Annotated in this window: 57 protein-coding genes and 1 pseudogene (2 of these 58 running past the window's edge); 29 read left to right on the top strand and 29 right to left on the bottom strand. The window is 60.5% G+C overall.

All coding sequences use genetic code 11. The annotated features are described in order from the left end of the window. The 6 genes from GNP00_RS15535 to GNP00_RS15510 form a co-directional block, all read right to left on the bottom strand. On the bottom strand, positions 1–453 hold the 5' portion of the coding sequence (locus GNP00_RS15535) for an enoyl-CoA hydratase/isomerase family protein (protein ID WP_011582950.1). Its footprint begins 318 nt before the window's first position; only the first 453 of its 771 coding nucleotides appear in the window; it begins with the start codon at positions 451–453; its stop codon lies off the left edge, out of view. 234 nt (positions 454–687) lie between these two features. Then, entirely contained in the window at positions 688–1506 is an 819-nt protein-coding gene (locus GNP00_RS15530; protein WP_166016152.1) for an ABC transporter permease, read from the bottom strand. After that, positions 1506–2447: an ABC transporter permease gene (locus GNP00_RS15525; RefSeq protein WP_011582952.1), complete on the bottom strand. Its 942-nt coding sequence runs from the start codon at positions 2445–2447 to the stop codon at positions 1506–1508. The genes GNP00_RS15530 and GNP00_RS15525 overlap by 1 nt, the downstream gene beginning before the upstream one ends. 8 nt (positions 2448–2455) lie before the next feature. After that, positions 2456–4057, bottom strand: a complete 1602-nt coding sequence (locus tag GNP00_RS15520) for an ABC transporter substrate-binding protein (RefSeq protein WP_011582953.1) — start codon at positions 4055–4057, stop codon at positions 2456–2458. A gap of 294 nt (positions 4058–4351) precedes the next feature. Continuing rightward, on the bottom strand, positions 4352–5437 hold the full coding sequence (locus GNP00_RS15515) for a hypothetical protein (protein WP_011582954.1): 1086 nt from the start codon (positions 5435–5437) through the stop codon (positions 4352–4354). 8 nt (positions 5438–5445) lie between these two features. After that, a complete protein-coding gene (locus GNP00_RS15510; RefSeq protein WP_041544878.1) occupies positions 5446–6222 on the bottom strand; it encodes an IclR family transcriptional regulator in 777 nt (258 codons plus the stop codon). A gap of 272 nt (positions 6223–6494) precedes the next feature. Here GNP00_RS15510 and GNP00_RS15505 point away from each other — a divergent pair, with 272 nt between their 5' ends. The 3 genes from GNP00_RS15505 (at position 6495) to GNP00_RS15495 (ending at position 8917) form a co-directional block, all read left to right on the top strand. Further along, entirely contained in the window at positions 6495–8324 is a 1830-nt protein-coding gene (locus tag GNP00_RS15505; protein ID WP_011582956.1) for an ABC transporter ATP-binding protein, read from the top strand. A 171-nt stretch (positions 8325–8495) separates the two neighbouring features. Then, positions 8496–8666, top strand: coding sequence for a hypothetical protein (locus tag GNP00_RS15500; RefSeq protein WP_157038128.1), 171 nt, complete (start codon positions 8496–8498; stop codon positions 8664–8666). A 41-nt stretch (positions 8667–8707) separates the two neighbouring features. Next, the gene (locus tag GNP00_RS15495) at positions 8708–8917 is read left to right on the top strand and encodes a hypothetical protein (RefSeq protein WP_011582957.1); all 210 of its coding nucleotides are present in this window, start codon (positions 8708–8710) and stop codon (positions 8915–8917) included. Positions 8918–9009: 92 nt separating this feature from the next. On the opposite strand, the gene GNP00_RS15490 is transcribed toward GNP00_RS15495, so the two are convergent. The 3 genes from GNP00_RS15490 to GNP00_RS15480 form a co-directional block, all read right to left on the bottom strand. Continuing rightward, entirely contained in the window at positions 9010–9528 is a 519-nt protein-coding gene (locus tag GNP00_RS15490) for a hypothetical protein (protein ID WP_011582958.1), read from the bottom strand. A gap of 11 nt (positions 9529–9539) precedes the next feature. Then, positions 9540–10172, bottom strand: coding sequence for a CGNR zinc finger domain-containing protein (locus GNP00_RS15485; RefSeq protein WP_011582959.1), 633 nt, complete (start codon positions 10170–10172; stop codon positions 9540–9542). 129 nt (positions 10173–10301) lie between these two features. Beyond that, positions 10302–10781, bottom strand: a complete 480-nt coding sequence (locus GNP00_RS15480; protein ID WP_011582960.1) for a pyridoxamine 5'-phosphate oxidase family protein — start codon at positions 10779–10781, stop codon at positions 10302–10304. A 155-nt stretch (positions 10782–10936) separates the two neighbouring features. Between GNP00_RS15480 and GNP00_RS15475 the strand changes: the two genes are divergently transcribed. From GNP00_RS15475 to deoA, 6 genes are read left to right on the top strand one after another with little or no spacing between them, the layout of a single operon-like run. After that, positions 10937–12469: an ABC transporter ATP-binding protein gene (locus GNP00_RS15475; protein WP_041544883.1), complete on the top strand. Its 1533-nt coding sequence runs from the start codon at positions 10937–10939 to the stop codon at positions 12467–12469. Continuing rightward, positions 12466–13605, top strand: a complete 1140-nt coding sequence (locus GNP00_RS15470; RefSeq protein WP_011582962.1) for an ABC transporter permease subunit — start codon at positions 12466–12468, stop codon at positions 13603–13605. The genes GNP00_RS15475 and GNP00_RS15470 overlap by 4 nt, the downstream gene beginning before the upstream one ends. Further along, positions 13605–14576, top strand: a complete 972-nt coding sequence (locus GNP00_RS15465) for an ABC transporter permease (RefSeq protein WP_011582963.1) — start codon at positions 13605–13607, stop codon at positions 14574–14576. The genes GNP00_RS15470 and GNP00_RS15465 overlap by 1 nt, the downstream gene beginning before the upstream one ends. Further along, positions 14576–14971: a cytidine deaminase gene (locus GNP00_RS15460; RefSeq protein ID WP_011582964.1), complete on the top strand. Its 396-nt coding sequence runs from the start codon at positions 14576–14578 to the stop codon at positions 14969–14971. Before GNP00_RS15465 ends, GNP00_RS15460 begins: the two co-directional genes overlap by 1 nt. Then, positions 14968–15774, top strand: coding sequence for a purine-nucleoside phosphorylase (locus tag GNP00_RS15455; RefSeq protein ID WP_011582965.1), 807 nt, complete (start codon positions 14968–14970; stop codon positions 15772–15774). Before GNP00_RS15460 ends, GNP00_RS15455 begins: the two co-directional genes overlap by 4 nt. 4 nt (positions 15775–15778) lie before the next feature. Further along, a complete protein-coding gene (deoA, locus tag GNP00_RS15450) occupies positions 15779–17095 on the top strand; it encodes a thymidine phosphorylase (protein WP_011582966.1) in 1317 nt (438 codons plus the stop codon). A 112-nt stretch (positions 17096–17207) separates the two neighbouring features. Here the strand turns inward: deoA and upp are convergent, their stop codons facing one another. The 5 genes from upp to GNP00_RS15425 form a co-directional block, all read right to left on the bottom strand. Beyond that, positions 17208–17837, bottom strand: coding sequence for a uracil phosphoribosyltransferase (gene upp, locus GNP00_RS15445; protein WP_166016150.1), 630 nt, complete (start codon positions 17835–17837; stop codon positions 17208–17210). 98 nt (positions 17838–17935) lie between these two features. Beyond that, positions 17936–18913: an adenosine deaminase gene (locus tag GNP00_RS15440; RefSeq protein WP_011582968.1), complete on the bottom strand. Its 978-nt coding sequence runs from the start codon at positions 18911–18913 to the stop codon at positions 17936–17938. Positions 18914–18933: 20 nt separating this feature from the next. Beyond that, positions 18934–19563 (bottom strand): phosphonate metabolism protein/1,5-bisphosphokinase (PRPP-forming) PhnN, encoded by a 630-nt coding sequence (gene phnN, locus GNP00_RS15435; protein ID WP_011582969.1) that lies wholly within the window; start codon positions 19561–19563, stop codon positions 18934–18936. After that, the gene (locus GNP00_RS15430) at positions 19563–20702 is read right to left on the bottom strand and encodes an alpha-D-ribose 1-methylphosphonate 5-triphosphate diphosphatase (protein ID WP_011582970.1); all 1140 of its coding nucleotides are present in this window, start codon (positions 20700–20702) and stop codon (positions 19563–19565) included. Before GNP00_RS15430 ends, phnN begins: the two co-directional genes overlap by 1 nt. A gap of 1 nt (position 20703) precedes the next feature. Beyond that, the gene (locus GNP00_RS15425) at positions 20704–21411 is read right to left on the bottom strand and encodes a DUF1045 domain-containing protein (protein WP_011582971.1); all 708 of its coding nucleotides are present in this window, start codon (positions 21409–21411) and stop codon (positions 20704–20706) included. Positions 21412–21679: 268 nt separating this feature from the next. Here GNP00_RS15425 and GNP00_RS15420 point away from each other — a divergent pair, with 268 nt between their 5' ends. Beyond that, positions 21680–22105, top strand: coding sequence for an Hsp20 family protein (locus GNP00_RS15420; RefSeq protein ID WP_011582972.1), 426 nt, complete (start codon positions 21680–21682; stop codon positions 22103–22105). A gap of 91 nt (positions 22106–22196) precedes the next feature. After that, complete coding sequence (locus GNP00_RS15415; protein ID WP_011582973.1) at positions 22197–22454, top strand: BQ00720 family protein; 258 nt, start codon at positions 22197–22199, stop codon at positions 22452–22454. Between the two features lie 60 nt (positions 22455–22514). Here the strand turns inward: GNP00_RS15415 and ptsN are convergent, their stop codons facing one another. The 6 genes from ptsN to lptC form a co-directional block, all read right to left on the bottom strand. Further along, complete coding sequence (ptsN, locus tag GNP00_RS15410) at positions 22515–22979, bottom strand: PTS IIA-like nitrogen regulatory protein PtsN (protein WP_011582974.1); 465 nt, start codon at positions 22977–22979, stop codon at positions 22515–22517. Between the two features lie 48 nt (positions 22980–23027). Then, entirely contained in the window at positions 23028–23588 is a 561-nt protein-coding gene (gene hpf, locus GNP00_RS15405; protein WP_011582975.1) for a ribosome hibernation-promoting factor, HPF/YfiA family, read from the bottom strand. A 232-nt stretch (positions 23589–23820) separates the two neighbouring features. Then, on the bottom strand, positions 23821–25302 hold the full coding sequence (gene rpoN / locus GNP00_RS15400; protein ID WP_011582976.1) for an RNA polymerase factor sigma-54: 1482 nt from the start codon (positions 25300–25302) through the stop codon (positions 23821–23823). 123 nt (positions 25303–25425) lie between these two features. After that, positions 25426–26211 carry an LPS export ABC transporter ATP-binding protein gene (lptB, locus tag GNP00_RS15395; protein WP_011582977.1) on the bottom strand — a complete coding sequence of 262 codons (786 nt, stop codon included), beginning with the start codon at positions 26209–26211 and terminating at the stop codon, positions 25426–25428. A gap of 8 nt (positions 26212–26219) precedes the next feature. After that, entirely contained in the window at positions 26220–26777 is a 558-nt protein-coding gene (locus GNP00_RS15390) for an LptA/OstA family protein (protein ID WP_041544886.1), read from the bottom strand. Continuing rightward, a complete protein-coding gene (gene lptC, locus GNP00_RS15385; protein WP_011582979.1) occupies positions 26770–27477 on the bottom strand; it encodes an LPS export ABC transporter periplasmic protein LptC in 708 nt (235 codons plus the stop codon). Before lptC ends, GNP00_RS15390 begins: the two co-directional genes overlap by 8 nt. 285 nt (positions 27478–27762) lie before the next feature. On the opposite strand from lptC, the gene sppA reads away from it, so the two are divergent. From sppA to olsB, 11 genes and pseudogenes are all read left to right on the top strand, one after another. Next, the gene (gene sppA, locus GNP00_RS15380; RefSeq protein WP_011582980.1) at positions 27763–28731 is read left to right on the top strand and encodes a signal peptide peptidase SppA; all 969 of its coding nucleotides are present in this window, start codon (positions 27763–27765) and stop codon (positions 28729–28731) included. Positions 28732–28784: 53 nt separating this feature from the next. Then, entirely contained in the window at positions 28785–29069 is a 285-nt protein-coding gene (locus GNP00_RS15375) for an integration host factor subunit beta (RefSeq protein ID WP_011582981.1), read from the top strand. Between the two features lie 36 nt (positions 29070–29105). Next, positions 29106–29429 (top strand): LapA family protein, encoded by a 324-nt coding sequence (locus tag GNP00_RS15370; protein WP_011582982.1) that lies wholly within the window; start codon positions 29106–29108, stop codon positions 29427–29429. 9 nt (positions 29430–29438) lie between these two features. Further along, positions 29439–29720 (top strand): annotated as a pseudogene (locus GNP00_RS15365) (bifunctional Delta(1)-pyrroline-2-carboxylate/Delta(1)-piperideine-2-carboxylate reductase); the annotation flags it as partial. 66 nt (positions 29721–29786) lie between these two features. Continuing rightward, a complete protein-coding gene (locus GNP00_RS15360; RefSeq protein WP_011582984.1) occupies positions 29787–30284 on the top strand; it encodes a DUF1772 domain-containing protein in 498 nt (165 codons plus the stop codon). Between the two features lie 69 nt (positions 30285–30353). Further along, entirely contained in the window at positions 30354–31358 is a 1005-nt protein-coding gene (locus tag GNP00_RS15355) for an RsmD family RNA methyltransferase (RefSeq protein WP_011582985.1), read from the top strand. Continuing rightward, on the top strand, positions 31355–32215 hold the full coding sequence (locus GNP00_RS15350; protein ID WP_011582986.1) for a TrmH family RNA methyltransferase: 861 nt from the start codon (positions 31355–31357) through the stop codon (positions 32213–32215). Before GNP00_RS15355 ends, GNP00_RS15350 begins: the two co-directional genes overlap by 4 nt. After that, on the top strand, positions 32212–32694 hold the full coding sequence (lspA, locus tag GNP00_RS15345; protein ID WP_011582987.1) for a signal peptidase II: 483 nt from the start codon (positions 32212–32214) through the stop codon (positions 32692–32694). Before GNP00_RS15350 ends, lspA begins: the two co-directional genes overlap by 4 nt. Before the next feature lie 63 nt (positions 32695–32757). Continuing rightward, positions 32758–33747, top strand: coding sequence for an acrylyl-CoA reductase (NADPH) (gene acuI, locus GNP00_RS15340; protein ID WP_011582988.1), 990 nt, complete (start codon positions 32758–32760; stop codon positions 33745–33747). A 67-nt stretch (positions 33748–33814) separates the two neighbouring features. Further along, on the top strand, positions 33815–36049 hold the full coding sequence (locus GNP00_RS15335) for an ATP-binding protein (RefSeq protein WP_011582989.1): 2235 nt from the start codon (positions 33815–33817) through the stop codon (positions 36047–36049). 103 nt (positions 36050–36152) lie between these two features. Further along, the gene (olsB, locus tag GNP00_RS15330) at positions 36153–37031 is read left to right on the top strand and encodes a l-ornithine N(alpha)-acyltransferase (protein ID WP_011582990.1); all 879 of its coding nucleotides are present in this window, start codon (positions 36153–36155) and stop codon (positions 37029–37031) included. A 116-nt stretch (positions 37032–37147) separates the two neighbouring features. Here olsB and GNP00_RS15325 read toward each other — a convergent pair whose 3' ends face one another. From GNP00_RS15325 to GNP00_RS15300, 6 genes are all read right to left on the bottom strand, one after another. Beyond that, a complete protein-coding gene (locus tag GNP00_RS15325; protein WP_011582991.1) occupies positions 37148–37933 on the bottom strand; it encodes an SDR family NAD(P)-dependent oxidoreductase in 786 nt (261 codons plus the stop codon). Beyond that, on the bottom strand, positions 37926–39119 hold the full coding sequence (locus GNP00_RS15320; RefSeq protein ID WP_011582992.1) for a zinc-dependent alcohol dehydrogenase: 1194 nt from the start codon (positions 39117–39119) through the stop codon (positions 37926–37928). The genes GNP00_RS15325 and GNP00_RS15320 overlap by 8 nt, the downstream gene beginning before the upstream one ends. An 11-nt stretch (positions 39120–39130) precedes the next feature. After that, positions 39131–39790: an SRPBCC family protein gene (locus GNP00_RS15315; protein ID WP_011582993.1), complete on the bottom strand. Its 660-nt coding sequence runs from the start codon at positions 39788–39790 to the stop codon at positions 39131–39133. A 78-nt stretch (positions 39791–39868) separates the two neighbouring features. After that, the gene (locus GNP00_RS15310; RefSeq protein WP_011582994.1) at positions 39869–40909 is read right to left on the bottom strand and encodes an SDR family oxidoreductase; all 1041 of its coding nucleotides are present in this window, start codon (positions 40907–40909) and stop codon (positions 39869–39871) included. A gap of 21 nt (positions 40910–40930) precedes the next feature. Then, positions 40931–42553 (bottom strand): alpha-amylase family protein, encoded by a 1623-nt coding sequence (locus GNP00_RS15305; RefSeq protein ID WP_011582995.1) that lies wholly within the window; start codon positions 42551–42553, stop codon positions 40931–40933. 110 nt (positions 42554–42663) lie between these two features. Then, positions 42664–44286: an alpha-amylase family glycosyl hydrolase gene (locus GNP00_RS15300; RefSeq protein ID WP_166016147.1), complete on the bottom strand. Its 1623-nt coding sequence runs from the start codon at positions 44284–44286 to the stop codon at positions 42664–42666. A gap of 400 nt (positions 44287–44686) precedes the next feature. Here GNP00_RS15300 and GNP00_RS15295 point away from each other — a divergent pair, with 400 nt between their 5' ends. From GNP00_RS15295 to GNP00_RS15285, 3 genes are all read left to right on the top strand, one after another. Continuing rightward, entirely contained in the window at positions 44687–46006 is a 1320-nt protein-coding gene (locus GNP00_RS15295) for an NAD(P)H-dependent oxidoreductase (protein WP_011582997.1), read from the top strand. 359 nt (positions 46007–46365) lie between these two features. Beyond that, positions 46366–47172 carry a helix-turn-helix domain-containing protein gene (locus GNP00_RS15290; protein WP_343037188.1) on the top strand — a complete coding sequence of 269 codons (807 nt, stop codon included), beginning with the start codon at positions 46366–46368 and terminating at the stop codon, positions 47170–47172. Between the two features lie 79 nt (positions 47173–47251). After that, positions 47252–47599 carry a DUF1428 domain-containing protein gene (locus tag GNP00_RS15285; RefSeq protein ID WP_011582999.1) on the top strand — a complete coding sequence of 116 codons (348 nt, stop codon included), beginning with the start codon at positions 47252–47254 and terminating at the stop codon, positions 47597–47599. 51 nt (positions 47600–47650) lie between these two features. Here GNP00_RS15285 and GNP00_RS15280 read toward each other — a convergent pair whose 3' ends face one another. The 3 genes from GNP00_RS15280 to GNP00_RS15270 form a co-directional block, all read right to left on the bottom strand. Next, on the bottom strand, positions 47651–49855 hold the full coding sequence (locus GNP00_RS15280; protein WP_011583000.1) for an amylo-alpha-1,6-glucosidase: 2205 nt from the start codon (positions 49853–49855) through the stop codon (positions 47651–47653). 21 nt (positions 49856–49876) lie between these two features. Beyond that, positions 49877–50962: a glycosyltransferase family 4 protein gene (locus GNP00_RS15275; protein ID WP_011583001.1), complete on the bottom strand. Its 1086-nt coding sequence runs from the start codon at positions 50960–50962 to the stop codon at positions 49877–49879. 532 nt (positions 50963–51494) lie between these two features. After that, positions 51495–51695 (bottom strand): hypothetical protein, encoded by a 201-nt coding sequence (locus tag GNP00_RS15270; protein ID WP_157038129.1) that lies wholly within the window; start codon positions 51693–51695, stop codon positions 51495–51497. Between GNP00_RS15270 and GNP00_RS15265 the strand changes: the two genes are divergently transcribed. The 4 genes in view from GNP00_RS15265 to GNP00_RS15250 are tightly spaced (each overlapping or abutting the next) and all read left to right on the top strand, a layout consistent with a single transcriptional unit that may run on beyond the window. Further along, positions 51655–52470: an ABC transporter permease gene (locus tag GNP00_RS15265; protein ID WP_011583002.1), complete on the top strand. Its 816-nt coding sequence runs from the start codon at positions 51655–51657 to the stop codon at positions 52468–52470. The genes GNP00_RS15270 and GNP00_RS15265 overlap by 41 nt on opposite strands. After that, positions 52460–53749 (top strand): ABC transporter ATP-binding protein, encoded by a 1290-nt coding sequence (locus tag GNP00_RS15260; protein WP_011583003.1) that lies wholly within the window; start codon positions 52460–52462, stop codon positions 53747–53749. The genes GNP00_RS15265 and GNP00_RS15260 overlap by 11 nt, the downstream gene beginning before the upstream one ends. Beyond that, positions 53736–55916 (top strand): methyltransferase domain-containing protein, encoded by a 2181-nt coding sequence (locus GNP00_RS15255; protein WP_011583004.1) that lies wholly within the window; start codon positions 53736–53738, stop codon positions 55914–55916. The genes GNP00_RS15260 and GNP00_RS15255 overlap by 14 nt, the downstream gene beginning before the upstream one ends. Then, a protein-coding gene (locus GNP00_RS15250; protein ID WP_011583005.1) for a glycosyltransferase family 4 protein crosses the window boundary here: on the top strand, positions 55906–56299 show its beginning. The gene runs 659 nt beyond the window's last position; the window shows 394 of its 1053 coding nt (coding positions 1–394); it begins with the start codon at positions 55906–55908; the stop codon falls past the right edge of the window. Before GNP00_RS15255 ends, GNP00_RS15250 begins: the two co-directional genes overlap by 11 nt.

Raw genomic sequence — 56299 nt, 5'->3', positions numbered from 1 at the left:
GAGCATTTCGCGCATGATCCACGGCCCGAGCGAACTGGCGATGCCGGAGTTGATTTCCGGCTGGCCCATCTTCGAACCCTCGTGCCCGACGCGGATGTCGCACAGAAGCGCAACCTGGAATGCCGAGCCGGCGGCCAGCCCGTTGAGCGCGCAGACCAGCGGCTTGGTCAAGGTGCGGATGCGCAGGTAGAGGCGCCGCCACTCCTCGATCCACTCTTCGGCACGGTCCTCGTCGAAGGTCTTCGTTTCGTTGAGGTCTTGGCCGGCGCCGAACGCCCGGTCGCCGGCTCCCGTCAGCACGATCGCGCGGCAGCTTTCCTCCCCGTCAAGCGCGTCAAGATGGGCATGAAGCTGCTCCCGCATCGGTCTATGCCACGCGTTGAGGATTTGCGGACGGTTAAGAGTCAGGACCGCGATGGTTCCACGGCGCTCGAGAAGGACGAAATCATCCATTTTGCATTCCGTATTGCATTGCAATTTTACATATCACATTACGCTATGTTTGTGCGCCGCTGTCAACCGCCAAGGTGGCCTCCTTCGTAAGATTCGCTGTAAGCCGGCACATATTCGGTCTGCGTCGCGAACCGCGAAAGTCGCACCAGACAGGTGCCGGCGACTCTGGAAGAAGCGGGGGTCTTACGAGACGCTCGTCCAAGCTCCGGAACTTTCCCTCCGGTGCCGGCTCCACTAGCCGGGGCCGGCCATGCGCACGTCCAGGTGATCGCGTAATGCGTCACCGATGAGATTGATCGAGTAGATGACAACCGCCAGGAAGGAGCCGGGCACGAACACCGTCCAGGGCGCCGTCGATATGTAGAGCCGGCTTGAGGCGATCATGTTGCCCCAGGTCGGAACCTCGGGGGGTAGGCCTGCGCCGAGGAAGGACAGGCTCGACTCGATGATGATCGCCGACGCGACGATGTAGGTGCCCTGCACCATCAGCGGCGCATAGGTACTGGGCATGATGTAGCGCAACAGGACGCGGGGAGTCCGGATGCCGGATGCCGTAGCCGCCTCGACATAGGGCAGCTCGCGGACGGAAAGGATCACCGCACGCGCCAGTCGCGCCACGCGCGGTATCTCGGGTATAGCGATGGCGATGACCATGATTCCCAGCCCCGGCTCGTGCAGCGCCACGAGCGCGATGGCCAGCAGGATGGAGGGAATGGCCATTACGCCGTCCATGACGCGCATGAGAAGCCGATCAAGCCAGCGCCAGTATCCTGCCAGGACGCCCAGCGTCAGACCGATACCGACCGCCAGCATGGCCACTGCGAAGCCGACACTGAGCGAGACGCGCGCGCCGTAGAGCGAGCGCGCGAAGATGTCGCGTCCCAGGTGATCGGTGCCGAACCAGGCATCCGGTCCCGGAGGCATCAGCCGGTTCGCCGGCGTGGTCATCAGCGGGTCATTCGCGAGAAAGGGCGCAAACAGCGCGCCGGCCAAGCAGACAGACAGCAACCCAACGCACAGGAACAGCCCAGGCGATCTGCTGAGGCGGAGCATCAGTAGCGAATCCTCGGGTCAAAGAGCCGATAGGAGATGTCGACCAGCAGGTTGATGCAGACATAGACGCCGGCAAACAGCAGCGTCACGCCTTGGATGATCGGATAGTCGCGCCGCGCGATGGCGTCGACCACGAGCCGTCCGATCCCCGGCACGTTGAACACGGTCTCGGTGATCACCACGCCGCTAATGAGGATCGCGATGCCGTTGCCGACTATGGTGGCGATCGGCACAGCGGCATTCTTCAGCGCGTGCCGGAAAAGGATGCTCCGGCGCGGTACGCCTTTGGCACGCGCGGTACGGATATAATCCTCCGAGAGCACCTCCAGCATAGAGGCGCGTGTGATGCGGGCGATCAGTGCGACATAGACGGTGCCGAGGGTCAGCGACGGCAGGATGAGATGGCTGAGCCACGGCCAGAAACCGGCGCTTATGGGCTTGTATCCTTGCACAGGCAGATAGCCGAGCCGGACCGCGAAGACGAACATCAGCAGATAGCCGACGACGAATGTAGGCACCGAGAAGGCGATGACGGCAAAACCCATGATGGCGCGGTCGAGCCGTGAGTTGACGCGCGCCGCAGCAATGACGCCAAGAGTGACCGCAGTGCAGACTGAAACGAACAACGTTGTCACCGCCAGCGATATGGTGGGACCGGCACGTTGTCCGATCAGCGACACGACACTCTGACGCCAATAGATGGAGTTGCCCAGATCGCCGTGCAGGATCGGGCTGAGCCAATTCCAGAAGCGGAGATGGATCGGTTGATCCACGCCTAGCGCAACGCGAAGCTGCGCGATCGTATCGGCCGTCGCATTTTCGCCCGCCATGATGGCGGCGGGATCTCCGGGCGCGAGGAACAGCAGCAGGAAGACGATGATCGCGACCACCGCCATCACGGGGATGGCGGTGGTCAGTCCCTTGATGAAATGGCCGAGCATCGGCGTGTTCAGACTCGCTTGACGTTCCAGAAGGCAAGTACGCCGGGAATGCTAACGAAGCCGTCCAGGTTGCTGCGATATGCGACCGGTTGCACCCAATGCCCGTAGGATACGCGCGGCACGATATTCCAGGCGTTCTCCTGGATTTCCGCCGCAATCGCCACCCGCTCCTCAGGCGTTTCGGCCTTCATCCAGGCGGCCTTCAGTTCCTCGTTGCGTTCGTCCGAAGGCCATCCGAACCACCCGTTCTCCCCGATCGTGGCCATGTGACCGAATGTGTAGGGGTTCGAGCTTATAAAGCCGTTGAAGGTGGAGACGAAGGCATTCCAGCCGCCCTCCGAAACCGGTCCCTTGTTCGGCCTGCGCTGCAGCAGAGTCGCCCAGTCGATGGCGTCGATCTGCACGTTGAAGCCGGCCGCCCGCATCTGCTGCGCGATGATTGTCACGGCGTCGGCATTGACCTGGCGGTCGGTCGCCTGGAGAAGCACGACCGGGGTTCCGTCGTAGCCGCCCTCGGCCAGCAGTTGCTTCGCCTTCTCCGGATCCGGCGCTATCCTGAACCACTCGGAGTTCGCTTCGTTGTAAAGCGGCGAACCGTAGGTGAACCAGCTCGGATGCGCGTTAAACCAGTTCGGATCGCCGAAGAGGCCCTTCAGGACCGCCTCCTGGTCAATGGCATACAGCATGGCCTGCCGCACCTTCAGGTTATCGAAGGGCGGCTGCAGCCAGTTGAGAATGATGGAGCCCTCGGTGCCGGACTTCATGATGTCGGCGACCTTGAGATTTGAATCGCTTTCCAGAACGGGGAGGAAATCGATCGGCGGAATTTCGTAGAAGTCGATCTCACCGGCCTGCAGCGCCGCGATCGCAGTTTGAGCGTCCGGCATGTTCACCAGAATGACGCGCTCGAAATTCGCAATCTTGGCGCCCGAAAGCCCGCTCGCGGGCTCCTCGCGGGGCACATAGTTCGGATTACGATCGTAAACGTAGTCGATACCTGGACGGGTTTCCTGCGTGTTGAGCACATAGGGGCCGGAGCCGATGCAGACGTCGACCGCCTGAGCCGGATCCATTTCCGCCTCGCGCTTGCGCATGATGAAGCACAGTGGCGTTGCCGGGCTGCCCAGCATTGCCGCCAACAACGGGAACGGCTCCTTGAGCTTGAATTGGAAGGTGCGGTCGTCCAAGGCCACCAGCTCCTGCGTAGCCGCCGCCAGCAGCTTGCCGTTCTGGCTGGCACGCGCCTGCCAGCGCAGGATGGATGGTATCACGTCGGCCGTCGTCACAGGGCTGCCGTCGGAGAAGGTCAGACCGTCTCGCAGCGTCATCGTCCAGGTCAGCTTGTCCTCGGATATCGTGTAGTCGCCGACCATTTGTGGATGCGGCATCTGGTTTTCATCGTTGCCGAAAAGCATGTCGTACACGAGCGCACCATGATAGGCCGCGATGTTCGACGTGGTCACGATCGGGTCGTAACCCACCATGTCCGTGTAAACCGCCACTCGCAGCATGCCCATTTCTCCCGACTGGGCGAACGCCTTGAGCGGCATGGAAAGAAGGGCGCCTGCGGCGGCGGAGCGGCACAAAAATCCTCGTCTCGAGAGTGTCATGCTGGTTCCCCTTATTTTTGCAAAGACGCCCACGCGATATTGCTACTCATTCAGGCGAATTGCATTGTAATTTTCTATATCGAATTATGCTACATGAAATTTTTGTGTCAACGGACTTATTCCTTGAATTCTAGACATTTCGTGCTGGACGGTCTGCATGCGCCCGCATCGGGATCGTGGAGGTCGCAAAGAGGCGTTATCGCCGGCATGCCGGCGATATGGGCGCAGTTGGTCAGCGTCCTCAGAACCGCTTCAACCTGAATGGGTTCAGGCCGGCACTGCGGCGACGCAACTTCAAGCGGGGATGGCTTCCAGCCTTGCGCGCAGCTTCATCTGCTCCGCGGCGACCTGCTCGATCTGAGCGACCTCGAAGCCATCAGCAAAAGGAAAGCCTTCCGCCGCGAGTGACTCGCGCAGTAAGCCGGTAAAGCGGGCATGGCCGCTGCCGTCGACGACCAATCCCATCTCGGTCTCAAAACGGGCATTCCAAGCGATCGCCTCCGCTTCGGATACCTGGGTGGGAAGATCCAACTCCAAGCGCCCGCCGGCAAGCCGTACCGGGTAGCCTCCCGGCCGTCCGGAAGGTCCGGGGACATGCCCGGTCCAGGGCAGGCCGAGCACGAAGGCCGACATCAGCGAGACGCCGCTTGCGCCTGAGATCTCGATCGCGGGTGCGACCGTGAGCTTGATATTACGGAAACGGACGAAGACGTCCTCCAACTCCTCGCCGTTTATCCAGACGCGCGGCGGCACGCCGCCGCGACTTTCCGCGGGCATTCGCCAGGCGACCAGTTGCTGGTAGTGCGCAAGCACCTGCAGCTTAAGCGTGCGGTCGGAAAGCGCGCCACTGAAGGCGTTGGACAGAATGGCGACGTTACCCGTGCCGCACAGCACGGGAATGCCACGCGCTTCGAGCAGCGCATTCACCACGTCGGGAAAGCAGCAGTTTATCAATGCGCTCTCGACGCCGGCGTCCCGGATGGCCTCGCCAACGTTAAGCGTCAGCAGCGACTGCGTGGCTGCGGTCGCGCTCAACCCGGCGCGGGCGATGAGGCGGCTCCATCTGGTATCCTCGTGACCGATCACGGCGGACGGCTGCGACGATGCGGTCTGCACCACCAGGCGCGGGCGGCGTTCGGCCAGCATCCGGGTGACCGACGGCTTGTCTGAGGCGTCGAGGACGACCGGCTCGAACACGGCTGGACGGCCGAACATGAAGGCGCGCGCATTCGCTGCGGTGACCAGCCAGTCCAGCCGTTCTCTGTTGCGCGCCGCGATGAGGACGCGGATCGGACCGGGCGCTATCGCGCCGAGATCGGTGACGATCCGCTCGGCAAACTGGCCCGCGCCGAAGACGGCGATGTCAACCTGGCTGGTCATCGATGTTCCTATGCCTGCGGCCTTTTTAAGTCTCGCGGTTGCGGTCGGCCGTGGGAAAGTGCCTCCGCAACCGTGATCAGCAGCGGCGCGAAGCGCTTGCGGGCTTCCTCAGGTGTACAGCGAAGCTTGCTCACGCCGATGCTCACCGCCGCGATCGACCGGCCATTCACACCATATACGGGCGCCGCGACGGAAATGTCGTTGAGGTAGATCTGATCGACGACCAGCGCATAGCCGTGCTCCGCCGTCAGCTCCAGCTGTTCGACGATCTCGTCCATCGCCCATTTCGTCTTCGGCGTGATCGGCTTGCGGTCGGAGCGTTGGATGATCGCCAGTGCTTCGGCGCGCGGCATGCCGGAAAGCAGGGCCAACCCCGGCGCCGTGCAGTAAGCCGGCAGGCGCGTGCCAGTGATGACGTCGGTTGTAAGCATGTTGCGGCTCACAAGCCGCTGGATGTACACGATGTCGGTATCGTCCAGGACGGTCAAGCTGACGGCCTCTTCCGTCGTCTTGGACAGGTTCAGCAGGTGGGGGGCCGCCGCGCGCACGAGTTCGTTGCTGCGCGTGAAGTTGGCGCCGAACTCAAGCACGCGAGCGGTCAGCTCGAACCGCTTCGTGTCCGGATCCTTGCGCAGCAAGCCAAGCTGCACCAGCGTGTGCGTAAAGCGCTGAGATCCGCTCTTGTCTAACCCCGTCAGCGCAGCCACATCGGCCAGGCTCATTGTCGGTTGTCCGTTGCTGAAGGCGCCGAGAATGCGCACCGCTTTCTCGACCGACTTCACCATCAATGGATCGCGAGCGCTCAAGACGCCCCCCGATTGGGTTGACGGTGCGGAAATGCCATAAGGCAGGGCTGAGGACCGGCTGATTTCGAGTTGACAGATGGAAAATCCATCGGACTAATATCCAATATGAAGTTTCTCATTGCAATACGCAATAGCGCGTCGCGGCAGGCTATGGAAGAGGCTTGCGAGACGTTTTTCACCGGCTTCCGCATTCCTCGGGGGCAGTGATCTCGAATTCTGCGACGGAAGGGACGCACAGGGATAGACTGCACATGGCCGACGGCGGATCGCAAGCGAAACCAGTTCTAAGCATCACCAACCTTGCCACGTCCTTCCGGCAAGGCAATGACTGGACGCAGGTGCTCAACGGCATCTCCTTCGACGTGCCGCCTTCACAGACGGTCGCGGTGGTTGGCGAGTCCGGATCCGGTAAGAGCGTAACCGCACTGTCCGTGATGCAGTTGCTACCGGGCTCGACGGCGCGGGTGTCGGGGTCCGTCAAGCTTGACGGGCGCGAACTCCTTGGGCTCTCCGAGACGCAGATGAACCAGGTTCGCGGCAATGAAATTGCCATGATATTCCAGGAGCCGATGACCAGTCTGAACCCCGTCATGACCATCGGCTTCCAGATCGCCGAGGCAATACGGATCCATCGGGGCCTCGATGCCGCGGCGGCGCGCGCCGAGACCGTGCGCCTACTGGAGAAGGTGCGCATCCCGTCCGCGGCCTCGCGGTTCAACGATTATCCGCATCTATTCTCGGGAGGCATGCGCCAACGGGTCATGATAGCCATGGCGCTCGCCTGTCAGCCGAAGCTACTGATTGCGGACGAGCCGACGACGGCGCTTGACGTCACCATTCAGGCCCAGATCATCGACCTCATTCGCACGCTGCAGCGCGAGGAGCGGATGTCGGTCATTTTCATCACCCACGACATGGGCGTTGTGGCGGAGCTTGCTGACCACACGGTGGTGATGTTCCGCGGCGATGTGGTGGAGGAGAACACGACGGAGGCGATCTTCGCCAATCCGGCGCACCCCTACACGCGCCGGCTGCTTTCCGCCGTGCCGACGCTCGGCTCTATGAGGGGAACCAGCGCGCCGAAGCCGTTCCGGATACTTGACGTGGAGGGGCGGCCGGTGGTCGCAGCACAGGCGCAGCGCGCGCAGAAAAAGGCGGCCGCCGGCGGTGCCCTGCTGGAGGTGAGGAACCTTGTGAAGCGTTTTCCTATTCATAGGGGTGCGTTCGCGAGGCTGAGTGGCCATGTCCACGCGGTTGAGAACGTCTCTTTCTCCCTTCGCGCCGGGGAGACGCTGTCGCTGGTGGGCGAGTCGGGTTGTGGAAAATCGACCACCGGACGCTCGATATTGCGGCTTGTTCAGCCGGACGGCGGAAAGGTGATATTCGATGGCCATGACGTGATGACCGCCGGCAGTGCCGAAATGCGGGACTTGCGGCGCGGCATGCAGATCGTGTTCCAAGACCCCTTCGCGAGCCTAAACCCGCGCATGAGGATCGGCCAAATCATCTCCGAGCCGATCTTGGCGCACGGCCTTGCCAGCGCCGGTGAGGCACGCGACAGGGCTGCCTCACTGATGGAGCAGGTCGGCCTGTCGCCGCAGATGATGTCGCGCTACCCGCACGAATTCTCCGGAGGCCAGCGGCAGCGCATCTCGATCGCACGGGCACTGTCACTCGACCCCAAGCTGATTGTGGCCGACGAGGCGGTCTCTGCCCTCGACGTGTCGGTGAAGGCGCAGATCATCAATTTGATGTTGGAACTGCAGGACCGGCTTGGGGTGGCCTACTTGTTCATCTCCCATGACATGGCGGTGGTCGAGCGCGCCAGCCACACGGTGGCGGTGATGTATCTAGGTGAGATCGTCGAGATGGGGCCGCGTGCTGCGATCTTCGAAAACCCGCAGCACCCCTATACGCGCAAGCTGCTGGCCGCTGTGCCCGTGGCGGATCCCACGAGGCGGAACTTCCGCAACGCTATCTCGAATGACGAATTGCTAAGTCCGGTGCGACCGCTCGGCTACAATCCACCCCCGCGAAGCTATCGCGAGGTCGCGTCGGGGCATCTCGTCCGGGTGGCATAGGGGCCAGCCAAAGAACGCCTGTGAAGCACAGCTTGCAACAGAACCGCAAGGCCGAGCGTGGACCAGACAAGAGCCGGTTCCTACTGCCGCTCACCTTGACAGGTCAGGCTGAACAGCGTCGAGCCACTGGTGACCTGCATCAGCGGTGGGAAATTCGGTGTTGAAAGGGGCATGGCCAGCCAGACCGAATTGACCGGGATCAAATCGACGGGATTGCGGGTGTTGATCAGAGGTTCGCCGCGTCAGCCAGGAGTAAACAAAGCACGAATTAAAGTCAGAGTTGAGCACAGGGAAAACGAACCGGCGAAAGACCATCGTCGCGACGGCAATCTCGCCGAATAAAAAATATTGACGCTCGAAGCGTCGATCCGCTAGCTTCGCTCATGCCTTACCGTCGCAAAGCAAAAGAAGCCGGCATTCTAAATCCCTCCGAAGTAAAACTCCTCGGCCGTGTTTTCGACAATACGGCGATGCCGGGCGAAACCGAACATGACCGCGAGGCACGCGCTTCGCGAATACTTGGTTATTATCTGGCGGGGATTACCGACGAAAATGAGCTGACCGCGCTCGCCAAGCAGGCACTGGGCCGGTAGCAGCCAGAAATCGAACCCGATCTCCCGGCGAAGCGCCCGGTCGGCCGGGTGGCCCCATTATTACCACCACGCGATGATCCGCCGCAGGAATATCAATCTCCGGGAGCCCCGCCCAGCGCCTTCATCTCTTCAGGATTGCGATGATAGCCGGGGCCGACGGTCAATGGCCGGTCGGGAACGATCGTGTCGCTGATCTGACTCCGATAGGTCCGCTCCGTCTCCCAGAGCAGATTTTTGCGTTCCCGGTCATAGACTTTGATGGCCACATCATAGGGCTTGCCAGCCTCCACGCCACGGATCGAGGGAGAGCGCAGGGCATAGCGATCCGTCATCGTGCTCACCCGTTCGGAGACAATGTGCGCAGGTCCGCCTTCGGGATCCTCAAAGCTCGCCTCGATGATCGATCCGCTTGCCAGCGGTCGTTTTACCTGCGCCGTGAAGCCGTAATAGACGTCCGCGTTCCGGTAGTTGAACATGAAGCCGCCGCCCACGATATCAAGATAAGGCTGATCGGACAGATCCTCGCGGGTAAGCCATCCAGCCAAGAAAAGCGCGGCGCAAAGCGCAAGGGCCACGCCGAGAACCGTCTTTTCCGACCATTTCCAGCGCATGCCCTCCTCCCTCAGCGGCGGTGGCGCTCGGCATAGCGTCGCGCCTTGGCGGCTGCGCCGCAATGCTCCATGCTGCACCAGCGGCGCGAAGCATTCTTCGTTTCGTCATAGAAAAGCCAGCCGCAGCCATAGGGCGCGGGGCACTCCTTCAGTCGCTTCACGTCTTCCCGCGTCAGCATATCTGCGGCGGAAAGCGCGACCGCCAAAGCCGGAGACCTGAGGTCGAGCCTCGTTTCGTCTTCTACCCATCGGAAGTTCCCGCCTGTTGCAGCCAGAATTTGCCGCCCGCGAGCCTCGCGCAGCCAATCATTGAGAAGGCACAAATCGGCCTCCGGCACAGGCGTTTTCTCAATGGCGCTGCGGAAAATCCGGTAAAGCGCCTCACGCAAGACGATTGCGGCGCGATGCATTTGCGCCGACTCCTCAGGGGCGGCGAGAGCCCGCGCTGCAAGGCGCTCCAGGGCAGCAGGAGCGAAGAGCCGTGTCTGCCCGCACCAGCCCAGGATTTCAGGGAAGCCGGCCAGATAATCCCGCTTCGCCGGTCTGGCGCGGTTGTCGACAGTGTTGACGAAGTCGAGAGCGGGCCGCCCTCCGAAGAAGAACGGCACGGGACCGTCTGAGGTTTCCGCCGGTGAAGGAGACATGGAGCATCTTGTCCGCAGAGCCAAACCAGCAAAACCATTTTTGCCGGTTTGGTCAAGCGGGGATGGTCTCCTAACGGACCAACGCAGGGTGCTGATCGCACCCTGCTCAGCCTCGGCTGATCCAATCGCTCAGAAATTCACTTTGGCATTTTCGCCCATTGCCGGTCGGGCGCTGGACATGGCGGCTGCGGCCATTTTCACATAGCTGATGATGGTGCCGGGACTATCCCAATATTGCGCGTCCTGAGGCACGACCTTGAGAATACGGATGTTCGGGTCATCGGGACTTTTCCACCATGCCTTTGCCGGTGTCGACCATAGCTCGCGGACCTTGTCGCGATCATCCATGACCTCGGCGATGCCGCTCACCGAAAGATAGGTCTGGCTGCTCGTGTCGGCGAAGGCGAGGACCACATGCGGATCCCGGCCCAGCTCCTCCTTTTTATGACTGTCCGCGTCTGTCAGGAAATAGATAATATGGGCTGCGCGATCGAAATAGGCGGCCATCGGGCGGCTGCGCAGCGCCTCGCCGTCACGGCTTCCAAGCATGCAAATGCCGATCTTTCGGATCAGCTCCCATACACGTTCTTCCTTATCCATTTCTGCCATCGGGATTCTCCATCGGCTTGGGGCTCTTTCCACCAACCACGCCCCCAGCCGGCTTGTTCCCGCCCCTATCGGCATTGGCCAGGCGGCGTGCCCGGTTGGCAGCCTCAAGACCGCGTGGTACCTGTTGACCAAAAGATAAAATGGCAGGCCGGCCCATGGGGAATGCTGCGATCGAGCTGATCGGTATCGACAAGAGTTTCGGCTCGGGCCATGCCAACCGGAACATCAGCCTCAAGATCCCCGCGGGAACGATCCACGGCATCATCGGCGAGAACGGCGCGGGGAAATCCACGCTGATGTCCATTCTCTACGGCTTCTATCAGGCCGACAGGGGGCGGGTCTGCGTGCGCGGCGAGAAGGCGAAGATCGAGACTCCCAGCGATGCTATCGCGCTCGGTATCGGAATGGTGCACCAGCATTTCATGCTCGTGCACAATTTCACGGTGCTTGAAAACATCATCCTCGGGGTCGAGGGTCATTCCCTGCTCGGGTCCTCGATCTCCAAAGCCCGCTCCGAGCTCCAGCGCCTGGAGCGCGATTACGGGCTTGAAGTCGATCCCGACGCAGTCGTGGAAGACCTGCCCGTCGGGCTTCAGCAGCGCGTGGAAATCCTGAAGGCGCTCTACCGCGGCGCCGAAATCCTCATCCTGGACGAGCCCACGGGCGTGCTCACGCCGGCCGAAGCCGACCATCTCTTCCGCATCCTCCGTCAGCTCAAGGAAGAGGGTAAGACAATCGTCCTCATCACGCACAAGCTGCGCGAGATCATGGCCGTCACGGACAATGTCTCTGTCATGCGGCAGGGCGCTCTGGTCGCGACTCTAAAGACCGGCGAGACCACCGTCGAGGAACTGGCGGAGCTGATGGTGGGCCGCCGCGTCCTGCTGCGCGTGGAGAAGGGGCCGTCCGCTCCCGGCGAGGTGCTCCTTTCGGTGACGAACCTTTCCGTAAAAGATTCGCGCGGCGTGACGATGGTCGATGACATTTCCTTCGACCTGCGAGCCGGCGAGATCGTCGGCATTGCCGGCGTGGCGGGAAACGGCCAGTCGGAACTCCTCGAAACCATCACCGGCATCCGCAAGGCCGTCTCCGGCACGGTGACGCTCGACGGCCGGCCGATAGACCTGACCGGCGCGGCGGACCCTTCCGAACTTCGCGCCCGCGGCCTCGCCCATGTGCCGGAAGACCGGCACCATATGGGCCTCGTGCTACCCTTCGACGAAAGCGAGAATTCCATCCTCGGCTATCACCGCCAGCCGAAATATGCCAAGGGCCTGTTCCTCGACATGGACGCGATCCGCGACGACGCCGTCGAGAAGATCGGGAAATACGACATCCGCCCGCCCGATCCGCGGCTAAGGACCGCCAATTTCTCCGGTGGCAACCAGCAGAAGATTGTGCTGGCGCGCGAGATGGAGCAGGACCCAAAGGTGCTGATCGTCGGCCAGCCCACGCGCGGTGTCGATGTCGGCGCAATCGAATTCATTCACAAGCGGCTAATCGAGATGCGAGACCGGGGGAAAGCCGTGCTGCTTGTCTCCGTGGAACTCGACGAGATCCGCTCCCTGTCGGACCGCATACTGGTGATGTGCGGTGGCCGCATCGTCGGCGAGCGCGACGCGACCGCCACCGAAGGTGAGCTCGGCCTACTCATGGCGGGCGTGGATGAGAAGGAGGCCGCCGAGTGAGCGCGCCATACGCAAAGCTGCCGGCCTGGGCCGATTACGGGCTGATTCCCCTCATCAATGTCACGGTTGCCTTCATCGTCGCCGGCCTCGTCGTCCTGCTCATCGGTGAAAACCCGTTCCGCGCCGCCGTCATTTTGGTCGACGGCGCGCTGGGGCGCGGGCAGGCCATCGCCTACACGCTCTATTATGCGACGAGCTTTATCTTTACGGGGCTTGCCGTCGCGGTCGCTTTTCATTGCAGCCTTTTCAACATTGGCGGTGAAGGACAGGCCTATGTCGGGGGCCTGGGCGTTGGGCTCGTCTGCCTCGCCTTCGACAGCGTGCTGCCCTGGTGGCTAACATTCCCGCTCGCCATTATCGGCGCGGCAGCCTTCGGCGCGGCCTGGGCCTTCATTCCGGCTTATCTACAGGCCCGGCGCGGTTCCCATATCGTCATCACCACCATCATGTTCAATTTCATCGCCGCGAGCCTGATGGTCTATCTGCTGGTGAACGTTTTGAAGCCCGCCGCCAGCCAGGCGCCGCAAACGCGCACCTTTCTGGAGGGAGGGCGGCTCCCGAAACTCAATTTCCTGCTTGATGCGGTCGGGCTTTCGGTGCGCTCCTCGCCCTTCAACCTGTCATTCCTACTGGCGCTTTTGGCGGCCTTCCTCGTCTGGGTGCTCATCTGGCGCACGCGCCTTGGCTATGAAATCCGCATGCGCGGCCACAGCCCGAAGGCGGCGCGCTATGCGGGCGTCAGCGAAACCCGCATTATCATAATCACCATGCTGATCTCCGGTGCGCTTGCCGGAATGATGGCGCTCAACCCGGTCATGGGCGACCAGAACCGGCTACAGATCGACTTTGTCACCGGCGCAGGCTTTGTCGGCATCGCCGTGGCGCTGATGGGCCGCTCGCATCCGGCGGGCATCGTCCCGGCTTCTATCCTGTTCGGCATCCTCTATCAGGGCGGCGCCGAGCTTGCCTTCGAGATGCCCGGCATATCCAGAGACATGATCGTTATCATCCAGGGCCTCGTCATCCTCTTCGCGGGAGCGCTCGAAAACCTGTTCCGGCCTAGCCTGCAGGCGCTCTTCGCGGGCATCCGCCCTGCCCCGGTCGGAATCGAGGCGAAGCAGGGGGAGCGGGTCTGATGGATTTCTTTAGCACGCTTGTCTTCCTGCTCGATTCCACCATCCGCGTCTCGGTGCCGCTGCTTCTAGCCGCGCTCGCCGGCCTTTATTCGGAACGTTCCGGCGTTTTCGATATAGGGCTCGAAGGCAAGATGCTCGGGGGCGCCTTCGCCGCCGGGGCGGCGGCTGCCGTCACGGGATCCCCCTGGATCGGCCTTTCCGCAGCCGTAGCAATCGCCGTCTTCCTCTCGCTCGTCCACGGCTTTGCCTCCATCACCCATCGCGGCAACCAGATCGTCTCGGGCGTGGCGATCAACTTCATCGCCGCAGGCTCCACCATCATTCTCGGCCAGGCCTGGTTCAGCCAGGGTGGGCGCACGCCGCTGCTCGGCGGCGATGCACGTTTCGGCGCAATCCAGCTCCCCTTCGCGGGGTCGCTGAGCGATGTGCCGATCATCGGCGAACTCTATTCGGACCTGCTCTCCGGTCACTCCCTTATCGTCTACATTGCCTTCCTGCTGGTGCCTTTCACCTGGTGGGTGCTCTTCCGCACCCGCTTCGGTCTGAGGCTCAGGGCGGTCGGCGAGAACCCTGCCGCAGTGGATACCGCCGGCATCTCCGTCGCGTGGCTGCGCTATCGCGCGCTCATCTGCACCGGGATTCTTACCGGTCTTGCCGGCACCTATCTGGCGCTTTCCCAGAATGCAGGCTTCGTGAAGGACATGACCGCCGGCCGCGGCTATATTGCCCTGGCAGCCCTCATCTTCGCCAAATGGCGGCCCGTCCCGGTGATGTTCGCCTGCCTGCTCTTCGGCTTTCTCGATGCTTTCGCCATTCGCATTCAGGGCACGGCCTTGCCGCTCCTTGGGCAGCTCCCGGTGCAGTTCATGCAGGCCCTGCCGTATATCCTCACCGTCATCCTGCTTGCGGGCTTCATCGGCAGAGCCGAGCCACCGCGCGCCGGCGGAATACCCTATGTGAAGGAGCGTTGATGAGTACCGACGAACTCTTCGCCGCCGCGAAAGCGGCGATGGAACGGGCCTATGCGCCCTATTCGCGTTTTCCAGTGGGAGCGGCGATTCGAACCGATGCAGGCGCGATCCATGCCGGATGCAATATTGAGAACGCCTCCTATCCCGAAGGCTGGTGCGCGGAAACCACCGCGCTCGGTCATATGGTGATGGCCGGCGGCGGCCGCGTCAGCGAGATCGCCGTCGTGGCGGAGAAGATGCCGAAGATAGTGCCTTGCGGCGGCTGCCGTCAGCGTCTGTCGGAATTCGTGACGGCGGACGCGAAGCTGCACCTTTGCAGTCCGACCGGTGTTGTGGAAACAATTCCCTTCTCCTCCGTCTTCCCGCGTGCCTTCGATCTGGAGCCCGGCGCATGAGAAATACGATCGACATTCTGATCGAGCGGCTGAACGGGCTCGCGCCGCGGCTTGCCATCGTGCTCGGTTCGGGACTGGGCGCATTGGCGGATGAGCTGACAAAGCCCGTGCACATCCCCTACGCGGACCTGCCCGGCTTCCCGCTAAGCGGCGTCAGCGGCCATGCGGGCGAGCTGGTCGCCGGCTATTTCGGCAGCGTTCCGGTAATTATGCTCGCCGGCCGGTCGCATTATTACGAGCACGGAAATGCCGCCGCCATGCGTCCGGCTCTGGAAGTGCTGGCTGGGATTGGTGTCACCGCCATTATCCTTACCAATGCCGCTGGCTCGCTTCAGGTGGACATGCCGGCTGGCTCAGTGATGCTCGTTGAAGATCACATCAATTATTCCGGTATGAATCCCCTGATCGGCGAGCAGTCGGAAGCACGCTTCGTAGGCATGAGCGCGGCTTATGACCGCGACCTTCGCGACGCGCTTGAGCGCGCGGCAAGCAAAGCCGGCGAGACGCTGCACAAGGGCGTTTATATGTGGTTCTCCGGCCCAAGCTTCGAGACGCCGGCCGAAATCCGCATGGCGCGTATGCTCGGCGCGGATGCCGTCGGCATGTCCACCGTGCCCGAGGTGATCCTCGCCCGCTTTTTAGGCCTGCGTGTCGCCGCCTGCTCGGTCATTACCAATCTGGCCGCTGGCCTCGGCGCGGGCGAGCTCTCGCATGACGAGACCAAGGACATGGCGCCGGTGGGCGGTGGGAAGCTGGCGAAAATCCTTACCCAGTTCATGCGCGACAGCGCCGCAGAGATCTGACCCCATGCCGCTCCCCCAGGAAATCATCCGCAGGAAACGCGACGGCAAGGCTCTGTCGCCGGCCGATATCGCTGATTTTGCGGCCGGTCTTGCCTCCGGCGCCTGGAGCGAAGGGCAGGTGGCCGCCCTCGCCATGGCGGTCCTGCTCAACGGCATGGAGCGCGATGAAACCGTCGCGCTCACTCTTGCAATGCGCGATTCCGGCGACGTGCTCGACTGGTTGTCACTTCCCGCCCCGGTCACCGACAAGCATTCCACGGGCGGCGTGGGCGATAATGTCTCGCTGATGCTGGCGCCCATCGTCGCCGCCTGCGGCGCCTATGTGCCCATGATATCGGGGCGCGGGCTCGGGCATACGGGCGGCACGCTCGACAAGATGGACTCCATTCCCGGCTATCGCAGCCAGCCGACGCGGGAAGAGTTCGAGCGAACCGTGCGCGCCGCCGGCTGCGCCATCATCGGCCAGACGGGAGACCTTGCGCCCGCGGACCGCCGCTTCTACGCCATCAGAGACGTGACCGGCACGGTGGAATCCATCCCTCTCATCACGGCGTCGATTCTTTCCAAAAAACTTGCCGCCGGCCTGCAGTCGTTGGTCCTCGACGTAAAATCGGGCAACGGCGCCTTCATGGCCGAGAGGAGCGAGGCTCAGGCGCTCGCGACCAGCCTCGTGCAGGTGGCGCAGGGCGCGGGGCTATCTGCCAGCGCGCTTATCACGGACATGAACGAGCCGCTCGCCACGGCCGCGGGCAATGCTGTCGAGGTGCGAAACGCCGTCGATTTTCTCACGGGAGAAACACGGGATGAGCGCCTTGAGGAGGTGACGCTGGCGCTGGCGGCCGAGATGCTCGTAGCCACGGGCATCGCATCCGGTGGGGAGAATGCGTTGAAACGCGCCCGCACGGCGCTCGAAAGCGGCGGTGCGGCCGAGCGCTTTAGCCGGATGGTCGCCGCGCTTGGCGGCCCCGCCGATTTCGTTGAGAAGATGGACCAATATCTCCCTCGCGCGCCCGAAACGCGTGCTGTGAAAGCCGAGCGGGCGGGATTCGTCGCCAGCATAGACACGCGGGCGCTGGGAATTGTCGTGGTCGAACTCGGCGGCGGCCGGCGCAGGCCGGAAGATCCAATCGACCACGCCGTCGGCCTCACAGCCACATTGCCCATCGGCAGGGAAGTCCGCCGCGACGATCCGCTGGCCGTGGTCCATGCCCGCACGCCCGCCGATGCCGAACGGGCAGCCGAAGCGGTCCGCCGCGCCTACCGCATCGCCGATGAGCGGCTTTCCACGCAATCGCCTGTGCTGGAGAAGATCGCGGGCTGAGAAGCGCCGAAGCTAAGCACCCCCTCTCTTCCGACGTGTGGGTTGTTAGCGTCTTCGCTTCATCCTTCGCGCCCACGCGCCCGCAGAGCTGCGCAACTCCCCGCGGCTGCACTCATTTCGTGCCGTACATCCGGTCGCCGGCATCCCCCAGCCCCGGCAGGATATAGCCATGCTCGTTGAGCCGCTCATCGATCGAGGCGGTGAAGACCGGCACGTCCGGGTGCATTTCCCGGAAATGCTGGATCCCCTCGGGGGCGGCAAGCAGGCAGAGGAAGCGGATGTTGGTGGCGCCGCGCGATTTGAGCTTGTCGACCGCCGCAACAGCCGAATTGGCGGTGGCCAGCATGGGGTCGACCACGATCACCAGCCGGTTTTCCAGATCGCTCGGCGACTTGAAGAAATATTCCACCGCCTCCAGGGTCTCCTGGTCACGGTAGAGGCCAATATGGGCCACGCGGGCGGCCGGCACCAGGTCCAGCATGCCGTCGAGGAGGCCGTTGCCGGCGCGCAGCACCGAGGCGAAGACCAGCTTCTTGCCCTCCAGCGTCGGCGCTTCCATGGTGGTGAGCGGGGTTTCGATGATGCGCGTGGTCAGCTCCAGGTCGCGCGTGACCTCATAGCAAAGCAGCAGCGAGATCTCGCGCAGCAGCCTGCGGAAGCCAGCCGTCGACGTCTCCTTATCGCGCATGATGGTCAGCTTGTGCTGGACAAGCGGGTGATCGACGACGGTTACGCCCTGCATTGCTACTCTCCGCAAAACTCTTTTCGACCGGCAACAATAGCGCTTATGCCGCCCGCCGCCAGACGGCGGCGCGCCCCTGCCACAGATTTGTGCTCAGGTCACGACTCCACCACCGGCTTCAAGCGGGCAAATAGCGCCGCGCGGGTCTTCTCATCCACGAATGCGGCCTCGATAGCCGTGCTCGTGATCGCGTTGAGAGTGGTTTCATCGAGCCCGAAATATTCGGCCGCCACCGCATATTCCCGCGCGAGGCTGGTATGGAAATGCGGCGGATCGTCGGAGTTAAGCGTCACCCGGCAGCCCGCGGCCACAAGCTGAGGAAAGGGATGACGCGCGAACTCGGGAAAGACCTTAAGCACCACATTGGAGACAGGGCAGACTTCCAGCACCACGCCTTCATCGGCAATCCGGCGCACGAGATCGGGATTTTCGATTGCCCGCACGCCATGGCCGATGCGCGAGGGGCGGATATGGTCCAGCGCGGCTTCCACGCTTTCCGCCCCGCCGAACTCACCGGCATGGATGCTGATGCCGAGCCCCGCTTCGCGGGCGATATCGAAGGCGTAGGCGAAGTCACGGGGATGGCCGGCGCGTTCGTCGCCCGCCATGCCGAAGCCCGTCACCAGAGGGTGCTCGCACGAGGCGGCGAAGCGCGCAGCTTTCTCCACGGCTTCCGGCCCGAAATGGCGCACGCCGGTGACGATCATGCGGGATTCGATGCCGGTTGCAGCCTTTGCCTGGACCATGCCCTCGGCCAGCCCATCCGTATAGGCCTGAGGAGAGAGCCCCGCTCGCTCCGCGTGGTCCGGCGATGTGAAAAACTCCGAATAGATCGCGCCCCCGGCGGCAAGCTCCTTCAGATAAGTCTCGGCCAGAAGCGCATAGTCCTCCTGCGTACGGAAGAGGCTCGCTGCCTGATCATAGGCGAGAAGAAAGGTGGTGAAGTCTTGCCAATAATATGCACCGCCCCGGATGAAGGAGGAGATGTCGGCGCCGTATTTGCGTGCCTGGGCTTTCACCAATGCGGGCGAAGCCGCGCCTTCTATATGGCAATGCAATTCGGCTTTGAGCAGCATGGTCCTGTCCCGTTCTGGGATCAGACCATATCACAAACGTCGCTCCAGGCAGCCGCCTTGCGCAGCGCCTCTAGAAAGCGCTCTCCCGCCTGTTCCAGCGGACCGGAATTGTCGATGACGAGGGCGCCGGGCACGTCCAGCTCGCCCGCCTCGCTCCGGGCAAGGCGGGACAGCACCTCGTCGCGCGTCTCACGACCGCGACGCGACAAGCGCTCCGCCAGCACCCCGCGGGGGGCTGTCACAATAACGGGAAAAATGTGGGCGTAGCGCTCCCCGAGCGCAGGGATGATCGCCCGCGACACATTGGCCACAACCACGCCGCCCGAACGCATCTCCTCGTCGAGCGCCGCCGGAAGGGCATAGCACAGCCCGTTGGCACGCCAGGACAGCGCGAAAGCGCCGGCCGCCTCTTCACGCTCGAAGGTCGGCACGTCCCGGGTATCGTGCTCTTCGCCGCCGGGCGCAAAAGGCCGCGTAATGATCCGGCGCGCGAAGACGATCTCGCCGGCAAGATTTCCCAGCCGCTCGCGAGCATAGGCCATCACCGAATCCTTGCCGCCGCCAGATGGGCCAGCCACGGCAACGAAAACGCCCTGCCGGATGGGAAAGGGCGCCTCGTTCTGCGCGCGTTCTATGCTGGCCGAGAACATCAGGCGACGCGCCGTCCCTCGCGCCAAACGGTGCGAACGACAGGGATGCCGTCATCCAGCCGCACCCGCACCAGATCGGCCCGGCGGCCCGGCTCGATTACCCCGCGGTCGGTAAGTCCTACGGCTTCCGCGGGATTTTTGGATACCTTCGCCACTGCCTCGGGCAGGCTGATGCCGTCGACCACCTCGCCAAGATGGAAGGCCGCCTGCACAAGGCTGAAGGGAATATAGTCGGAGGAGAGTATGTCGAGATCGCCCGCCTCGGCAAGCTCCCGCGCCGAGACATTGCCGGAATGGGAGCTGCCGCGCACCACGTTGGGAGCGCCCATGAGCACGGCCATGCCCGCCTCCTTGGAGGCACGCGCAGCAGCCATGGTGGTCGGGAATTCGGCCACCCGAACGCCGTCAGCCGCCGCTTCGCTGACATGTTCGACCGTCGCATCATCATGGCTTGCAAGGATGATGCCGTGCGCCCGGCACACTTCGGAGATGGCGCGCCGGTTCGGGCCGGAGTTTTTGTCGGATTCGGCGATGCGCCGATCGCAGAAACGCCGAAACTCCTGGTCATCGAGTTTCAACGCGACCTTGTAATAGCTCGCATAGGCGTCGAGATTCGTGAACTGCCGCTGGCCCGGCGAATGATCCATCAGCGAGGCGAGCTTCAGATGCGGATCACTGGCGAAGAGCGCGAAGCCCGCAAGGCAGTCGGGCGCCGAAACCTCGCAGCGCAGGTGCAGGAAATGGTCGGCGCGCAGACGGCCGGCCGCTACGCTTTCCTCGATGGCATCCGCCAGGCGGCGCATTTCGCCGGATTCCATATCCGCATCCTCGTCCATGCCGACGCGCAGCGCGTCGAAGACGGTCGTAATACCGGATGCCGCGATCTGAGCGTCATGGGCGAGCACCGAGGCCACCGGGTTCCATCGAACCTTAGGCCGCGGAGAATAGTGCCGCTCCAGGTGATCAGTGTGAAGCTCAACGAGGCCCGGAATCAGGAAATCGCCCTCCATGTCCTCGCCGGCGCCGGTGCTGCCGCGGGACACGTCAGCGATGTGCCCATCGCGGACGAGGATGTTGCCGCTCACCACCTCGTCGGCAAGAACGATGCGGGCATTTTTCAAGATCAGTTCACTGGGCATTTCAGGCAAATTTCCTTTCCCTCTCGCCGCCAATGGCGTGCAGGGACTTGATGTGGAACGGCGCGCCAGTGTCCGGCTCGGCAAACAGCGCAAGGCGGGAAACCTCCAACGGTTCCAGGAGAAGCGGCCCGAAGAAGTCGCCTATTGCGGCTTCCATCCGGGCAGCTTCGGCGGCAGGCACCCGCCCCGTGAGCGTCATATGGAAGCGAAATTCGTCAAATACATGGGGGTAGCCCCATTTGTAGAGATTTTTCAGCTGCGTGGGCGTGAGGCTGTCGGGATTTCGCCGTTCCACTTCCTCCGGCGTCAAAGGCGCCCTGAAGGGCTCAAACTCCGTGACCACATCCGCAGCAAGCTCATCAAGCTCGGGGGCAGGGGCCGCAGGCACCAGAGCAAAGAAGCCGTCGAGCCGGGCAAGCTTGATCCGCTCGACGCTGAAGGGCTTGCGCTCGGAGGCAAACTTGGAAAGCGCTGCGATCAGCTCAGCCTCGCTTTTCCCCTCCGCCAGCTGAAAGGGCGCCTTCAGCGTGGCGTGAAAGCCGTAGCGGCGGGCGGCTGCAGTGTGGAAGGCGATCTCGGCGGCGGAAAACGACCCTGCGGCAATGGGCGCTGCCATCTGGCCGCCGAAGGCGCTGCGCCCCAGCCATCGCTCTGCCACCCGGGAGAGCGGGTCGTCCTTATCCGGCGTAAAATAGATCGCGTATCTCATGTTCCATCCCTGCAGACCGCGATTGGACTAGGTGATTTGCGTGACAAATTAACGAACCCGTCGCGGAAAACTATGCGCGGCTTTGTTCCAGCGGAAGCTTTTTGCGATCGCGGGAGATATTAACGCGTTTGGCGCCAATAGGGTGATCACGCCCACAAAGGGCTGCCTTCTTGAACTTGTTGACCGGATCGACCATATCAACGGCATGGGTGGAAACGCCAGTTCGGGTTTTCGCCTATCCGGGTCGCTCTTTGAGGACAGGAAGGACATGACGCGTATGACGCCGTTTTCGAACCCGCTTTTGCTGGGGTTCGACACTATGGAAAAGACGCTCGAACGCATCGCGAAATCGGGTGACAGTTATCCTCCCTACAATATCGAGCGGATCCGCAACGAAGACGGGCGAGGCGAACGTCTGCGCATCACGCTTGCTGTTGCCGGCTTTTCGGAGCAGGACCTCGAAGTGACCACGGAGGAAAGCCAGCTCGTGGTACGCGGGCGCCAGAATGACGAGGCTGAGCGCGAATATTTGCATCGCGGCATTGCCTCAAGGCAGTTCCAGCGGGTTTTTGTCCTTGCGGATGGAATGCGGGTTCTCGGCGCGGAGCTCAAGAACGGCCTGCTCTCCGTCGATCTGGACAGGCCCGAGCCGGAGCGGCTGGTGCGCAAAATCAACATTTCGGTGAAGGAGTGATGATCCGGGCCGGTTCTATCATTTCCACCGGAACCACAAAGCTCTTGAGTGGGTTGGTCTTGAAAGACGGCCCGCCAAATAGGAGGCTGAAATGACCAACAATGGAACCAAGTTCACAGTTACCCAGCAGCAGCTGGCCAATTTGGGTGAAGGCGCAATCGCTTACATGCGGGAGATGGACGCCGATGAGCTCAAGGTGAAGTTCCCGGGAATGCCCGACATGACTCCCGGCACGAAGCTATGGGCGCTCTTCGCGGCCAACGGGCAGCCGATTCTGCTGGCCGACCAGCGCGACGCGGCGCTTGCAGGTGCTTTCCAGAACGATCTCAAGCCCGTCAGTCTTCACTAGACGGCAAACTATGGGATGACGCGCCACGCAAGCGGTTTGCGTGGCGAAAGGACTCCGAATTCAGGCAGCGTTCGAGGCGGGAGCTTCCGACAAGAAGGTGTGGATGGCGGCGGCGTCGCGCGTGCCGCGTATCTTAGCGGTCGTATCCGCGTCGCGCAGCACACGGGCAATGCGCGAAAGTGCCTTCAAATGATCGGCTCCTGCGCCCTCCGGCGCAAGCAGCAGGAACACCAGATCGACGGGAAGATCGTCGAGCGAATCGAATTCCACCGGCGTTTCCAGCCTGGCGAAAACGCCGGTGATTTGCTTGATGCCGGGAAGCTTCCCATGCGGGATGGCAATACCGTTGCCGACCCCGGTGGAGCCAAGTTTTTCCCGTTGCAGGATGGTTTCGAAGATTTCGCGTTCCGGCAGACCGGTTCGCTCAGCGGCTTTCTCCGCCAGCAGCTGCAACACCTGCTTTTTGGAATTCGCCTTCAAGGCAGGCAGGATCGCCGAAGGCTCGATAAGATCGCTCAGATCCATTTCATATTCCCCTGCTTGCCATTCCCTTTGACGGGCCGGCGGCCCAGCCTATCCGTTTGTAGCGGAAGGATCGATCCATCCGATATTGCCATCGGCACGCCGATAGACGGTTTTCCCGGCATTGCTGCCTGAAATGCGGAAAACAAAAACAGGGCTGTCCTTCATATCTAGTTCCATTGCAGCGGAGGCTTTGAACGGCGCGAGGAATTCGGCAGCCACCGCCGGTGCAAGATCATCGGCGAAATCCTCCCGATCTTCCTGGGCCGGTTCCACCACCCGATCTTCTGCCAAACGGCCGTTCCCATTCTGGCCGGCCGCATGCGATTTCAGCTTTCGCTTGTATCTCCTAAGCTGCTTCTCTATGCGCTCGGCAGCTGTCCCAAAGGCGAGTTGAGGATCGTGGGCCTCGCCTGTGGACTGCAGGACCACGCCCGTATCGAGGTGGACAGAGCAGTCGGCGGTGAAGCGTCCGCGCGATTTTTCCACCGCCACACGCCCTGAAAAACCGCCGTCGAAATATTTCTCCATCGCTTCGACGATCCGGCTTTCGATCCGTGTGCGAAACGCCGCGCCGATGTCCATATGTTTGCCAGAAATGCGGAGGCCCATGAGAGAACGACCTTTCCTGGTCAGGATACCAACAGATCCGAGTTTATACCCGTGGCCCGCGCATACAAGGTTCTGCGGCAGCAAATTAAAGTCCGTCCAGTGGAGATTCGATTTTACCCCGCTTAACCCGGAAGAAGGATAGATGACCGATCCTGCCGTCCTCTGGCGGCGGGCTTCTAGTGGTTTCGCCGACTCTTGTCAAATCGAGGCACGAAGTCGAGCCTCGATGCGGTCATGCGCCGGCTCGGGCGAGCACCCTCTTCTCGCGCCTGCGCTGAACCGACGACGGGATGTTCATCGCCTCCCGGTATTTTGCTATCGTCCTGCGGGCGATATCAATTCCGTCCTTTCGCAGAACCTCGACAATCGTATCGTCGGAAAGCACTTCGTTGGGGTCTTCCGCCTCCACAAGCTGCCGGATCCGGTCACGCACCGCCTCCGCCGAATGCGCATCGCCTCCGTCGGCGGCGGCAATGGCAGTCGTGAAGAAGTAGCGCAGTTCGAAGAGACCGCGAGGCGTCATCATGTATTTGTTGGTGGCGACGCGGCTGATGGTCGATTCGTGCATTTCGATCGCATCAGCCACCATTTTCAGCGTCAGCGGACGCAGGTGCCGAACGCCATTCACGAAAAACGCATCCTGCTGGCGCACGATCTCGGAGGCAACTTTCAGGATGGTCCTTGCCCGCTGCTCCAGGCTGCGAGTCAGCCAGTTGGCACTTTGAAGGCACTCGGAAAGAAAGGCTTTCTCCTCTTTGCCGGCCCGCGTGGAAACGGCCGTGAAATATGTCTCGTTAACGAGCACGCGTGGCAGCACTTCCGGATTGAGCTCGATCGCCCATGCTCCCCCGGCGGAGGGCCGCACGATCACATCCGGCAGGACAGGTTCGGCGGGTGCCGACGAGAAGGCCGTGCCGGGCTTGGGATCGAGCGAGCGGATTTCCGCCAGCATCTCCACGAGGTCCTCCTCGTCCACGCCGCAGACTTTCTTCAAAGAAGCAAAATCGCGCCTTGAAAGCAGATCAAGACGCGAAAGCATCGCCTGCATGGCAGGATCCAGACGATCCCGCGCCTTCAATTGCAGCGCAAGGCATTCGGCAAGCGTGCGGGCGAACAGGCCGGGGGGATCAAAGGTCTGGCAGATCGAAAGCACCCGCTCCACCAGCACCGTCTCGGCAGCCAAGCGTTCGGCGATCTCGTTCAGGTCGCCCGTGAAATAGCCGGCATCGTCCAGTCCATCCAGCAGCTCCTCGGCGATCAGCTTCAAGACCGGATCGGGAAAGGCGAGAACGATCTGCTCGCGAACATGGTCGCGCAAGGTAGCCGGCGCGGCCGTCGTCTCCTCCAGATTCCAATCCTCGCCCGTCGCGACGAGCCCATTTCCGGCGGCGGAGCGCCACTGGGCCATGAGATCCGGCCCTATTGTGTCCCGCACGTCCGGGTCATCTGGAAACAGATCTTCGGGCGAGGTGTCCAGCCGCTCGGCAATATCCGCGGCGCTGTCCGGCGAGGCAAATCTCTCCTCAAGGACGCTTGCGGGCACCTCCTCGCTCGCATCGACAAGATCGAGGAGCGGATTGCGCTCGATCTCCTCGGATATGAACAGCTCCAACTCGATATGTGTCAGCTGCAGCAGCCGGATAGACTGCAGCAGCTGGGGCGTCATGACCAGCGATTGGGACTGCCGCAACTGTATGCCGGTTGAAAGCGCCATTCCGTCCTTTACCCACTTCACGGGCTTTTCTGCTTATGGCGATAAAACTGGCCCGATATTTGCTTGTCAAGCACCGGGCCAATGTTGGATTGCTTTTGCAGCGCGGGACGGCAGTATTTGTGGTTAGAGCGTGAAGCCCTCGCCAAGATAGAGGCGACGCACGTCGGGGTTGCCGACGATATCGTCCGGCCGCCCATGGGTAAGCACCTGGCCGGCATGGATAATATAGGCCCGGTCGATCAAACCCAGTGTTTCGCGGACATTGTGGTCCGTGATGAGCACCCCGATGCCGCGCGCGGTCAGATGCCGCACCAGCTGCTGGATATCCGTAACCGCGATAGGATCGATCCCGGCAAAGGGTTCATCGAGCAACATGAAATTCGGTTTGCTGGCCAATGCGCGGGCGATTTCGAGGCGGCGCCGCTCGCCGCCTGACAGCGAGATGGCCGACGACTTGCGCAAATGGCTGATATGAAACTCCTCAAGCAGCGCATCGAGCGTGCGCTCGCGCTCCTTGCGGCTCCGCTCGACCACTTCAAGGATGGCGCGGATATTCGCTTCGACGCTCAAGCCTCGAAAAATCGAGGCCTCTTGCGGCAGATAGCCGATGCCCAACCGCGCCCGGCGATACATGGGCATGGAGGTAACGTCATATCCGTCTATGTGGATCGTGCCTTGATCGACCGGCACAAGCCCCGTGACCATATAGAAGCAGGTGGTTTTTCCCGCGCCATTCGGCCCAAGAAGGCCCACGGCCTCGCCCGCGCGCACCCCGAGGGAAACGCCGCTTACGACCTGCCGGTTCTTATAGGATTTCGTGAGGCCACGGGCGATCAAAGTGCCCTTGTAAGGCTCGGGCACCGAATTGGGATCTGGCTTTCCGGAAGCGCGCGACTGGAGAAATGCCACGGGCGTTCTTACTGTCGGTTTTGGGAGCTGGGGGTGAGCAGCATGCGAACACGCCCGCCGGAACCTCCGTCCTTGCAGCTCTCCAAGGTGGCCTGACCTGTCTTCATCTGCACGGTGAGTTTGCACCCGACGATGACGTTTTCACCCTCGGTAAGGACAACTTCCTTGCCGGAAAGAACGAGCACCTCCGTACCCATATCGAAGGTACCCTGGTCGCCGGTGGCGACTTGAGTTTCCGACTTCACATACACACCGCCATCGGCTTCAAGCCGCTTGATATTGGCGGCCCCGCTCGTAGGCAGTCCGCTGCCTTCGGCGTAAAAGATCTTCAGGCGGGCGGTCTTCAGCAGGGTCGGCCCCTGCACAACTTGGACATCGCCGGTCAGGGTTGCGAGATTTTGCGTCTGGTCCACCTCGACGCGCGCACCGTCGATCTGGATAGGCTCATCACTCGAGAGATTAAGGCCAAGCTGGCTGGGCCTTGATTCGCTGGTCTGCGCAAGCCCCCCTGCGGGCCAGAGCATCAAAAGGCCCATCGCAAAAGCCAAGCCATGAACCCTACCCATCACCTGCGGTCCCTTCTTCCTGTGCTCTTCTCACGCTAGCCGGATCAATCTCCAGGCGCACTCCATTTTCGAACACAAGTCTTTCGAGACCGTCAACGGTATGAAAGCTTTTGGCGCGGACCCGCATGCCGTTCACTTCGATGTCGACCGGCTCATCGGTGCTGAGATTGCCGGATGACATATCGACAGCGGCGGATTTCAACTGCGCAGATATGCCGGCGTTCGACTCCACGGTGATCGCATTGTTCAGCAAAAGCTGGTTCGTCGCCTGATTGAACACACCGCCGCCAGCCGTGACCAACGCCTGACGCCCGGAATCGATCGGAAGCGTCGCCTGGATCTTCTCGAGTTCGATTGGTCCTGAATCGGCGCCAACTTCCTGACGCGCCAGCGCAGCGGTAACGCTGTAGGGAAGGTTTCCGCTGGTGAAGCCATTGAGGGAAGGATTGTGCATCACCAGGCTGCCGCCCTCGATCGTCGCTGAATCGAGATTTAGTGCATGAATTCCGGTCGGCGCAATAAGGGAATAGCCCAGAAACAGGCCGGAGATCGCCACCGCTACCGCCGGCAACACAAATTTGAGCACACGGACGCGGCGGGAGTGACGGGCGGCACGGGCAAAAGCCTCCGCTCCGCGTTCGCTGCGTTTAACTGCCTGCGCGGCGATGCCGCTGGTTTCCGCCTTGGCGATGCTGTTCAACGCTCTACTCCTGACGAACGAAAGGGCGCTTTGCGACTATCCACCCCCGGCCTATCCGCGCCCTCCGCAGCACTGCTGCTCTCGCCGCTTCCTATCGCACCCTGCATGTGCTGTCCCACCCCTTTTAGCCGTGCCACCGCATTATGGCCGATTTCAGGTCGCCTTCAAAGGCTTAGCCGCGAATAGAACTGAGCATTGGGCGCACACAGAGCGAACATGGGTAGCTCATATGCGCAGCTTCGTCTAAAAGGCAAGTGATCCTTTATGTGAGCGCAAGAGCCTCCAATGTCCACCCGAGCCGACGATCTCATCGACCGCAGGCGCCTGCGGCGCAAACTCACCTTCTGGCGGGCCGCAGCATTCCTGGTACTTGCCCTGGCAGTCATCGCGTCCGCACGCTGGCTGTACGGCGATACCTTGGCAGCCGGCCCGCATATTGCTCAGGTCCGAATCGAGGGCACGATTCTAGAAGACAAGGATCTTCTGGATGTCCTTGAGGACGTGCGCGAATCGAGCGCTGTCCAGGGCGTGATCGTCACCGTCGATTCTCCCGGCGGCACGACGGCGGGAGGGGAAGCGATCTACGAGGCGATCCGTCAGCTCGCCGAGGCCAAGCCGGTGGTCGCCCAGGTGGGCACGTTGGCCGCTTCGGCCGGCTACATGGTCGCAAGCGCGGCGGATCATATCGTTGCGCGCCAGACGTCGATCGTCGGCTCGATCGGCGTCATCATTCAATATCCTGATGTGACTGACCTCTTGAGCAAGCTGGGCGTCAAGGTGGAAGAGGTGAAGTCCTCCCCACTCAAGGCGGAGCCATCCCCGTTCAATCCCACAACGGATCAAGAGCGGCAGATGCTCGCGGGCATGATCAACGACAGCTATAACTGGTTCGTGGATCTCATCAGTCAAAGGCGCAAGCTGCCGCGCAACGAGGTGGTGGCACTCGCCGACGGATCAATTTTCACCGGCCGGCAGGCGCTCGAGCGGAAGCTGGTCGACGCTCTCGGTGGAGAGGACGAGGCGCAGGCCTGGCTTGTCGACCAAGGGCTTAGTGCGGAGCTGAACGTCGTCGAGTGGAAGCCGCGGAGTTCAAGCGGGTCGATTTTCCTCCCAACCTCCGTGGCGGCGTGGCTGGCAAACGCGCTCGGCCTGCCTCAGGCAACAATGCTGCTTGACCGTCTCGGAATGGAACACATCTTCCTTGACGGTCTCCTGTCGCTCTGGCAACCTGAAAATGCGGGGTTGCGGGATTAAAAAGAGAATAAATTCAGGGGAATATCAGGTCAATCGGAGCGGCGGTTATAAACATGATCAAGTCCGAACTCGTGCAAACAATTGCCAATCGCAATCCGCACCTGTTTCTTCGTGATGTCGAAAACATCGTCAATGCCATTTTTGATGAGATCACGGAGGCGCTGGCGCAGGGCAACCGCGTCGAACTGCGTGGCTTCGGCGCGTTTTCGGTGAAAAACCGCCCCGCACGAACGGGGCGCAATCCACGTACCGGGGAATCCGTGCATGTGGAGGAAAAATGGGTTCCCTTCTTCAAAACCGGGAAGGAACTGAGGGAACGTCTGAACGCGGACGAGTAGCGCTCTTTCTGGCGTCGAATCGAAGGATACCCTCGAATGCTCAATCGGGCCGTGCTCGTGCTCATCATTTTGCCCTTGGCGATCATCCTGATCGCACTTGCAGTGGCAAACCGGGCCGTTGCACCCTTTACGATCGATCCGTTCAATCCAGGTAACCCCGCCCTCACGGTGGAATTGCCGCTTTTCGTTTATCTTTTCCTTACCCTCATTCTGGGCATGATTGTCGGCGCTGCCATCACCTGGTTCCGGCAGGGGCGTTATCGCAAACTCGCCCGAGAGCGCGGGCAGGAGATTGAACGGCTGCGCGTCAGGACGATGCCGGAGACAAGCCCGACCGCCATTGTCAGGACGGATGCATAGATCCGCCCTATGATCACGATTTCTGCGGCAGATATCGACCGGTGCCTCACCTATCGGGGCTTGGTGGAGACCTTGCGCAACGCTTTTGCCAACGGCGCTGTGCAACCGGTGCGGCACCACCATACGATTTCGCATCCGCAGGGGAACGACCTGACGCTGCTCCTGATGCCCGCCTGGACAGATTTTTCGGCCGAGCAGGACGGTCATATCGGCGTGAAGATCGTCACCGTCTCGCCGGATAACAACAGCATCGGCAAACCGGCCGTCATGGGCCTTTACCTGCTGATGGACGACAGGCGCTGAGCGTCGCCGTCCAGAATCGGGAACAATCCGGTCCGATACTGGCTTGGGAATCTGATGCCGCTGTCTCGCTCAGGCTTCATCTTTTCGCTGCTGACGCTGACCGTAATGGCGCTCAGCCTCGGCCTTTCCTTCGCGCATTTGATGGAGGCGCCACCCCGACTCTTGATTTGGCCGCCCGAGCTTTGGCGTGAAGCGACCGTGTTTCACGCCCAGTTCCTCCTTTTTGGGATCCTGGGCGGCCCGATCGATCTCAGCGCCATCCTGCTCGGCTTCGTCGTAACCTGGCTTATCGGGCGCGGTGAGCGCAGGGCATTCCGGCTGGCGTTATCAGGCAGCCTTCTGTATCTCGCAAGCCTCGTTATCTGGCTGACTGTCGTAGCTCCGGCCAATGCGGAACTCGCCACGTGGCGGCTTGGCCCGTTGCCGGAAAATTTCAGCGCCGTGCGCCTGCGCTGGGAAACTGGGCACATCATCATCGCCTGCGTAAAACTCCTCGGCTTCGCACTGCTGGCTTCAGCCACGCTTCTGATGCGCCGCGAAAAACCACGCTGAGGCTGTCGTGTTGCGTGCTCCTCCCCGCTATGGCAGAAGCGCTGAAGCAGATCGATTTCGGAGCCTTTGTTGAAGCCTTCACGGGAGAAGAACCGACGGTACCAGCCGCGCAATGAAGGCCGGGAGAGGCAGGAGCCGGCAAAGGCTCTCCGGCCCTCGGCCCGCCGGACGGGCTCACTGCCCGACGAGCGCCTGCCGGTGATCCTTGAGGTTTTGCCGAACGAAAATTACGCGCTGCTGGACTCCGGAAACGGCCGGAAACTCGAGCAATATGGTCCCTATCGCATCATCCGTCCGGAGGGCCAGGCAATATGGCAACCTGCCTGGGAGGAAGCGGAGTGGGAGAAAGCAGATGCGATCTTTACCGGTGATACGGATGAAGAGGGCCTAGGCCGCTGGCGCTTTCCGCGCATCCCCCTTGGCGAGACTTGGCCCATGCGTCACGACGGGATTGCCTATCTCGGCCGTTTCACGTCCTTTCGGCATGTCGGCGTATTTCCCGAGCAGGCCACCCATTGGGAGCACATGCGGGGCCTTATCGAAGGAGCACGGCGCTCCATCAAGGTGCTCAATCTCTTCGGCTATACGGGGCTGGCCTCGCTTGTCGCCGCCGAGGCCGGCGCGCAGGTGACGCATGTGGACGCTTCCAAGAAGGCGATCGGCTGGGCCCGGGAGAACCAGGAAATGGCGGGGCTTTCCGACCGCCCGATCCGCTGGATTGTCGAGGATGCGATGAAATTCGCCGAGCGCGAGGCGCGGCGCGGCAATGGCTACGACGTCATACTGCTTGATCCCCCCGCCTATGGCCGCGGCCCAAAAGGCGAGGTCTGGCAATTGTTCGAGGACCTGCCGGAACTGGTGGAGACCTGCCGTGAAATCCTTTCACCAAAGCCGCTCGCGGTGGTGCTCACGGCCTATTCCATCCGGTCTTCCTTCTTTTCCATCCATACGCTGATGCGCGATGCGTTCGCCGGGATGGGCGGGCGCGTTGAATCGGGCGAACTCGTCATCCGCGAAAAGTCAGCCGGGCGAGCCCTTTCCACCTCTCTCTTTTCCCGCTGGGTGGCGCGATGAGCGGCCGGGAGAGGGGAACACGCCCGCCGGGCCAGGTAAAGGAGGTGACGAGCCTCTCCAACCCGCTGGTAAAGGACATCAAAGCGCTCACGCTCAAGAAGTTTCGCGACCGCGAGCGGGCCTTTATGGCCGAAGGCCTGAAGCTGGTGCTCGATGCGCTCGATTCCGGCTGGGCGATTCGTACGCTGATCTATGCCAAGGCCGGACGCGGCAACGCTGCCGTGGAGAAGGCCGCGGCAAGAACCGTGGCTGCCGGTGGGCTCGTGCTTGAGGTCAGCGAAAAGGTGCTTTCCGCCATTACCCGGCGCGACAATCCGCAGATGGTGGTGGGCGTTTTCGAGCAGCGCTGGCTTCCGCTGAAGGAAGTCACGCCAAAAGGCGAGGATCTCTGGGTTGCGCTGGACCGCGTGCGCGACCCCGGCAATCTTGGCACCATAATCCGCACCGTGGACGCAGTAGGCGCGCGGGGCGTGATTCTTGTTGGTGAATGTACCGACCCGTTTTCCGTGGAAACCGTAAGGGCAACCATGGGCTCTGTTTTCTCAGTGCCGCTCGCACGCGCCGATGAGGCCGCTTTTCTAGCCTGGCGGGAGCATTTCGCCGGTCTCATGGTCGGGACCCATCTCAAAGGGTCCGTGGATTACCGCAATGTGGATTATTCCGGCGGCCCCGTTCTTCTCCTCATGGGAAATGAACAGCAGGGTTTGCCGGATAAGCTGGCGGAAGCCTGCGACCGCCTTGTGCGCATTCCGCAGGCCGGGCGGGCCGATTCCCTCAACCTGGCGGTCGCAACCGGCGTCATGCTCTATGAGATCCGCCGGACCGCCTTACCAGCCAGTCACGGAACTCCTTCATGAAATCGCGCTCGATCGCGCCCTATGCCGCAGTCATTTCCGCCGCCATCTTGCTCGACCAGATCATCAAATTCCTGGTGGAGGAGCGGCTGCCGCTTCATCACCAAGTTGACATCCTTCCTTTTCTCGCACTCCTCCATTCTCAAAACACGGGCATTGCGTTCTCCTTTCTTTCAGGAGTTGGGGGCTTTTGGCTGAGCCTGCTCGTGCTCGGCGTGATCATTTTCATTGCAGTGCTCGCGTTCCGTACCGATTCGAACCACCTGTTCGCCCGGTTGGGGTTCGCTCTGATCCTGGGCGGGGCTGTCGGAAACCTCATCGACCGCGCCACGCGCGGATATGTGGTGGATTATATCTATTTCCATACACCCGTATGGTCCTTCGCCATCTTCAACTTGGCCGACGCCTTCATCACCGTTGGCGCACTGCTCGTCGTTCTGGAGGAAGTGCTGAATCTTCGCCGCCAGCGGCAGGGCTCCTGAGTGACTCCATTGACCGAAAAGCTCCTGTGACGCAGTTTAGGTGGCTCGATCTGGAGCATCGCCATGAGCAATCGCTTCGAAGCCGTTCTTATTACCCGTGACGAGGAAAAGAGGCAGTCTGTCGACTTCGTCGAATTGAGCGAAGACGAGCTTATGGAAGGCGACGTCACGGTAGCTGTCGAAGCGAGCACTGTGAATTACAAGGACGGGCTGGCAATCACCGGCAAAGCGCCGGTCGTGCGCCGCTTTCCCATGATTCCCGGCGTGGACTTTGCCGGCACGGTCACGCGCTCCAGTCATCCCGGCTGGAAGGAAGGCGACAAGGTTATCCTCAATGGCTGGGGCGTGGGCGAGACACACTACGGCGCCTATTCCGGACGTGCGCGCGTGAGCGGAGACTGGCTGGTGCCGCTTCCCCCCGATATGTCGCCACGGGATGCGATGACGATCGGAACGGCTGGTTATACCGCCATGCTCTGCGTGATGGCGCTGGAGCGCCACGGAATTTCTCCCGATCGAGGCCCGGTGATTGTTACGGGAGCAAGCGGCGGTGTCGGTTCAGTCGCCATTTCGCTCCTTGCAGAGCTTGGCTACGAGGTGGTCGCCTCAACGGGCCGCCTGTCGGAAGAGGGTTATCTTAGGGAGCTTGGTGCCCGCGAAATTATCCCGCGGGAGGAGCTTTCGGGCCCTGCCCGCCCTCTCGGCAAAGAGCGTTGGGCCGGCGGCATTGATGCAGTTGGCAGCCACACGCTTGCAAACGTGCTGTCCATGACCTGCTACGGAGGCGCTGTGGCCGCGTGCGGCCTTGCACAGGGGATGGATCTGCCGGCCACCGTCGCTCCCCTTATTCTCCGTGGGGTCTCTCTCCTTGGCATTGATTCGGTGATGGCCCCCAAAGCGTTGAGACTGGAAGCGTGGCGACGCCTCTCTCTGGAGCTCAATCGCGAAAAAATGTCGAAGCTTTCCGCTTCGATCCCCTTCAGCGACGTCATCAAGGCCGGCGAAGAAATCGTCGCCGGGCGCGTGCGCGGGCGGCTGGTTATCCAAATGTAAAGCAAAAAAAGGAAAAGGCCGTCGCCCGCAATTTCCCAGAAGTGCTGCCCGATCTATTTGTATCGGCATGGGCTTGGCCAATATCAAACAAATTTGGAAGTGGCTGTGGGATGAAATTGCTCAGCCGGGCCGTGGATTCAGCTCACGCGGCGGCACTATCCTCGTTGCGTTCGGCTTTGCTGATCTGCTGATCGCGGGCGCAGCCTTTCTGACCAAAGCGGCCCCTCTGATTCCGTTTCTGCTCGTATTCGCCGGCGCCGCTGCGGTGGCGGCGGCGATTGCCCTCCCTTCAGAGAAAAAGCCGGAAGAACATCCGCATGAGCAGACCCCCGCTGAACAGCATATCGAGGAGCTCGCGGATCGCGTCTCCCAAATGCAGGAGGCCGAACAACGCTTCTACGGATTGCTGGAAACGCTTGGCGACCTTGTGATCAATCGGGATGGTGAGGGGCGCATCCTCTATGCGAACCGAATATTCGGTGAGCTGATGGAATGCGAACCCCAAGACCTGTTCGGAAAGACGCTCCATCAACTCGGCGTAGATATTACCCCGCCATCAGCTGGCATTTTCCCTGAAGAGGAGCGGTTGAGTTCGACGGACGTCGCAATTCACACGAGAAACGGACTACGCTGGTTCTCCTGGACCGAGATTTCGCGCCGCGAAGGGGAAAGCAGCTCGGTTTCGCACTGGGCCATCGCGCGGGACATCACCGCCCGGAAACGCGCCGAAACCGCTCTCGTCAACGCGCGGGAACGCGCTGAGCAGGCCAGCATCGCCAAATCGCGCTTTCTTGCGACCGTCAGCCATGAAATCCGCACGCCCATGAACGGCATAATCGGCATGGCTACGCTTTTGTCCGATACCAGGCTTTCGTCCGAGCAACGCACCTATGTGGCGGCGATCTCGACCTCAGCCAGCGCACTTCTGGCGCTTATCGAGGACCTTCTCGATTATTCCAAGATCGAAGCCGGCCGGCTCGAGCTGGAGCCCCAGCGCATGGCCGCGCGCGAGCTGATCGAAAGCGTCATTGAACTCATGGCGGTACGGGCTTTCACCAAGAAGATCGGCCTCGGCTGCCATATAGCGCCTACGGTGCCCGATACTATCCTGGCTGACCCCGGCAGGCTACGTCAGATCCTGCTCAACCTTCTTGGCAACGCCATCAAATTCACGGACGAGGGCGGAGTCCTGATGACCGTAACGACCACGATCCATGACGGTGCGCCGAAGCTTGCCTTCCGGGTGGACGACACGGGGCCGGGAATCGAAAAGGACAGCCTATCGCGCATTTTCCAGGAATTCGAACAGGCAGATACAAGCTCCACCCGCAAACATGGCGGCGCTGGCCTGGGGCTTGCGATCACGAGACGCCTGATCGACGCCATGGAAGGCACGGTCACGGTCGATAGTGCTCCCGGCGAGGGCGCGACGTTCACCGTGTATATACCGCTCGTGGGTGCCGAAGGCTCGGCAGCCGAAACATCCCTGGCTCTCAAGGGGTTCGATGTCGCCATCCTCACACCGCATGCCGTGGAAGGCGAGGCGCTTGCCATGACCGTGCGGGCCCATGGAGGAAAGGCACGCGTGTTCGAAGGCGAGAAAAGCGCTTTGTCGCTTTTGCGCCGACGCAAGTCCGGCTTCGATGCGGTGATCATCGACGCCTCACTCGAAAACGATAACGGCGATCTTCTGCGGCGGCTGTGCCGAAACGGCCTTCGCGTCCACCAGGCTCTTACCTTGATCGCGCCGACCGATCGCGGCCGCCTGAACAAATTCCGCACGAACGGCTATAATGCCTTTATCGCCCGTCCCGCCCGCGACCGCACTCTTCTGCGCTTGCTGCTCAACCCACAGACCGCGGAGAATGTGGCGCCCATCGGTGAAGCGACGGCGCGCACCAAGGCTACGAATGACGGCCGCGGTCTCAAGGTACTGTTGGCAGAAGACAATGAGATCAATGCTATGCTGGCGCGCGCCACGCTGAGCAAGGCGGGGCACTCCGTTGCAGTGGTTTCCAATGGCCGTGCGGCCGTGGACGTCCTCACGCATCCCGCCCGCGACTTCGACATCGTGCTGATGGACCTTCATATGCCGATTATGGATGGCCTGGATGCCATTATTCAAATCCGCCGCTATGAGGAGGATACGGGTCTTGCCCCAATCCCGATCCTGGTGCTTTCGGCAGACGGACAGGAGAAGACGCGCCAGAACGCTCTTGCCCAGGGTGCGACTGGCTTTATCACCAAGCCGCTTGAGCCCGGCCGTCTTCTCTCGGCTCTCGAAGTCCACACTCCAGCGTGAACACTGTTTACTGGGAGATTGTAAGCCGGCCAGTTTCCTGTCATCGTTCTGTTGCAGCCTATCTGTAATTGCCAATCGTCGCGCCGTGAAGGAGACCTCAGCCGTGCACAGCCTGACGCTGAAATCGACCGTCAGTCGCGATTGCGCCGATAGCGCAGCGCTTCTAAACGCTGCACTTTCCGATGATTCCGTCCTTGGGAGGATTGGTTCTCTCGAAGTTCGCCTGGCGCGTGATTCGGATGAGATTGCTGCGGCGCAGGCGATTCGCTTCCGCGTCTTCTACCAGGAGATGGGCGCCATATCCCCTTCTCAGGCACATGAGGAACGGGATGCGGATCGATTCGATGCCCTTTGCGACCACTTGCTGGTGGTCGACACGTCTCTGCCTGGCGCCGAGCACGACCGAATCGTCGGTACTTACCGGCTCCTTCCGCAGGAGCAGGCGCTCGCGGCGGGCGGCTTCTATTCCGAAGACGAGTTTGAGCTTTCAAAACTCATCGCACAGCATCCAGACCGCCGTTTTCTTGAACTGGGGCGCTCCTGTGTTTTGCCGTCGTATCGCTCCAAACGGACCATCGAACTTCTGTGGCAGGGGATCTGGGCCTACTGCCGCCGCAAGGGCATAAACGTAATGACCGGGTGCGCCTCGTTCCATGGCACTGTTCCGGCCGCGCATGCGGAAGCGCTTTCCTTCCTCGCTCATTTCTGCCAGGCGGATGGAATGTGGTCTGTCCGGGCAAAGACCGAACGCTATGTCTCGATGGACATGATGCCGCTCGAAGCGATCGACGCAAAGGCTGCTCTCAGCGCCATGCCCCCGCTGATCAAAGGATATCTGCGGCTTGGAGCGAAGTTCGGCGATGGCTGTGTCATCGACAGGGATTTCCGCACGACGGACGTTTTGGTGGTGTTGCCCGTTGAGGCAATTTCGGAGCGCTATATCGCCTATTATGGCGCTGAAGCCCAGAGATTCGCGGCCTGAGCGGTACTGCTCGTTCGATAAGCGATTCAACCCTGACCGCGCAAATGCGTCGAGCCAGGATGCACGCCGAAGGACCGCGATGGCCACGGCCGCCGTCAGGGAGAAGCGCTCTGGCTTTACGTTTCCCCGGTCCCCGGCTGCGCCATTTTCCGGTGCTGCTCGGCGAGTAGCCCGGCAGGCATCAGGTGTGCCATGGCCGCCTGAATCTTGTTTGAGAAGCCGGCTACGACACCGGCCTCGCCCTTCATCATGGCCTCAAACCCGATGCGCGCGACCTTGGCGGGATTCATCTTTTTCTCCGAGCCGACCTTTGTGTCCGTCATTTCGGCCCGCTCGAAGAACTCGGTATCGGTCGGGCCGGGCATGAGGCAGGTGACGGTGATGTCCGTATCCTTGAGCTCGTTGCGAAGCGCCCAGGAAAAACTGTCTACGAAAGCCTTTGTGGCGTTGTAGACCGCCTGATAGCTGCCCGGCATGAAACCGGCGATCGAACCCGTGAAGAGGATGCGCCCGCGATTCCTGAGCCGCATATCACGGCCTATTCGATGCACCAGAAGAATGGTTCCGGTGATGTTGGTATCGATCACGTGCCTGATCTCGGCCACCTCCTGGTCGAGAAAAGCGTGACCCAAGCCCCTGCCGGCATTGGCGAAGAGCAATTCCACCGGGCGTCCGGAGAGCGCCACGTAAAGCTTTTCCACGCCTTCCGCCGTGGCAAGATCCGCTTCCACCGGCTCCGCATTGACGCCCATAGCGCGGAACTCCTCCGCTGCGCGGGCGATCTCTGGCTCGTCGGCGGCCACCACCATGTCGTAACCTGCCGCCGCGCAACATTTCGCCAGTTCGTAACCAATACCGGTGGATGCGCCGGTAATCACGGCCAGCCCTGCCTTATCAGCCATTTGCGTTCTCCCATCCCGGCTTCAGAACCACCTTGGTCGTCTCATTCTGCTCAAAGGCGAATTTCCGGTAGCCCTCCGGCCCTGCTTCCAAGGACAGGCGGTGGCTGATGAGAAAGGTCGTATCGATCTTGCGCTCACGGATCATATCGAGCAGCGACGACAGGTATTTCTGCACATGTGTTTGCCCGGTTCTGAGCGTAAGGCCCTTCTGCATGAAAGCGCCCACGGGGAACTTGTCGACGAAGCCTCCATAAACGCCGGGGACCGAGACGCGCCCGCCCTTGCGGCAGGCATAAATGGCTTGGCGCAGCACGTGCGGGCGGTCAGTCTCCAATTTCAGCGTCTGCTTAGCGTAATCGTAGAGGTTGTCCGGAGCAAAGCCGTGGCTCTCCATGCCCACCGCATCGATCACGGCATCCGGCCCTATCCCGCCGGTCATGTCCATGAGAGCCTCGTACACCCGGCTGTTCTTATAGTTGATTACCTTTGCGCCGATCCTGCTGGCCAGTTCCAGCCGGTGTGGATAATGATCGATGGCGATAACCTGCGCCGCGCCCATGATAAGCGCGCTTTGAATGGCGAAAAGCCCCACCGGTCCGCAGCCCCAGACGGCAACCGTGTCGCCCTCCTCGATCTCGCAATTTTCCGCCGCCATCCATCCCGTCGGGAGGATATCCGATAGGAACAAGACCTCATCGTCATCGAGATCGTCGGGTACTACGATGGGGCCAATGTCCGAATAGGGCACGCGCACATACTCCGCCTGCCCGCCGGCATAGCCGCCCGTTAAGTGCGAGTAGCCGAACAGGCCGGCCATATGGTGGCCGTAAAGCATTTCCGACATATCGGCCTTCTCGGCGGGATTGGAATTGTCGCAGGCTGAATATTGCTGCTTCTGGCAGAAGAAGCACTTGCCGCAGGCAATCACAAAAGGAACGACGACGCGGTCACCCTTGCTTAGCCGGCTATTGCCCTTTCCTACCTCGACGACCTCGCCCATGAATTCGTGGCCCAGAATATCCCCCGGACGGATCGCGGGGATGACGCCGTCGTAAAGGTGAAGATCCGAGCCGCAGATCGCAGTCGAGGTTATTTTTATGATCGCGTCGCGCGGGTTGACGATCTTTGGATCGTCAACTGTCTCCACGCGAACGTCATGCTTTCCATGCCAGACGAGGGCGCGCATTCGCTACACCCTCAAGTGCTGGGTGCGGCTGAGCCGGAGGCGGCGGTAGCGATCTCGCCCGTTTCCATCAGTTGCTTGAAACGGCGGAGCTCCCGCTTTGCCTGGATCCCAGGCTCCTTCTGGAAGAGTTTCGCCGCCATACGGCCGACAGCGCCGCCAGGAGGATCGTAGGCAATGACCGCCTCAATCTCCGTGCCGCGGCCGCCCGGCGCATCACGGAACGTGACGCGGCCGCTGTTGCGCACTTCGGCGTCCTCGTCCGACTCCCAGGCGATCAGTTCGTTGGGCCGATCCTCCGTGATCCTTGTCTCGAATTCAATCGTGCTGCCGGCCGGCCCTTCCACCACCCATCGCGAGCGTGTCTGGTCGAGCGGCGTCACGGAGACCACATTTTCCATGAAGTTCGGGAAGGTCGTGAAGTCACGCCAGCGGGAATAAACCTCCTCTCGCGGCGCGTTCACCGTAATGCTTCTGCCAACCACGGCCCCCTCGCGCCACCGGCTGCTGGCGCCGCGTCGCCAGGCGTGTCGCGGCGAGTCCTCGGGGCCTGTTGGATAGTTGTTTCTCATCATGCTGCGGGCGGCCATCAGGACGACGGCGCCAGCTGCAGCACCCAGCATTCCGGCTGCTATGGCACGGCCGGTGCCATGATTATGGTGTCTGTGACGCATCGGATGCTCCCTCGAGTGAGGCCAAAGGCAATGCGGCCCAAACCCATGCCCGCTCCGAATGTTCCAGCAGACCGGCTGTCAGCGCCTCCGCGGAAACGACCGGGCGGACAGGGCGCCTCGCGCCAGAACGCCGACAATCATCGCCGCTCCCAATCCCGCCACGGCAGCGGCAATTCTCAACGTGTTTTCCGAAAAAGCGAGGGCCGAGGACGAAGCCTCCTTATCGAAAGATCCGTGCGTGCTGTGCGGTTCGTGCACCGGATGAAACAGGTTGTCCGCGCGACCCCGCGGCAATTGCCGCTGCCGCTGCTGCCCTTCATAGCAAACGCGCGCCAGATATCTGTCGAGAAGCCAGGGCGCGAGGGCGTTGCCCAGAATAACCTGAGCCGTGCTGGAACCGAGCCACACTTCGCGGCGAGGATTGCGGGAGGCATCGAAGATCGCTTCGGCCGCCACTTCCGGCTGGAAGACGGGCGCGACCGGACGGGGCTCGTTGGCGAGATGCGTGCGCGCCCAATCAAATTGCGGTGTGTTGACCGCAGGCAGATGCACCGTGGTGAGCTTGATCCGGCTTCTTTCGTGGATCAGTTCGCAACGCAGCGAGTCCGTGAAGCCTCGAATGGCGTGCTTGGCTCCGCAATAGGCCGATTGCAGGGGAATTCCGCGATAGGAGAGCGCGGAGCCGACTTGCACGATCACACCGCGGTTGCGCCGGCGCATGTGCTGGAGTGCGGCCATGGTTCCATGCACATAGCCCAGATAAGTGGTTTCCGTAACGCGACGGAACTCCTCCGGCCTTATCTCGGAGAGAGGCGAAAAGATCGTGGCCATCGCGTTGTTGATCCAGACATCGATGGGTCCAAGTTCTTCCTCAATGTCACGAGCGGCGGCGAAGACGGCATCGGAATCGGCCAGATCCAGCGGCAGCACCATGGCATGCCCACCTTCAGCTTCCACCTCCGCCTTCGTTTCCTCAAGCGCGGCCTGGTCCCGCGCGATAAGCGCCACAGCCGCGCCCGACCGCGCAAAGCGGTGAGCCACCGCCCGGCCGACCCCGGCGGATGCGCCGGTGATCACCACCACCTCGCGGCGCGCCTCACCGCTTCTTCGCCTCGCCATATCACTCCTCCAGCATCGCCATCAGCGCGGCAGACCCAGCCAGCGCACGCCGTATGGTTCCAAGCTCATGCGCAAATGCCCATCTTCGATCGACGGCATTTCGCCGCCAAAGAGCGTGCCAAGCGAGGTTACGCCAGCCGGCAACTTGACGTCGATCTTCACCGCCTCACCTGCCAGATTGTGGACCATGACCAGAGGAGCCGCCTCCGATTTGTAGTGGTGGGCGAGCACGTGATCGGAGCCGCACTCCAGGAACGCGCAGAAGCCGCTCCCGATCTCGGTGCGCTCCCGGCGCAGGATCGCGAGCTGCTTGACGAAAGAGAGAAGCGAAGCCGGGTCGTTTCGCTGTGTCTCGGCATTGATCCGCTCGAAGGCAAAACGGCCCTTGTCGATGATCGGCTGCACCATTCTTTCCTTGCGGGCCGACGAGAAGCCTGCATTTCGGCTTCCATCCCATTGCATCGGTGAGCGAACGGAATTTCGGCCCTCTTGGGTCAGATCCTCACCCATGCCGATCTCATCGCCATAAACCAAAACGGGCGCCCCGGGCATGGAATAGAGGAGGCTCATTGCCATTTTCAGGCGGCGTACGTCTCCGTCCAGCATAGGGGCAAGCCTGCGCCTCAACCCCCGCCCATAGATTCGCATCTCTTCCTTTGGCGCGAAGATTTTAAGAACGCTCTCCAGTTCCTCCGGCGTCAGTCGTTCCAGGTCCGCCTCGTCGAAATTGCGGAGGAAATTGGCCCATTGGCCGTTTTCAGGGGGAACGGGCAGCATTGCCAGGCCGCGCTGGATCGGCTCTGCCTTCTCCTTTGCCAGCCCGAGGATAAGATAATTGTTGAGGAGGAAGTTGAACATCATGTTCAACCGCGTGCCATCGAAGAACCTCTCAAGCTCGTTGGGGCTCTCGTCCACCTCGCCCAGCATGACAATGTCGGATTTCGAGCCCGTGGCCCGGTGGAACATCTCGCGCAGCATGTCCGGCGCGTTCTCGTCTTCCCCGGATTTTGCCAGCGGGTTTTCCAAGATATGCGATGCGGCATCCACGCGGAAACCAGCAACGCCGAAGCTCAGCCAGTAATCTATGATCCGGCCGATCTCGTCGCGCACGTCCGGGTTTGCATGGTTGAGCCCTGGCTCGAAGTGGTAGAAGCGATGGTGGTAATAGGCGCGCGCGACCTCGTCATAGGTCCAGACAGTCCCTTCCTCGCCTGGAAAAATAGTCCCCTTGCCGGGAGGTGTGGGAGGCGGGTTATGGGTCCAGATATAGAAATCGCGGTAACGCGATTTCTCGTTGTGCCGCGCGGCCTGAAACCAGGGATGCTGGTTCGACGTATGATGTACCACCAGATCGACGACCACGCGGATGCCGTGCTCGCCGGCCCGATGAATGAATTCGAGGAAGTCCTGAAACAGCCCAAAGCGGGAGTCCACGCGTAAGTAGTCGGTGATGCTGTAGCCGTTGTCCTCTCCCGTGGATGGATAGAACGGGAGAAGCCAAATGCAGGTGACACCGAGCTCAGCGATATAGTCCAGCTTAGACGTGAGCCCCTTGAAGTCTCCTACCCCGTCACCATCCGAATCACAGAACCGCTCTACATCCACTGCGTAGACGATGGCATCCTTCCACCAATAGTCTTTCATCGGCCCGGCAATATCCTCGATTGAAAATACTCATGCGAGCAGGCAACGCTTTTGATCGAGGGAGCGTTCCGGCGGCGTACCGAAGGCGAGATCGGGCTGGTCACCGCAGCCTAACTCATCATCTCCGCCAGCACGCCCTCATTGCCTTGCAGGTGGAGCTTTTTCTCGACAATCTCGCCTTCCGCCTTGCCTTCCGTGCTGATCACAATCCGGCATTGCCCGGGTGTTTCCAGCACCGCCGGCTCGGGCCCGAGATTAAGTGCAATCAAATAGCGATCATTCTCCGTCTCCCGGAGGTAAGCGAGCACGCAGCTGTCTGCCTCGACGGAGGCGTAACGGCCAAGGTTCAGCGCATCATTTTCTCGCCGGAATGCAATCAGCCTGCGATAGAGCGACAGCATTGAGTGCGGATCGCTGCGTTCCGCCTCCACATTGAAGCTGTCCTTGTCCGGGGCAAGAGGAAGCCAAGGCGAGCCGGTGCTGAAGCCTGCATTCACCGTATTGTCCCACTGCATAGGCGTGCGTTGGGGATCACGCCCGAAACCGCGTCCGGGAACGCGCAGCTCGAACGGGTCCTGCACGCGCTCAGGCGGAATGGGAGCGTCGTTCATCCCGATCTCGTCGCCATAATAGATGGTTGGCGTGCCGCGCAACGTAAGTAGCATCATGGCGGCAACACGCGCCTGGTCCCGGCCGACACGGGAGGCGATACGCGGCTTATCGTGATTGCTCAAAACCCAGTTCGGCCAGCCGCCCTCCGGCAGAGCGGCCTCGTATTCGACAATCTGCCGCTCGATGTGGCGAGCGTCCCATTGCGCCTCAATAAGGCGGAAATTGAACGGCAGGTGCGCACCGCGAAGATCCCGGCCATAATAGGCGACGAGCCGGGCAATCGGCAGATATATTTCTCCGATAAGCAGCCGGTCGCCCCCGTATTCGTCCAGCACGGCGCGCATTTCGGAGACTACGTCGTGCACCTCCTCCTGATCGCAGGAATAGATCGAAAGCACCGACTTGTGCGGCGGCATGTCTTCGGTCCAGTCGGGGTTCTGCGGATTGTCGCGAAACTCCGCGTCCTTGATGAGATGCCACATGACATCGACGCGAAAACCGTCGACGCCCCGGTCCAGCCAGAAGCGGAGCACGTCGTACATTTCACGGCGCACTTCTGGATTGCGCCAGTTTAGATCGGGCTGCTCTTTCAGGAAGGCATGGTAGTAATATTGGCCGGTTGCGGCATCCAGTTCCCATGCGCTGCCGCCGAATTCGCTTTGCCAGTTGTTTGGCGGTCCCCCGTCCGGCGCCGCATCCCGCCATATGTAGAAATCGCGCCGAGGATTATCGCGGGAGCTGCGCGCCTCCAGAAACCATTGATGACGGTCTGAGGAGTGGTTCGGCACATAGTCGAGCAATATCCGAATTCCACGCCGATGCGCGGCTTCAATGAGCTGGTCGAAATCCGTGAGCGTACCGAAAAGAGGGTCGATCTTGCGATAATCCGCGATGTCATAGCCGAAATCGGCCATTGGCGAGAAGAAGATCGGCGAAATCCAGACGGCATCTATCCCGAGCCAGACGAGGTAGTCCAGGCGATCTATGATGCCGCGGATGTCGCCGATGCCGTCGCCATTGCTGTCCTGAAAGGAGCGCGGATAGATTTGGTAGATGACGCCGCGCCGCCACCATGGCTCTTGCGATGAGTGCACCTCAACGTCAGGGCTTGTGCCTTTCATGAGCTCCTTCCGCGCTGGTCCTGGGTTCCCCATGACGCGGTGAACACACGCAAGTCGCTTATGTTCCGCTGCGCAAATCGGCGAATGGCGAAGGTTGCTGGAGAGCTGCGCTGAGCTGATAAAAAAAAGCACCCGCTGGGGGAGGAGGTCCAGCGGGTGCTTTTGAAGTCGGTCAGCCTAGGGAGGAGGAAAGGCTAACCGCGACCCGACAGGGATTTTTGGGAGGAGGAGCCCCGTCGAGAACTTGCGGTGTAGATAGGGGGCTCCGTCAGCAATTTAAAGAGTTCTTTTGCATAGCAGCCGTGCAATTCTGTCGCAGCGCAGCAAGCACCTGTCCTTGACTGCTTGCGTCGCAGACCATTAACCCTCGTAGAAAGCTGTGGCCGGGAGATGCCTATTCATGGTGACCAATGTAGCGCTTGTTGGGCTCGCGCGTGATCTGGAAGAGCGCGCCAAAGCGGGGAAGCCCATCCGAATCGGCCTGATTGGTACGGGCGAAATGGGTACCGACATTGTGGCGCGCATCTCCCATATGCGGGGGATCGAGGTGGGTGCGATCGCCGAGTTGCGACCGAAGGCCGCGCTTCAGGCAGTCGAAATCGCCTATGGCGAACCGGATCGTGCAAGGACCGTCGACAGCGGTGCAGCGATGGCACGGGCGATCGAGGCGGGGCGCATTGCCGTTACGGACGATGCAAGTCACGTCATCGAAAGCGATCTTATCGATGTCGTCGTGGATGCTACCGGCGTTCCGGCTGTCGGTGCTGAAATCGGCCTTCGCGCGATGGAGCGCGGCAAGCATCTCGTCATGATGAATGTCGAGGCGGACGTTACCATCGGAGCCTATCTCAAGAACGAAGCCGACCGGCTGGGTGTCACCTACTCGCTCGGCGCGGGCGATGAGCCTTCCGCCTGCATGGAACTGATCGAATTCGTTTCTGCGATGGGCCACACCATCGTCGCGGCGGGTAAAGGCAAGAACAACCCGCTAAATATCGATGCCGTTCCGGACGATTATGCCGCCGAAGCCGAGCGGCGGAACATGAATGTTCGCATGCTGGTGGAATTCGTCGATGGCTCCAAAACGATGGTGGAAATGGCGGCGATCGCGAACGCCACGGGTCTCGTTCCCGACAAGCCAGGCATGCACGGGCCGGCCGCCACTCTGGGTGAACTCAACCGGACTCTGATTCCGCAGAAAGATGGTGGGGTGCTCTCGCGCGCCGGCGTTGTGGATTACTCGATTGGAAAGGGGGTCGCGCCGGGCGTCTTCGTCATCGCCGAAATGTCGCATCCGCGCATCCGTGAACGCATGGAAGACCTGAAAATGGGAGAGGGGCCTTATTTTACCTTCCATCGGCCCTACCACCTCACGTCACTGGAGGTGCCGCTCACCTGTGCCCGAGTCGTTCTTTATGGCAAGCCGGACATGGTGCCGCTTCCCAAGCCGGTGGCTGAAGTTTGCGCAGTGGCGAAGAAGGACCTCAACGTTGGCGAGAGGCTCGATGCCATAGGGGAGTACTGTTATCGCGCTTGGATCATGAGGGCCGAGGAAGCCAGGTCGGCCAAAGCCATACCCTGCGGACTCTTGCAAGGCGGCACGGTGTTGAAGCCTGTTCGCAAGGGTGAAATTCTCACCTACGATAACGCCGCGCCACCGCCGGACTCCAAGATCGCCGAGCTGCGGGCTCGACAGGACAGGCTGATCAACAAAACGTGATGTACTGTTCATTTGCAATCAGCAGCGGCAAATTTGAACTATAATGGGAACGAACGGACGACGCTAAAAGTGTCTGTCTTTCCGCTGACTGGCGGCCGAATCAGATGATGCCGCGCCACATTGCCTGACGATTCAAGAGCAAATATGGCGCCACGGTCATCTGTAGCCAGATTTCCCCAGACTTTATTGAAACTTGCGATCACATTGGAAATAGATCAGACTACATACAAATAGTAGTCGGGCAACGTCTTCGGATGCAGCATAATGTGAGAGCAATCGTGCGCGAACGCGTTATTTCAGAGCGCCCGCGTGCGGACCCCGTTATATTGGATGTTATTCCAAAGGATGCGGGACCGAGGGTGACGACCTTTACAGGCGGAGCCGTTCACTCTGTGCGCCCGGCGGGATCGCAAACATTCGTGGCCGAATCGCACTGCGCGGCCGTCATGCTGGCGCCTTTGGCGAATTTTACCTCCGCGTTTGGCAGTGACAGGCTTGTGACCTTCGATGCTCCGGTCGGAATGATCGTCGTCAGTCCGGCACGGGTGGACAGCAAAAGCAGCTGGACCGCGACGAGGGAAAACATTGTGGTCGCCCTGCCGCCGGAAAGCATGGAGCAACTTGCCGGCCACGAGTTCGGCGGCGGCTCCTGGGAATTGCAGCCGTCCCCATTCGGCATCGTGGATCGCAAGGCGCTTCAGCTCGCGCAAATGCTCAAGGCCGAGTTGACATCCGCCGAGCCGCCAAACGAACTTCTCGTCGACTCACTCGTTACGATCTTTGGCGTTCATTTGTTGCGAAACTACTCGTCTCGCGCGAGAACGATTGTCAGGCGCAAGGGAGGGCTTTCCAACGAGGCAGCCAGGCGCGTCCAGGAATATTTGAGGGAAAATTTCGCCCGAAAGCTTTCTGTAAACGAGCTTGCCGCGCTTTGTGGATTGTCTGCCGGCCACTTCATTCAGGCGTTCACGAAAACCTTCGGTGAGCCTCCGCATAAATTTCTGGTGAATATTCGCCTCAATTTTGCAGAAAAACTCCTCATTGAAACCGACATGACGATCGCCGAAGTGGCTTATCTCAGCGGGTTTTCAAGCCAAAGTCACCTCACCTCGGCCATGAGAAAATATAAGCAGGCAACGCCGGCGCTTATCCGCATGCGGTCATGAGCGTTAGTGCCCGGCGCTGTGTCGGGCATCGCCATCTTCATTCGTCCTAGGTTGGCAATCTCACAATGGAGGTTTTCACATGGCGTATGTAGATGGCTTCATCATCCCGCTGCCAAACGACAGGGTCGACGATTACAAGCGGCAGGCTCAACTTGGTGAGCAGGTTTGGCGTGAGCACGGTGCAATCGGATATGTAGAATGTCTCGGCGACGACGTACCATATGGCGAGGTGACGTCATTTCCGCGGGCGGTGCAGGCAAAGGAGGACGAGATTGTCGTTTTCTCCTGGATCATCTACAAGTCGCGCGAGCACCGCGACGAGGTTTTGGCCAAGGTAATGGCTGACCCCCGCATGAATGCCCAAGAGATGCCTTTTGATGGGAAACGACTGATCTTCGGTGGCTTCCAGCCGTTTCTTGGCCTTTGATGATGCCCCCGGCCCTCTTCCCCGGAAAGAAAGACAGCCGGGCGCCTTATCTCAATATGTGGTGGTGACGCGCGTGTCGCCCTCGCGGTCAAGCACCTGCACCACCACTTCGTCTCCGGCTCGCCGCAAGAACATATCCAGCCGGCCCTGGGGAAGCCTTATGCCGCGAAGCGTAACTTCGTCCAAAAACTCCGGCAGCATCGGCTGGTGGAAGAGTAGCGTTCCCGAACTGGGGTCAAAACTCATTCCAAGGCAAGACTGCAGGATCGAGAGCGGCGTTACGGCCGCCCAGGCTTGGGGAGAGCAGGCGACCGGATAAAAGGTCGGGCCGCGGCTTCTCTGGCGAGGAAAGCCGCAGAAAAGTTCCGGCAGCCGCCGCAGGTCGATATAGGTAGAAGCCATGAACAACCCCTCGAAAACACGCACGGCTTCGGCGCGGTAGCCATAGCGGGCGAACCCTGCCGCGATCAGCGCGTTATCGTGCGGCCAGACCGACCCATTGTGGTAACTCATGGGATTGTAACGGGACTCGGTGGTCGCCACCGTGCGTATACCCCATCCTGAGAAGGAGGAGCGGTCCATGAGAGTTGTTACGACCCTTGTTGCGCGGTGGGGATAGGCGATTCCGGTGAAGAGCGTGTGGCCCGCATTCGACGCCCGTACGCGGCAGGGTTTGTTGCTGCCGTCGAGCGCCAGCACATATGTGCCGAGTTCCTCATCGAAAAATGCGCTGTCGAAGCGGGCGCGAAGCTCCTTGGCTTTCGTCTCGAATTCGAGTGAGCGTCGTGGCTGCCCCATGGCCGCGGCTATTTTGGCGGCGGCAGTCCATGCACCATAGACATAGGCTTGGACCTCGCAGACCGTGATCGGCCCAACTGCCAATTTGCCGTCGGCATGGAAAATCGCGTCGAAGCTATCCTTCCAGCCTTGATTGGCGAGGCCTTCCAGCGTACGGCGGCCATATTCCACGAAACCGTCGCCGTCCCGGTCGCCATATTCCTCAATCCAGGAAAGCGCCGCCTCGATATTCGGCCAGAGCGATTTCAAGGTTTCCAGATCTCCGGTGCGATCGAGATAGGCCCCGGCGAGCATCACGAAGAGCGGCGTAGCATCCACGCTGCCGTAATAGCGGCGGAAGGGAACCTCACCCAGTTCCGCCATCTCGCCATAGCGCACCTCGTGGAGAATCTTTCCTGGTTCCGCATCGGCGGCGGGATTTTCCTCGGTTGCCTGATTGGCAGCGAGATGTTTCAAGACGCCGCGGGCGATAGATGGATCAAGCCATAATGTTTGCAGCGCCGTAATGAGCGCGTCGCGCCCGAAGACCGTGCTGAACCACGGAATTCCGGCATAGGGGTAGGGGCCGTCTTCCGTGTCGGTGACCAGCATGTAGAGGTCCGCTACGGCGCGGCGCACCGCTTCGTTGAAGACATCGTTGGAGGTGGCAACGGATGCGGCATTCATGACAGCAGCGCGGTTGGCGCGCCGCGCTTCCAAAAGATTGGAAAAGAAGAGGCGGCGCGGAGTGAACTCCTGCGGTTCTTCATTGCAGAGTATCTCGACAAAAAGCTGACGCGTCTGGCGCGGCATCAGCTTCACCTCAAACACCGCCTGCTCTCCTGTGAGCGTTACAGGCGCGGGGTCGAAGCGTATGATCGTGCGGCGAAGAACACCATCGAGCCCCTTATAGGAAAGGGTGACCCTATCGGCTCCGACCTCGGGGGCATGGGTACGGCCCCGTTTCTTTCGGCGCGCTCCGCGCACTTCGAAAAGATCCGCAAAATCGGCGGCAAAAGCGAGCTCCAAACGCACCGTCCGGCTGCGCTCATCGTAATTGCGCACGCTGATCCGCTCATAACAGGCGGCCTTCCAAAGAAAGCGCGTTCGCCTGATATGGATGAGATCGTGCTGAAGCGTGATGACGCCGTTCTCGTAAAGATCCGGATTGGCAAGATCGAAGGTCAGCAGTGCGTTGTCATCGCGCAACATCGAACTGAGAAGCAGCGGGCGCTCCCCACCGATGGTGAGGAAGAAGTGTGACAGGTAGCGCGTGTCGCGATGAAAAATGCCCTCGGGGCTGCCCGGCCCCGAAAGCGCATCTCCATTGTGATCGAACATGGAGAAGGTATCGTCGTGCTTCTGCGTTCGCGGCCGCCGCTCCTGTAGCGGAGCGGTGGCTGCGATGAAGAATTGTGGTGTGCGTGCCGTCGCGTATTCGTCGGGGTTGGGCGCGAGCGGGTCGATACGGTCGTCCATGTTTGCCTCCCCGAAGCGGGATCAAGCGACCGTCTGGATGCCGACCACTTCGGCCGGGAACGGGACGGTTCGCATCCGGTGATGCAGTAACCTCTCGTATACTTCCAGATAGGCGGCTGCCATGCGCTCGCTGCTGAAGCGCTCCTCGAAACGGCGCCGGACGGTTGCACGATCCAGGGCCAGAGCAAGCGGAACCGCGGCGACGGCCTCATCCATGGAATGGACGATAAATCCGGAGATGCCATTGTCCAATACTTCCGGCACCGAACCACAAGGGAAGGCAATCACCGGAGTGCCGCACGCCATAGCTTCAATCATAACGAGCCCGAAGGGTTCCGGCCAGTCTATGGGAAAGAGAAGGGCAGATGCGTTGCCAAGAAACTCGGCCTTTCCACGCTCGTTCACCTCACCAATATATTCCACATTGGGGTGGTGGTCGATCATGGGTTTGATGACAGTGAGCCAGTAGTCCTGATCGGCCTTGTCGATCTTGGCTGCAATCTTAAGGCGCATGCCCGCGCGCGCGGCGATTTCAATGGCGCGGTCGGGTCTTTTTTCCGGTGAAATGCGTCCAAGGAATGCCAGATATCGGTCCTCGGGTTTCGGGCGGAACGGGAGCAGATCCAAAGGAAGACCGTGCTGTACCGTGGCAACCCAATTCGCCATCGGCAACGGATCGCGTTGGCTGTTGGAGATCGAGACGACAGGGATCTCCGGAAATGTCTGATAAAATGGCATCAGATCAGGCAGGTCGAGGCGGCCATGGAGTGTCGTTATGGTACGGTGAGCGATCGGGCGGATCAGCGGAAAATGCAGAAGGTCGATGTGGAAATGCAAAACGTCGAATTCATCCGCACGCCGACGCACCTCTTCCAGAAGGATGAGATGGTGCGGGATCGGGTCGCGCACGTCTGGATTGAGGCGCAAGGCACGATCCGAACAGGCGACCAGTTCTGCCGAAGTGAGCGAGTCGCCTGAAGCGAACAGGGTCACCTCATGGCCGCGGCGGACAAGTTCTTCCGTGAGAAAGGAGACGATTCGCTCCGTGCCACCGTAAAAGCGGGGGGGCACGCTTTCGGCCAGCGGAGCAATTTGTGCAATTTTCATCAGCAACACCTCCTCAAAGGTTGAGCAAGCATCACGTTGGAAGTGAAAAAACGGAGACACTCGCCAGAGCAAGTTGTCGTTGGTGATTTAGGTAAGGCTTTGCCGGTTGAAAGGGCAGCGTGAACAAATTTCCTGACGGCTATATGCGGTTCGTCACTGCCGCCCAGCTTCTGCCGTAAGGCACTCTTTGAAGAAGAAAACCCTCCATGGAGGCTGGAAAGCAGCCGCATCATCGTCTCGCCAACGCTTAATCTCATCCGCCTGCCTCCGCAGGATGTAGCCGCAGAAATTGAGTGTCATTCATCAGGTATGCAGGCCCGCGCGGGCCTGCCCAGAATCTGTTTATCACAGTACAGTCCTGGCGGCCGCGATTACCGTCGCCAGAGAAACTTGAATACGTGCAAAAGTTAGGATAACGCTTTGGTTGCCGATAGTTTATGGTATATAGGCAATCCTCACTCAGAGCCATGCCGGCGTGGGCCGATGGTGTTAAGCGATGGACATTGTATTCAAACAAGTTGCGTATGGGGTGTCATGGGAATGATCGTTTTAGCGGGGGTTCGTGCCGGATCAATAGCAGGTTGAATGCGTCTTCACCGATGACGCGCAACCTATCCCGGCCAGCAGTTGGCCAAGCGTGAATGGCTGCGGATTTTTCAGCGCTCCAGGTCTTTGGTTTTAGGTAAATCATAATGGGCAGTTCGGTAGCACCGGCGACAGCGATTTCTTCCATTTGGTCTCACCGGGCGCTTGTACTCGGAATGGCATGGCGCGAAGTCTTTGGGCGTTATCGCGGATCCATATTCGGCCTGCTTTGGTCCTTTCTAAACCCGATGCTAATGCTCGGCATATACACATTTGTCTTTAGCATCGTTTTCCGAGCGAGATGGAACTCCGGATCGGATTCCCGAACAGAGTTCGCAGTCGTGCTGTTCGCTGGCTTGATGGTTTACAGTCTGTTTGCGGAGGTCATCAACCGATCGCCGACTCTCATCCTGAACAACGTCAATTTCGTGAAGAAGGTGGTGTTTCCGCTGGAAATCCTGTCGATCGTTGCCTTGTTTGCAGCGCTATTTCATTTAGGGGTCAGCTTTCTCGTCTGGCTCCTGGCGTATCTGGTTCTCTTCGGCGTGCCCAGCGTCACGGCGGTTTTCTTTCCGCTGCTGCTGGTCCCGCTTTGCCTTTTCACTCTCGGGTGTTCATGGTTCCTCGCGTCGCTCGGCGTTTATCTGCGGGACGTCGGCCAGGTGGTGGGCGTTCTGACGACCATGCTCCTGTTTCTGTCACCGATCTTTTATCCGGTCGCCATGCTCCCGCCGGCCTTTCAGGCGGTTCTGCACCTCAACCCGCTGACATTCATCATCGAGCAGGCGCGCGGCGTTCTCATGTGGGGCGCTTTTCCGGACTGGACCGGCCTGTTCCTGCTCACCTGTCTCTCCGCGGTGGTGGCCTATCTTGGCTTTGCCTGGTTCCAGAAGACGCGAGGAGGGTTCGCGGATGTCCTCTGATCCTCTGATAAAGGTCGAGGGGCTGAGCAAATGCTATCACATTTTCAATACGCCCCGGGATCGCCTGCTGCAGATGCTGGCGCGCGGCCGCCGGCAATTTTACCGAGAGTTCTGGGCTCTGCGGGAGGTATCTTTCTCGATCGGGAGGGGAGAGACTGTCGGTATCATCGGCCGCAACGGTAGCGGCAAATCCACACTATTGCAGATTATCTGCGGCACGCTGCGCCCGACCTCAGGCACGGTGGAGACGAGAGGCCGCATCGCCGCACTGCTAGAATTGGGTGCCGGGTTCAATCCGGAATTCACCGGGCGCGAGAATGTATATCTGAACGGGGCCATTCTCGGACTGTCTCGAGCAGAAATCGATTCACGATTTGACGATATCGCGGCCTTTGCCGATATCGGTGATTATATAGATCAACCGGTGAAGACGTACTCGAGCGGCATGTTTGCGCGGCTGGCATTTGCTGTTTACAGCAATGTCGACGCGGATATCCTGATTGTGGATGAAGCCCTGGCCGTGGGCGACGCACGCTTCCAAGCAAAATGCATGAAGCGCATCAAAACAATCAGAGAGGATGGGGCGACCGTCCTTTTCGTGAGCCATGACGTGTCCTCGGTCCGGACGCTTTGTGAGCGTGCGATATGGCTGGACGCGGGCCGACTCATGATGGCCGGCGATGTCTTCCCGGTGACCGGGTGCTTCATGGAATATATGCTCGAGGGTGAGAAATCGGAACCGGTCGCAGCAGCACTGCCCGCCCTAGAATGCGAAACTCCGATAAATGCAGCCCCTGAAACCGCCTACGACTCAAAACCGGTAACGCACTGGGGGTCTCATCTGGGGTGCATAAAAAGCGCTGGACTATTTGCGCGCAACGGAGAACGCGCCGCTGCTTTTGAAATCGGAGAAGAAATGGAGGTTCGTATCGCCTTCAAAACTCCTCGTGATGCCAAGCCAGACTATCTGACGGTTGCTTTCTCCATCAAAGACCTCAAGGGCAGCGATCTTATTGTATCCTCCACATCTGATTGGGAGCGGTATGCGTTCAATGGCAATGGCGGAAGTTATCTCGTGCGCTTCCGGTTCAAAAATCCTCTAGTGCCTGGCCGGTATTTTTTGGTCGCCGCCATAGAGGACCGTTCTTCGCCAGCAATCCACTACTATGAGTATATCGAAGGCGCGCATTACTTCTCCTCCATGTCGAAAGTGCGCCTGTTCGGGATATTCCAGCCAGAAATTCAGCAAGAAGTGATTGAAACTCATGGCGGATATTGAAGTAAATAGCAGGCAATACTGGGATAAGCGCTTCCGGTCCGATTGGGATGCCAAAATGGGTCGTCAGCAATCGCGGTATTTTGCGCAGCTAGCGATCGAGCATTTGCCATCCTGGCTCGCTCAGGAAATCCGCGAGCAAAAGCTGACGATTTGCGATTGGGGATGCGCCGAGGGAGATGGCACAGACATTCTTGCCGGGCAGTTTGGCAGAGAATTGGTAACGGGCGTCGACTTCTCCTCAGAGGCGATTGAGCGGGCGCAAGCCGAGTATCCTCACCTGACGTTCTCTGTTGAAGACTGGATAGAAAATGACTCGCCCGAGGGGGTGTACGATATCGTCTTTTCGTCCAATACTCTCGAACACTTTCGAGAACCGCACGTTCCGCTGCTGCACTTGATGTCAGCGGCACGCAAATGTGTCGCGTTGCTGCTTCCCTATCGCGAGTTAGATCGTCATCACGAGCACTTCTATACCTTTCTTGCATCCAACATTGCTTTTGCGCCCTCGCGCGATTACGTGCTCGCCCATTCGGTTGTTATAGACTCGAAAGCGCGGCGGCCTGTCCACTGGCCAGGACTGCAGGTCCTTCTGCTCTATACTCGCCCCGAATTTGCCGCGCAGACAAATCTCTCTTTGAGCGACATCGAACTCGGAGACGAAAAGCTCCTCGAATCAAGAGAACGCACTTTGCAGCTGGAGAGGATGGTGGAAGAGGGAGAAAGAAGTAAAGTAGCGCAGCTCAGGCGCATAGACGAGCAGGAAGCTGAACTAGCGCATCATCGTCAAAGTATCGTTCTACTTGAGCGAGCGCTCGCTGCTCAGGCGCGTACATGCAGTAACCAGGTGGAACAGCTCAATGCAGTGCTGAATTCTACTTCTTGGAGAGTAACAGCGCCCCTACGAGCGCTTTCGCTGACGTCAGGTGCTTTCCGCGCCTCGTATGCCCTTCCAATGGCGAAGAGCATTTATCGGAAGCTGCCGGTCTCGATTAGGAGGAGGCTATATCCCTTTTCGCTTCGTGTAAGATCTATTTCCTGGATGTCGGAAGCACCTCTCTCCGGCACCTCGCGCAAATGGATCGACTTCCTGCGGGGGGAAAAGAAGATCGCCATCATTCCATGTGGCTTCGAATTTGACGAACTGGTAAACCAGAGACCGATAAACGCTGCGAAATACCTTGCGTCCCAAGGCTTCAAGGTGTTGTTTGTTGCTTGGCAGTGGGGTCGGGGGGAGCGCCTTGAAAAATCTAACACGGAAGTTTGGGAAGGTGTGTTCCAGGTATCGCTATATGATTTTGTTGATAACGTCTCGTTCTTTCCAGAGGGCATGGAGACTGGATACTTCGTTGTCACTATGCCGGCAGCCGTATTTACCGAGGCCACATTGGTTTTGCGCTCAAAAGGCGCGTCGATCATCTACGACATCATGGATGACTGGGAAGAGTTCGCCAAGGTAGGGCAGGCTGTATGGTATGATCGGAAGATCGAGGACAACTTGGTCCTACAGGCCGATTTGGTCTCGGCGGTGGCGCCCTGCCTCGCGGCGAAGTTTAGCTCGATCCGAAACGACATCACGGTGATCGGCAACGGATATGATCCACGGTTAATAGGTGAGTCTTGCCGCCGCATTTCAGCGCCCGCCGATGGTACTCCGGTCATCGGCTATTTCGGCCATCTGACCGACTCCTGGTTTGATTGGACTCAGCTCCTAAAGGTCGCCGAAAGCAATCAGGATCTGAGGTTCGAGATTATCGGCTACGGGGAGCCGCAATGGGCGACAGAAGCGGCCGCTAGGCTCAAGAATGTCAACCTGATCGGCAAGGTGCCTCCCTCCAGGCTGCATGAATTTGTGCGCCGCTGGTCGGCAGGAGTAATTCCGTTTATCGAGGGGCGCCTCTCTGAGGCCGTAGACCCTATAAAGCTATATGAATACCTGTACTTCGGATTGCCCGTCGTGGCGACCGGGATCAGACATGCGGCGCGGTACCCCATGACCCACGTTGCCGACCGGGGCGATCTTGGACCGGCTATCCGGCGCGCGCTGGGGACGCCGTGGAGTGAAGAGGCTGTGGAGTCCTTCCTGCAGGATACCACGTGGACCGCTCGCTTCGACGCTCTCTTCGCTACGACTTCCGATGCTACAATCAGGAAGCTCTATGCGGCGTGAAATCTGCTTTATTTATCCGTGGGCTACGTTCGGCGGCGTTGAGCGCATGCTCCTGAACCGCGCTGCGGCATTCGCCTCGGTCAACGCGCCCATCAGGATGAATCTTCACTTTCAGCACAATGCCGGTGGTCTGAAGCACCTGACCGAGGCAATCGGGCGACTTTCCTTAAGTGGCTTCTGCAGAATTGTAGAAACCCTACCCGATGATTGCGATCTGTTCGTGGCCATCGATAGCGAAGAAGCTGTAAACACGCTTTGCACGCAACGGCTGCGTTACATTGTCGAATGCCACACAGCATATGCGGAGAACAGAACCTATCTGAAAAGGCTGCCGGAGAGTTGCGAGAAGGTACTGGTGCCATCCGCTGAATTTCTTAAGAAAA

It is taken from the genome of Chelativorans multitrophicus (assembly GCF_011317445.1).
In the GTDB taxonomy this organism is placed as follows: Bacteria; Pseudomonadota; Alphaproteobacteria; order Rhizobiales; family Rhizobiaceae; genus Chelativorans; species Chelativorans multitrophicus.
This window is presented reverse-complemented; position numbering and strand designations above follow the sequence as displayed.

Coding starts and splice junctions, on each gene's coding strand:
- GNP00_RS15530 (WP_166016152.1), bottom strand. CDS start 1,506: ATGCTCCGCCTCAGCAGATCGCCTGGGCTGTTCCTGTGCGTTGGGTTG.
- GNP00_RS15525 (WP_011582952.1), bottom strand. CDS start 2,447: ATGCTCGGCCATTTCATCAAGGGACTGACCACCGCCATCCCCGTGATG.
- GNP00_RS15520 (WP_011582953.1), bottom strand. CDS start 4,057: ATGACACTCTCGAGACGAGGATTTTTGTGCCGCTCCGCCGCCGCAGGC.
- GNP00_RS15515 (WP_011582954.1), bottom strand. CDS start 5,437: ATGACCAGCCAGGTTGACATCGCCGTCTTCGGCGCGGGCCAGTTTGCC.
- GNP00_RS15510 (WP_041544878.1), bottom strand. CDS start 6,222: ATGGTGAAGTCGGTCGAGAAAGCGGTGCGCATTCTCGGCGCCTTCAGC.
- GNP00_RS15505 (WP_011582956.1), top strand. CDS start 6,495: ATGGCCGACGGCGGATCGCAAGCGAAACCAGTTCTAAGCATCACCAAC.
- GNP00_RS15500 (WP_157038128.1), top strand. CDS start 8,496: ATGGCCAGCCAGACCGAATTGACCGGGATCAAATCGACGGGATTGCGG.
- GNP00_RS15495 (WP_011582957.1), top strand. CDS start 8,708: ATGCCTTACCGTCGCAAAGCAAAAGAAGCCGGCATTCTAAATCCCTCC.
- GNP00_RS15490 (WP_011582958.1), bottom strand. CDS start 9,528: ATGCGCTGGAAATGGTCGGAAAAGACGGTTCTCGGCGTGGCCCTTGCG.
- GNP00_RS15485 (WP_011582959.1), bottom strand. CDS start 10,172: ATGTCTCCTTCACCGGCGGAAACCTCAGACGGTCCCGTGCCGTTCTTC.
- GNP00_RS15480 (WP_011582960.1), bottom strand. CDS start 10,781: ATGGCAGAAATGGATAAGGAAGAACGTGTATGGGAGCTGATCCGAAAG.
- GNP00_RS15475 (WP_041544883.1), top strand. CDS start 10,937: ATGGGGAATGCTGCGATCGAGCTGATCGGTATCGACAAGAGTTTCGGC.
- GNP00_RS15465 (WP_011582963.1), top strand. CDS start 13,605: ATGGATTTCTTTAGCACGCTTGTCTTCCTGCTCGATTCCACCATCCGC.
- GNP00_RS15460 (WP_011582964.1), top strand. CDS start 14,576: ATGAGTACCGACGAACTCTTCGCCGCCGCGAAAGCGGCGATGGAACGG.
- GNP00_RS15455 (WP_011582965.1), top strand. CDS start 14,968: ATGAGAAATACGATCGACATTCTGATCGAGCGGCTGAACGGGCTCGCG.
- deoA (WP_011582966.1), top strand. CDS start 15,779: ATGCCGCTCCCCCAGGAAATCATCCGCAGGAAACGCGACGGCAAGGCT.
- upp (WP_166016150.1), bottom strand. CDS start 17,837: ATGCAGGGCGTAACCGTCGTCGATCACCCGCTTGTCCAGCACAAGCTG.
- GNP00_RS15440 (WP_011582968.1), bottom strand. CDS start 18,913: ATGCTGCTCAAAGCCGAATTGCATTGCCATATAGAAGGCGCGGCTTCG.
- phnN (WP_011582969.1), bottom strand. CDS start 19,563: ATGTTCTCGGCCAGCATAGAACGCGCGCAGAACGAGGCGCCCTTTCCC.
- GNP00_RS15430 (WP_011582970.1), bottom strand. CDS start 20,702: ATGCCCAGTGAACTGATCTTGAAAAATGCCCGCATCGTTCTTGCCGAC.
- GNP00_RS15425 (WP_011582971.1), bottom strand. CDS start 21,411: ATGAGATACGCGATCTATTTTACGCCGGATAAGGACGACCCGCTCTCC.
- GNP00_RS15420 (WP_011582972.1), top strand. CDS start 21,680: ATGACGCGTATGACGCCGTTTTCGAACCCGCTTTTGCTGGGGTTCGAC.
- GNP00_RS15415 (WP_011582973.1), top strand. CDS start 22,197: ATGACCAACAATGGAACCAAGTTCACAGTTACCCAGCAGCAGCTGGCC.
- ptsN (WP_011582974.1), bottom strand. CDS start 22,979: ATGGATCTGAGCGATCTTATCGAGCCTTCGGCGATCCTGCCTGCCTTG.
- hpf (WP_011582975.1), bottom strand. CDS start 23,588: ATGGGCCTCCGCATTTCTGGCAAACATATGGACATCGGCGCGGCGTTT.
- rpoN (WP_011582976.1), bottom strand. CDS start 25,302: ATGGCGCTTTCAACCGGCATACAGTTGCGGCAGTCCCAATCGCTGGTC.
- GNP00_RS15390 (WP_041544886.1), bottom strand. CDS start 26,777: ATGGGTAGGGTTCATGGCTTGGCTTTTGCGATGGGCCTTTTGATGCTC.
- sppA (WP_011582980.1), top strand. CDS start 27,763: ATGTCCACCCGAGCCGACGATCTCATCGACCGCAGGCGCCTGCGGCGC.
- GNP00_RS15375 (WP_011582981.1), top strand. CDS start 28,785: ATGATCAAGTCCGAACTCGTGCAAACAATTGCCAATCGCAATCCGCAC.
- GNP00_RS15370 (WP_011582982.1), top strand. CDS start 29,106: ATGCTCAATCGGGCCGTGCTCGTGCTCATCATTTTGCCCTTGGCGATC.
- GNP00_RS15360 (WP_011582984.1), top strand. CDS start 29,787: ATGCCGCTGTCTCGCTCAGGCTTCATCTTTTCGCTGCTGACGCTGACC.
- GNP00_RS15350 (WP_011582986.1), top strand. CDS start 31,355: ATGAGCGGCCGGGAGAGGGGAACACGCCCGCCGGGCCAGGTAAAGGAG.
- lspA (WP_011582987.1), top strand. CDS start 32,212: ATGAAATCGCGCTCGATCGCGCCCTATGCCGCAGTCATTTCCGCCGCC.
- acuI (WP_011582988.1), top strand. CDS start 32,758: ATGAGCAATCGCTTCGAAGCCGTTCTTATTACCCGTGACGAGGAAAAG.
- GNP00_RS15335 (WP_011582989.1), top strand. CDS start 33,815: ATGGGCTTGGCCAATATCAAACAAATTTGGAAGTGGCTGTGGGATGAA.
- GNP00_RS15325 (WP_011582991.1), bottom strand. CDS start 37,933: ATGGCTGATAAGGCAGGGCTGGCCGTGATTACCGGCGCATCCACCGGT.
- GNP00_RS15320 (WP_011582992.1), bottom strand. CDS start 39,119: ATGCGCGCCCTCGTCTGGCATGGAAAGCATGACGTTCGCGTGGAGACA.
- GNP00_RS15315 (WP_011582993.1), bottom strand. CDS start 39,790: ATGCGTCACAGACACCATAATCATGGCACCGGCCGTGCCATAGCAGCC.
- GNP00_RS15310 (WP_011582994.1), bottom strand. CDS start 40,909: ATGGCGAGGCGAAGAAGCGGTGAGGCGCGCCGCGAGGTGGTGGTGATC.
- GNP00_RS15305 (WP_011582995.1), bottom strand. CDS start 42,553: ATGAAAGACTATTGGTGGAAGGATGCCATCGTCTACGCAGTGGATGTA.
- GNP00_RS15300 (WP_166016147.1), bottom strand. CDS start 44,286: ATGAAAGGCACAAGCCCTGACGTTGAGGTGCACTCATCGCAAGAGCCA.
- GNP00_RS15295 (WP_011582997.1), top strand. CDS start 44,687: ATGGTGACCAATGTAGCGCTTGTTGGGCTCGCGCGTGATCTGGAAGAG.
- GNP00_RS15285 (WP_011582999.1), top strand. CDS start 47,252: ATGGCGTATGTAGATGGCTTCATCATCCCGCTGCCAAACGACAGGGTC.
- GNP00_RS15280 (WP_011583000.1), bottom strand. CDS start 49,855: ATGGACGACCGTATCGACCCGCTCGCGCCCAACCCCGACGAATACGCG.
- GNP00_RS15275 (WP_011583001.1), bottom strand. CDS start 50,962: ATGAAAATTGCACAAATTGCTCCGCTGGCCGAAAGCGTGCCCCCCCGC.
- GNP00_RS15265 (WP_011583002.1), top strand. CDS start 51,655: ATGGGCAGTTCGGTAGCACCGGCGACAGCGATTTCTTCCATTTGGTCT.
- GNP00_RS15270 (WP_157038129.1), bottom strand. CDS start 51,695: ATGGAAGAAATCGCTGTCGCCGGTGCTACCGAACTGCCCATTATGATT.
- GNP00_RS15260 (WP_011583003.1), top strand. CDS start 52,460: ATGTCCTCTGATCCTCTGATAAAGGTCGAGGGGCTGAGCAAATGCTAT.
- GNP00_RS15255 (WP_011583004.1), top strand. CDS start 53,736: ATGGCGGATATTGAAGTAAATAGCAGGCAATACTGGGATAAGCGCTTC.